This is a genomic window from Paralcaligenes sp. KSB-10, assembly GCF_021266465.1.
Classification (GTDB): Bacteria; Pseudomonadota; Gammaproteobacteria; order Burkholderiales; family Burkholderiaceae_B.
In genome coordinates this window covers 3253154-3310035 of the sequence record NZ_CP089848.1, presented here as the reverse complement: position 1 = coordinate 3310035, position 56882 = coordinate 3253154, and the positions used below count along the sequence as shown (strand labels likewise).

At 59.6% G+C, this 56882-nt stretch carries 52 protein-coding genes (2 of these 52 running past the window's edge); 17 read left to right on the top strand and 35 right to left on the bottom strand.

What is annotated here, in order from left to right:
* On the top strand, window positions 1-784 hold the 3' portion of the coding sequence (gene metC / locus LSG25_RS15265) for a cystathionine beta-lyase (protein ID WP_232741759.1). The gene continues 416 nt to the left of window position 1, outside the view; 784 of the gene's 1200 nt are visible here — the last part of the coding sequence; its start codon lies beyond the left edge, outside the window; it ends in the stop codon at window positions 782-784.
* 198 nt (window positions 785-982) lie between these two features.
* Here metC and LSG25_RS15260 read toward each other — a convergent pair whose 3' ends face one another.
* From LSG25_RS15260 to LSG25_RS15245, 4 genes are all read right to left on the bottom strand, one after another.
* Window positions 983-1618: a thiol:disulfide interchange protein DsbA/DsbL gene (locus LSG25_RS15260; RefSeq protein ID WP_232741758.1), complete on the bottom strand. Its 636-nt coding sequence runs from the start codon at window positions 1616-1618 to the stop codon at window positions 983-985.
* A gap of 138 nt (window positions 1619-1756) precedes the next feature.
* Window positions 1757-2479 carry an SPOR domain-containing protein gene (locus LSG25_RS15255; RefSeq protein WP_232741757.1) on the bottom strand — a complete coding sequence of 241 codons (723 nt, stop codon included), beginning with the start codon at window positions 2477-2479 and terminating at the stop codon, window positions 1757-1759.
* A gap of 9 nt (window positions 2480-2488) precedes the next feature.
* Window positions 2489-4174 carry an arginine--tRNA ligase gene (gene argS / locus LSG25_RS15250; RefSeq protein WP_232741756.1) on the bottom strand — a complete coding sequence of 562 codons (1686 nt, stop codon included), beginning with the start codon at window positions 4172-4174 and terminating at the stop codon, window positions 2489-2491.
* Between the two features lie 153 nt (window positions 4175-4327).
* The gene (locus tag LSG25_RS15245; protein ID WP_232741755.1) at window positions 4328-8041 is read right to left on the bottom strand and encodes a phospholipase effector Tle1 domain-containing protein; all 3714 of its coding nucleotides are present in this window, start codon (window positions 8039-8041) and stop codon (window positions 4328-4330) included.
* A 98-nt stretch (window positions 8042-8139) separates the two neighbouring features.
* On the opposite strand from LSG25_RS15245, the gene LSG25_RS15240 reads away from it, so the two are divergent.
* Window positions 8140-8481 carry a DUF1840 domain-containing protein gene (locus LSG25_RS15240; protein WP_232741754.1) on the top strand — a complete coding sequence of 114 codons (342 nt, stop codon included), beginning with the start codon at window positions 8140-8142 and terminating at the stop codon, window positions 8479-8481.
* Between the two features lie 97 nt (window positions 8482-8578).
* Here LSG25_RS15240 and leuA read toward each other — a convergent pair whose 3' ends face one another.
* The gene (gene leuA / locus LSG25_RS15235) at window positions 8579-10276 is read right to left on the bottom strand and encodes a 2-isopropylmalate synthase (RefSeq protein ID WP_232741753.1); all 1698 of its coding nucleotides are present in this window, start codon (window positions 10274-10276) and stop codon (window positions 8579-8581) included.
* 269 nt (window positions 10277-10545) lie between these two features.
* A complete protein-coding gene (locus tag LSG25_RS15230; protein ID WP_232741752.1) occupies window positions 10546-11115 on the bottom strand; it encodes a hypothetical protein in 570 nt (189 codons plus the stop codon).
* Between LSG25_RS15230 and rpoN the strand changes: the two genes are divergently transcribed.
* From rpoN to bfr, 3 genes are all read left to right on the top strand, one after another.
* Window positions 11114-12529 (top strand): RNA polymerase factor sigma-54, encoded by a 1416-nt coding sequence (gene rpoN / locus LSG25_RS15225; RefSeq protein WP_232741751.1) that lies wholly within the window; start codon window positions 11114-11116, stop codon window positions 12527-12529. The genes LSG25_RS15230 and rpoN overlap by 2 nt on opposite strands.
* Before the next feature lie 99 nt (window positions 12530-12628).
* Entirely contained in the window at window positions 12629-12907 is a 279-nt protein-coding gene (locus LSG25_RS15220) for a bacterioferritin-associated ferredoxin (protein WP_232741750.1), read from the top strand.
* A 405-nt stretch (window positions 12908-13312) separates the two neighbouring features.
* Window positions 13313-13783: a bacterioferritin gene (gene bfr / locus LSG25_RS15215; RefSeq protein WP_232741749.1), complete on the top strand. Its 471-nt coding sequence runs from the start codon at window positions 13313-13315 to the stop codon at window positions 13781-13783.
* Between the two features lie 853 nt (window positions 13784-14636).
* Here bfr and LSG25_RS15210 read toward each other — a convergent pair.
* The 5 genes from LSG25_RS15210 to LSG25_RS15190 are packed head-to-tail and all read right to left on the bottom strand — an operon-like array spanning window position 14637 to window position 19400.
* The gene (locus LSG25_RS15210) at window positions 14637-15290 is read right to left on the bottom strand and encodes a hypothetical protein (RefSeq protein WP_232741748.1); all 654 of its coding nucleotides are present in this window, start codon (window positions 15288-15290) and stop codon (window positions 14637-14639) included.
* A gap of 38 nt (window positions 15291-15328) precedes the next feature.
* Window positions 15329-16936 (bottom strand): peptide chain release factor 3, encoded by a 1608-nt coding sequence (locus LSG25_RS15205; protein WP_232741747.1) that lies wholly within the window; start codon window positions 16934-16936, stop codon window positions 15329-15331.
* A gap of 54 nt (window positions 16937-16990) precedes the next feature.
* Complete coding sequence (locus LSG25_RS15200) at window positions 16991-17620, bottom strand: LysE family translocator (protein ID WP_232741746.1); 630 nt, start codon at window positions 17618-17620, stop codon at window positions 16991-16993.
* 43 nt (window positions 17621-17663) lie between these two features.
* Window positions 17664-19070, bottom strand: coding sequence for a DEAD/DEAH box helicase (locus LSG25_RS15195; RefSeq protein ID WP_232741745.1), 1407 nt, complete (start codon window positions 19068-19070; stop codon window positions 17664-17666).
* Between the two features lie 48 nt (window positions 19071-19118).
* Window positions 19119-19400 (bottom strand): hypothetical protein, encoded by a 282-nt coding sequence (locus LSG25_RS15190; RefSeq protein WP_232741744.1) that lies wholly within the window; start codon window positions 19398-19400, stop codon window positions 19119-19121.
* Here LSG25_RS15190 and LSG25_RS15185 point away from each other — a divergent pair.
* The 3 genes from LSG25_RS15185 to LSG25_RS15175 all read left to right on the top strand — a co-directional run bounded on the left by LSG25_RS15185 (window position 19399) and on the right by LSG25_RS15175 (window position 21755).
* Window positions 19399-20013, top strand: coding sequence for a LemA family protein (locus LSG25_RS15185; RefSeq protein ID WP_232741743.1), 615 nt, complete (start codon window positions 19399-19401; stop codon window positions 20011-20013). The genes LSG25_RS15190 and LSG25_RS15185 overlap by 2 nt on opposite strands.
* A gap of 204 nt (window positions 20014-20217) precedes the next feature.
* Window positions 20218-21147, top strand: a complete 930-nt coding sequence (locus LSG25_RS15180) for a YgcG family protein (RefSeq protein WP_232741742.1) — start codon at window positions 20218-20220, stop codon at window positions 21145-21147.
* 146 nt (window positions 21148-21293) lie between these two features.
* Complete coding sequence (locus LSG25_RS15175; protein WP_232741741.1) at window positions 21294-21755, top strand: TPM domain-containing protein; 462 nt, start codon at window positions 21294-21296, stop codon at window positions 21753-21755.
* Window positions 21756-21977: 222 nt separating this feature from the next.
* Here the strand turns inward: LSG25_RS15175 and LSG25_RS15170 are convergent, their stop codons facing one another.
* The 10 genes from LSG25_RS15170 to LSG25_RS15125 all read right to left on the bottom strand — a co-directional run bounded on the left by LSG25_RS15170 (window position 21978) and on the right by LSG25_RS15125 (window position 33080).
* Window positions 21978-23393 carry a GTPase/DUF3482 domain-containing protein gene (locus LSG25_RS15170; protein WP_232744717.1) on the bottom strand — a complete coding sequence of 472 codons (1416 nt, stop codon included), beginning with the start codon at window positions 23391-23393 and terminating at the stop codon, window positions 21978-21980.
* Window positions 23386-24783 (bottom strand): DUF2868 domain-containing protein, encoded by a 1398-nt coding sequence (locus LSG25_RS15165; protein WP_232741740.1) that lies wholly within the window; start codon window positions 24781-24783, stop codon window positions 23386-23388. The genes LSG25_RS15170 and LSG25_RS15165 overlap by 8 nt, the downstream gene beginning before the upstream one ends.
* On the bottom strand, window positions 24783-25124 hold the full coding sequence (locus LSG25_RS15160; RefSeq protein ID WP_232741739.1) for a YkvA family protein: 342 nt from the start codon (window positions 25122-25124) through the stop codon (window positions 24783-24785). Before LSG25_RS15160 ends, LSG25_RS15165 begins: the two co-directional genes overlap by 1 nt.
* Window positions 25125-25279: 155 nt before the next feature.
* Entirely contained in the window at window positions 25280-25528 is a 249-nt protein-coding gene (locus LSG25_RS15155) for a GlsB/YeaQ/YmgE family stress response membrane protein (protein WP_232741738.1), read from the bottom strand.
* Window positions 25529-25692: 164 nt separating this feature from the next.
* Complete coding sequence (locus tag LSG25_RS15150) at window positions 25693-27450, bottom strand: ABC transporter ATP-binding protein (RefSeq protein ID WP_232741737.1); 1758 nt, start codon at window positions 27448-27450, stop codon at window positions 25693-25695.
* A gap of 9 nt (window positions 27451-27459) precedes the next feature.
* Window positions 27460-28377, bottom strand: coding sequence for an ABC transporter permease (locus LSG25_RS15145; protein ID WP_232741736.1), 918 nt, complete (start codon window positions 28375-28377; stop codon window positions 27460-27462).
* Window positions 28378-28390: 13 nt separating this feature from the next.
* Complete coding sequence (locus LSG25_RS15140) at window positions 28391-29362, bottom strand: ABC transporter permease (RefSeq protein WP_232741735.1); 972 nt, start codon at window positions 29360-29362, stop codon at window positions 28391-28393.
* Between the two features lie 90 nt (window positions 29363-29452).
* Window positions 29453-31057 carry an ABC transporter substrate-binding protein gene (locus LSG25_RS15135; RefSeq protein ID WP_232741734.1) on the bottom strand — a complete coding sequence of 535 codons (1605 nt, stop codon included), beginning with the start codon at window positions 31055-31057 and terminating at the stop codon, window positions 29453-29455.
* Between the two features lie 171 nt (window positions 31058-31228).
* Window positions 31229-32377: an acetylornithine deacetylase gene (argE, locus tag LSG25_RS15130; protein WP_232741733.1), complete on the bottom strand. Its 1149-nt coding sequence runs from the start codon at window positions 32375-32377 to the stop codon at window positions 31229-31231.
* Window positions 32378-32627: 250 nt separating this feature from the next.
* The gene (locus LSG25_RS15125) at window positions 32628-33080 is read right to left on the bottom strand and encodes a PaaI family thioesterase (RefSeq protein ID WP_232741732.1); all 453 of its coding nucleotides are present in this window, start codon (window positions 33078-33080) and stop codon (window positions 32628-32630) included.
* 187 nt (window positions 33081-33267) lie between these two features.
* Between LSG25_RS15125 and LSG25_RS15120 the strand changes: the two genes are divergently transcribed.
* A complete protein-coding gene (locus LSG25_RS15120) occupies window positions 33268-33936 on the top strand; it encodes an O-methyltransferase (protein ID WP_232741731.1) in 669 nt (222 codons plus the stop codon).
* A 686-nt stretch (window positions 33937-34622) separates the two neighbouring features.
* On the opposite strand, the gene hpaI is transcribed toward LSG25_RS15120, so the two are convergent.
* Genes hpaI through LSG25_RS15095 form a run of 5 tightly spaced genes read right to left on the bottom strand, consistent with a single transcriptional unit; the run spans window position 34623 to window position 38149 of the window.
* Entirely contained in the window at window positions 34623-35432 is an 810-nt protein-coding gene (hpaI, locus tag LSG25_RS15115) for a 4-hydroxy-2-oxoheptanedioate aldolase (RefSeq protein ID WP_232744716.1), read from the bottom strand.
* A 4-nt stretch (window positions 35433-35436) separates the two neighbouring features.
* Window positions 35437-36240, bottom strand: a complete 804-nt coding sequence (gene hpaH, locus LSG25_RS15110; protein ID WP_232741730.1) for a 2-oxo-hept-4-ene-1,7-dioate hydratase — start codon at window positions 36238-36240, stop codon at window positions 35437-35439.
* Window positions 36241-36280: 40 nt separating this feature from the next.
* Window positions 36281-37030 (bottom strand): fumarylacetoacetate hydrolase family protein, encoded by a 750-nt coding sequence (locus LSG25_RS15105; RefSeq protein WP_232741729.1) that lies wholly within the window; start codon window positions 37028-37030, stop codon window positions 36281-36283.
* A 19-nt stretch (window positions 37031-37049) separates the two neighbouring features.
* Entirely contained in the window at window positions 37050-37736 is a 687-nt protein-coding gene (locus tag LSG25_RS15100; protein ID WP_232741728.1) for a fumarylacetoacetate hydrolase family protein, read from the bottom strand.
* Between the two features lie 11 nt (window positions 37737-37747).
* Window positions 37748-38149, bottom strand: coding sequence for a 5-carboxymethyl-2-hydroxymuconate Delta-isomerase (locus LSG25_RS15095; protein ID WP_232741727.1), 402 nt, complete (start codon window positions 38147-38149; stop codon window positions 37748-37750).
* 200 nt (window positions 38150-38349) lie between these two features.
* Here LSG25_RS15095 and hpaE point away from each other — a divergent pair, with 200 nt between their 5' ends.
* Together hpaE and hpaD are read left to right on the top strand one after the other, a co-directional pair.
* Complete coding sequence (gene hpaE, locus LSG25_RS15090) at window positions 38350-39816, top strand: 5-carboxymethyl-2-hydroxymuconate semialdehyde dehydrogenase (protein ID WP_232741726.1); 1467 nt, start codon at window positions 38350-38352, stop codon at window positions 39814-39816.
* A 66-nt stretch (window positions 39817-39882) separates the two neighbouring features.
* Window positions 39883-40731 (top strand): 3,4-dihydroxyphenylacetate 2,3-dioxygenase, encoded by an 849-nt coding sequence (gene hpaD, locus LSG25_RS15085; RefSeq protein ID WP_232741725.1) that lies wholly within the window; start codon window positions 39883-39885, stop codon window positions 40729-40731.
* Here hpaD and hpaR read toward each other — a convergent pair.
* On the bottom strand, window positions 40728-41174 hold the full coding sequence (gene hpaR / locus LSG25_RS15080) for a homoprotocatechuate degradation operon regulator HpaR (RefSeq protein ID WP_232741724.1): 447 nt from the start codon (window positions 41172-41174) through the stop codon (window positions 40728-40730). The genes hpaD and hpaR overlap by 4 nt on opposite strands.
* A 146-nt stretch (window positions 41175-41320) precedes the next feature.
* Between hpaR and LSG25_RS15075 the strand changes: the two genes are divergently transcribed.
* On the top strand, window positions 41321-42280 hold the full coding sequence (locus LSG25_RS15075) for a tripartite tricarboxylate transporter substrate binding protein (RefSeq protein ID WP_232741723.1): 960 nt from the start codon (window positions 41321-41323) through the stop codon (window positions 42278-42280).
* A 129-nt stretch (window positions 42281-42409) separates the two neighbouring features.
* On the opposite strand, the gene LSG25_RS15070 is transcribed toward LSG25_RS15075, so the two are convergent.
* The gene (locus LSG25_RS15070) at window positions 42410-42913 is read right to left on the bottom strand and encodes a MarR family winged helix-turn-helix transcriptional regulator (protein WP_232741722.1); all 504 of its coding nucleotides are present in this window, start codon (window positions 42911-42913) and stop codon (window positions 42410-42412) included.
* A 119-nt stretch (window positions 42914-43032) separates the two neighbouring features.
* Window positions 43033-44052, bottom strand: coding sequence for a TauD/TfdA family dioxygenase (locus tag LSG25_RS15065; RefSeq protein ID WP_232741721.1), 1020 nt, complete (start codon window positions 44050-44052; stop codon window positions 43033-43035).
* Between the two features lie 260 nt (window positions 44053-44312).
* Between LSG25_RS15065 and thpR the strand changes: the two genes are divergently transcribed.
* From thpR to LSG25_RS15040, 5 genes are all read left to right on the top strand, one after another.
* Window positions 44313-44897 (top strand): RNA 2',3'-cyclic phosphodiesterase, encoded by a 585-nt coding sequence (gene thpR, locus LSG25_RS15060; RefSeq protein WP_232741720.1) that lies wholly within the window; start codon window positions 44313-44315, stop codon window positions 44895-44897.
* A gap of 223 nt (window positions 44898-45120) precedes the next feature.
* A complete protein-coding gene (locus LSG25_RS15055; RefSeq protein WP_232741719.1) occupies window positions 45121-46329 on the top strand; it encodes an FAD-binding oxidoreductase in 1209 nt (402 codons plus the stop codon).
* 1134 nt (window positions 46330-47463) lie between these two features.
* Complete coding sequence (locus LSG25_RS15050; protein WP_232741718.1) at window positions 47464-48453, top strand: tripartite tricarboxylate transporter substrate binding protein; 990 nt, start codon at window positions 47464-47466, stop codon at window positions 48451-48453.
* Window positions 48454-48469: 16 nt separating this feature from the next.
* Window positions 48470-49351 carry a MaoC family dehydratase N-terminal domain-containing protein gene (locus tag LSG25_RS15045; protein WP_232741717.1) on the top strand — a complete coding sequence of 294 codons (882 nt, stop codon included), beginning with the start codon at window positions 48470-48472 and terminating at the stop codon, window positions 49349-49351.
* Window positions 49351-50574 (top strand): CaiB/BaiF CoA-transferase family protein, encoded by a 1224-nt coding sequence (locus tag LSG25_RS15040; RefSeq protein ID WP_232741716.1) that lies wholly within the window; start codon window positions 49351-49353, stop codon window positions 50572-50574. The genes LSG25_RS15045 and LSG25_RS15040 overlap by 1 nt, the downstream gene beginning before the upstream one ends.
* Before the next feature lie 804 nt (window positions 50575-51378).
* On the opposite strand, the gene LSG25_RS15035 is transcribed toward LSG25_RS15040, so the two are convergent.
* The 6 genes from LSG25_RS15035 to LSG25_RS15010 all read right to left on the bottom strand — a co-directional run.
* Window positions 51379-52311, bottom strand: a complete 933-nt coding sequence (locus tag LSG25_RS15035) for a dihydrodipicolinate synthase family protein (RefSeq protein ID WP_232741715.1) — start codon at window positions 52309-52311, stop codon at window positions 51379-51381.
* A 178-nt stretch (window positions 52312-52489) separates the two neighbouring features.
* Window positions 52490-53401 carry a LysR family transcriptional regulator gene (locus LSG25_RS15030; RefSeq protein ID WP_232741714.1) on the bottom strand — a complete coding sequence of 304 codons (912 nt, stop codon included), beginning with the start codon at window positions 53399-53401 and terminating at the stop codon, window positions 52490-52492.
* Between the two features lie 77 nt (window positions 53402-53478).
* Window positions 53479-54456 (bottom strand): tripartite tricarboxylate transporter substrate binding protein, encoded by a 978-nt coding sequence (locus tag LSG25_RS15025; RefSeq protein ID WP_232741713.1) that lies wholly within the window; start codon window positions 54454-54456, stop codon window positions 53479-53481.
* A gap of 112 nt (window positions 54457-54568) precedes the next feature.
* Entirely contained in the window at window positions 54569-55753 is a 1185-nt protein-coding gene (locus tag LSG25_RS15020) for a CaiB/BaiF CoA-transferase family protein (protein WP_232741712.1), read from the bottom strand.
* A gap of 81 nt (window positions 55754-55834) precedes the next feature.
* Window positions 55835-56848 carry a tripartite tricarboxylate transporter substrate binding protein gene (locus LSG25_RS15015; protein ID WP_232741711.1) on the bottom strand — a complete coding sequence of 338 codons (1014 nt, stop codon included), beginning with the start codon at window positions 56846-56848 and terminating at the stop codon, window positions 55835-55837.
* A 17-nt stretch (window positions 56849-56865) separates the two neighbouring features.
* A protein-coding gene (locus LSG25_RS15010; RefSeq protein ID WP_232741710.1) for a CoA ester lyase crosses the window boundary here: on the bottom strand, window positions 56866-56882 show its final stretch. Its footprint extends 844 nt past the window's final position; 17 of the gene's 861 nt are visible here — the last part of the coding sequence; the start codon falls outside the window, past its right edge — the gene reads right to left on this strand; its stop codon occupies window positions 56866-56868.

Genomic DNA, 56882 nt, shown 5'->3' with positions numbered 1-56882 from the left:
CTACTGCCGTGCCACGCCCGAAGCCCTGGCGGCGCAACTGCGGCCCAATACGCGCGTGCTCTACATAGAGTCGCCTGGGTCCCTGTTGTTCGAGATGCTCGATATTCCTGCGTTGGCCGATTTCGCCAGGCAGCATGGCTTGATTCTGGTCACCGACAACACTTGGGGCTCAGGCTACATTTATCGTCCGCTCGATTTGGGGGCTCATGTCTCGGTGGTGGCCGGCACGAAATATGTGGGCGGCCACTCGGACTTGATGCTGGGAGCAGTCATGGCCCGTGATCCGGCAATTGTGCAGCGGATCAATGAAACCCACTATGCCATGGGGTATTCGATCAGTGCCGACGATGCCTGGCTTGCCTTGCGGGGCGCGCGAACCTTGCCGATACGCATGCGCCAGCATGCCGCGCATGCCCTGCGGGTTTGTGAATTCCTGGCCAGCCGCCCCGAGGTCGGGCGTATTTATCATCCCGCCCTGCCGTCGGATCCAGGCCACGCGATCTGGCAGCGCGATTGCACCGGTTCCAATGGCATGATGGCTGTGGAGCTTAAGCTGGGTGCGGCCGCGGCGCGAGCGTTTGTCGATGCGTTGACGCTGTTCAGCATTGGATTTTCGTGGGGCGGCTTCGAAAGCCTGGTGCAACTGGTGGACCATGGCCCCCTGGCCGCCCACGGGTACTGGACGAAAGGCGCCAATGCCGTGGTGCGTTTGCATATCGGCCTGGAGTCGCCGGACGACCTGATCACCGACTTGGCCCAGGCGCTGGCTAAAGCGCAGGGGTGATTGCGGCGTACGATCATCCAGGAATTTAGCGTGTTCTTGAGACGACGCGGGGGTGGCGGCCCAGGCGGGGTGGAGCTCGCATCGTCCGGTCCAGGCTGCGGCCGCGGCGGACTCAAGCTCGCTCACCCCGCCTGGGCCGCCACCCCCGCTTGAGGCGGAAGTGTTGCGTTAAAGAAGAAAGCCTGTTTTCAAGAATGCTTATTTTTTCGTGGCCATTTCGACCAGCTTTTGCGCTTCCTGGATGGTGCCTTCATAGCTTTGGGTCATGGACGGCGATGTCACGTATTTGCCGGCCACGGAAATGCTGGGAGTGCCTTCGATCTGGTAGCTTTTGGCCAGTTCGTTGGCGCGGGTGACTTTGGACTGAATACCGAAGGACGTGAACACGGCTTCGAATTTTGCGCGGTCTACGCCTTGGCTGACGATCCAGTCGGTAATGGCTTTCTGGTCGTATATGGGCTTGTGTTCTTCATGTATGGCTTTGAATACGGCGGCGTGGAGATCCAGGCGATTCATGGCGACGAGCGTGTAGTACAGTTTTTGCAGATCGGCCATGCTGGCGTTGAAGGCAACGGGGACGGCATGGAAAACCACATTGGGCGGAAGCGTCTTGACCCATTTCTCTACCATGGGCTCGATTGCATTGCAGTGCGGGCAAGTATAGGCAAAGAATTCCAGCACTTCGATTTTATCGGGCGTGTCGGAGGGCTGGGCCTGGTCGAGCGTGACGTACAGGCTGCTGGCGTCGGCGGCATGGGAAAGGGGGGCGAACAGGGCGCCAGAACCTATGGTGATGACTGCCATTGCTCGTAGAAAAAGATTTTTTAGCGACATGGTTTCGTAATCCAGGACAAATCAGAAAATTAAGACAGCAAAGACTGCGACAAGTTCAGGGAAGCCTCGCGACAGGCCCGGTAATCGCAACAATTCTGAACAGTGCAGCGATAAATTTAAACGGCACACGCTGCCCGTTTACTGGCGCATGACCGCCGACGCGATTTTTTCTTCGCCAAGCCGCGCACGCGACCGGTTCATTTCATCTATACCTTTAAATGGCCCGACTCGCACCCGGTTGATGGTTGATCCGTTGACCTGGGCCTTCTGGACTTCGGCGGGCAGGCCCAGGAGAAGAATCTGTGCCTTGACGGCTTCGGCATCGCTATTGGAATGAAATGCGCCCGCCTGCAGATAATAAATCGTCTGGGTGTTGGCCGGAGGTGCCGCTTTGGCTGCGGGTGCGGGCTTGAACTCGGGCGCGGCAGATGCACGGCCGGCTGCGGGGGCCGTGTGTGGCGTTGCGGGTTTGGCCGCCTGGGGTTTGCTGTTGTCGGTCAGCGTGGCAATCAATTTGCTGATGTTGTCGTTGGCCGCCGGTGCCGCCGGCTTGCCCGCAACCTGGGGAGCGTTATTGGGCAAGGGCAGGGGTGTGGTATTCATGGGTCCGGTCGGTACTGCGCCAGCCACGCCGTCCTTGCCGTACAGGCCAATATTGGGATCGGGCGCATCTTTGACATCGGGCAGCAGGGTTTGCGCCGGATCGCGAGTGGCGTGATCCACAAAGGGCATGGGTGCGCGGACCACGAAGACGGCTACACCCGCTGCAAGGGCGAGGCCTATGATGAGTCCGGCCAGCATCCCGAACAGAGTGCTGCCGCCGGACCTGGAGTTTGATGATTTGCGAGTGGAACGTGCCATGGAAGCGGATTACATCCTTTCGGGGGCGGATACCCCGAGTAGCGCCAGGCCGCTGGCGATCACCTGGCGGGTGGTATGCGCCAGGCGCAGGCGTGCCAGTTTCAGATTGGTATCGTCGACCAGGACGCGCTCGGCGTTATACCATGCGTGGAAATCGGCGGCGCAATCGCGCAGCCAGAACGCGATGTGGTGCGGCGCGAGTTCCTGGGTGGCCAGAGTTACCGTATTCGGGTATTCGGCCAGGCGCTGCATCAGGGCGAATTCGGTCGGTGCCGTGAGCAGGCGCGTGTCGGCGGCGGCAATCTGCGCCGATTGATCGCTGGACTGGTTCAGCATCGAGCAGATGCGGGCATGGGCGTACTGCACGTAATAAACCGGATTCTCTTCGTTCTTGGACAGGGCCAGGTCGATATCGAAGACGAATTCGGAATCGGCCCGCCGTTGAATCAGGAAGAATCGTACAGCGTCCTGCCCAACCCAGTCTATCAGGTCGCGCATGGTGACGTAGCTGCCGGCCCGTTTGGAGATTTTTACTTCGACGCCGTCGCGCACGACCTTGACCATTTTATGCAGGATATAGGCTGGGAAGTCTTTGGGAATGCCCAGGCCCAGGCCTTGCAGGCCGGCGCGCACCCGCGCGATCGTGCCGTGATGATCGCTGCCCTGGATGTTGATGGCGCGGTGAAAGCCGCGTTCCCATTTCGCCACGTGGTAGGCGACATCGGGCACGAAATAGGTGTAGCCGCCCTCGGATTTGCGCATGACGCGGTCTTTGTCGTCGCCCGTGCCCAGTTCGGTGGTGCGCAGCCACAGCGCGCCTTCGCTTTCGTAGGTATGGTGGGCCGCAATCAGTTGCTGGACGGTTTTTTCGACGCGGCCGCTGGTGTACAGCGAACTTTCGAGATAGTAGTTATCGAATTTCAGGCTGAAGGCCTGGAGATCCAGGTCTTGTTCGCGGCGCAGGTACGACACGGCAAAGCGGCGTATGTCGTCAAGACTGTCGACGTTTCCGGTGGCTGTGACCGCTATGCCGTCGGAGGCCTGGACTGTGGCGCCTGCCTGGAAGTCCCGGGCAATGTCGAGGATGTAGTCGCCCCGGTAGCCATCGGCGGGGAATTGATCCGAATCGGGCGCGATGCCCCTGGCCCGGGCCTGTACGCTGATGGCCAGATTATCGATTTGATTGCCGGCATCGTTGTAATAGAACTCGCGGGTAACGTCGTAGCCCTGGGCCTTGAACAGGCGGCAGAGCGAATCGCCCAGCGCCGCCTGGCGGGCGTGGCCGACATGCAGCGGGCCGGTCGGGTTGGCCGAGACGAATTCCACCAGGATTTTTTCGCCGGTGGGTGCCAGGGTGCCGTATTCATCGCCCTGGGTCGAGACCTGGGCGATGACAGCCTGGCGGGCCGCGGCGGTCAGGCGGAAATTGATGAAACCAGGGCCGGCGATTTCAGCCGACGCGATCAGCGCCTGGGTGTCCGGCTGGGCCAGTAGCGCCTGGACAATTTGTTGCGCCAGTTCGCGCGGATTGCGTTTGGCTGGCTTGGCGATCTGCATGGCCACATTGGTGGCGATATCGCCATGGGCGGCCACTTTAGGGCGTTCGAGCAGGATATTGGGCGCTGCATCGGGAACGATCTGGGCTACGGCGGCCCGTATCAATGAAATAAGCTGTTTTTGTTGCTCTGGGAGCATAAGGCTTTGTAGTTGGCAAAACAGGGCGGCGGAAGGACCCCGATAGTATTGGAACGGCCGGGCCGCGCACTGCATGTTGCGGCAAAACCGGGAAGGTATAAATGATAGCGTGATTTGCCTTCTGGCGTCCTGAAGCGGAAGGGGGAGGCCCTCTTATACCGGCAAGGCCTGCCAGCCCAATTCGTTTTGCAGCCATTGCGCATAGCCGTCCATATCGACGCTTCCGACTTCGGTGGTATCGCTGCGGCGCCAGTCCTGGATGCGCCGGATGAGCTGTTCGGTGACTTCTCGGCGGGCCCTGCCCAGTTGCGGGTGGTCGTCCTGGTAGGTGAGTTGCGTGGAGCCGTCGGCGGCGTCGACGGCCCGGTCGCCGTTCTGTGCGGAGCGGGCCAGCGCCGAGCGCTGATCGTGCAGGATGGGCTCGGTAATTTCGCGATCCGCCAAGGGCGCGGTATCGAATCGCAGGGAGGCGGCCCGCGCCTGCCACAGCATCCAGTTCAGGGCCACATCGGACAGATCGCCGCGCGAGTTGGGGCGGCCCTCGTCGTCGATGGCCAGGCCTCCGCCGATATCGGCGTGCGCCCCGACAAATGGCGCTTCGATGGTATTGTTTCCGAGGCTGTCGGCCGCGGTCGTGAGCGGAAATAGCCAGCGCCGTTCCTGCAATGCGACGGCATGGGCCACCCACTCCCAGGCGGCGGCGATGCTCAGGTCGTAGCTGGTGTTATGCATGCCCGCCAGGCCGAACTGGGCGACGGTGTCGAACAACCCCATGAATCTCAGGTCGACGCAGGCGCTTATCAGCCCCCTGGCGCTGTCGGTATAGGAAAAAAGGCCGTTCTCGACATATTGGTTGATCTGATTGCCGAAGTGCCGTGCCAGGGCGGCGCCCCGCGAAAATCCCAGGATATCGATGGGTATGGTTTCTCGCAGCAGGCTGGGGCGGGCGAGTTCGTCGAGCAGTGCCTGCCATTGCGCGTCGATAATGCGCGGCGCGTTGTAGGCGGTGATGGCGTCCCAGTCCAGGTAGTTCGGGTTGCCGGGCCCGCTGTGATAAAAAACCGGGCCATCCTGGTACCACTGGCTCATTTTCCAGACATTGGTTTGCGACACGGGACTGTTGCGGGTGCCATCGAAGGCAAACAGCAACAGCCCCAGGGGGTCTGTGTAGCGCTTGGGCCGCTGATTCGCATAGCCCAGCGCCTGGTTGACGGGAATGGGGCCGAGCGGGTCGGGTTCCAGGTATTGGCCCAGGCCGGGCAGGTAAGCGCGCAGGAGGTTGTCGTGCCAGCCGGTGCTTTGATCGGCAATTTGGCCGGGCAGGCGCAAATCGAGCGTCAGGTCGCCGGCGACCCGCGTGGCCGCCCCGGTCGGGCTGTAGGTGGCCAGCCAGCGTATTTTTTGTTGGGCATCGGTGACGACGCGCGGAGCGCCGAGCAGATCGGAATGCACGGCGTACAAGCTTGCCGATGGGACGTCGCCCGCAGTGCCTGGTTCGGCGGAGTAGTCGATGAAACCGACCAGCGCATGTCCGGCATAAATATAGCGGCGGCTGATATGGGACCCTTCGGCCCCCGAGGGTGTGCCGGCGCGCTGGCGGTGGCGGGCTTCGGCCACAAGCTGGTTGTTCCAGTAGAAGTAGTCGGTACGACTGCCGGTCGAGATTTTTGCAATGCGCTGGCCAAAGGCATTGTGACGGTAGGTGTCCAGGCGTTTGCCCCGGCGGCTTACAGCGGTCAGGCGCCGATTGGGCCCGTAATGCAAGGCGTAGTCCTGATAGGTCTTGGGCAGCCCACTGGCGTCGCGCTGTATGGAGTGCTTCAGTGTGTGCTGTGGCCGGCCGTGCGCCGCCAGCGAGCCATCGGCATGCCAGGCATACCAGACGGCGGGGTTCGCAAGTTTCCGGGCGCCGGCGAGCCGCGAGCCGGCATCATAGGCGTAATGCCAGGTTTCGGCATGATTTTCCGAAGGCGCATTGTGCCGTTCTTGTTGCAGGCGGCCGTATCGGTCGTAGGACTGATGCTGCGCCCAGATCAGCTCGGTGCCGCGATGCAGGACCAGATCGGTGACGTGCCGCCCGGACAGCAAGCCCTGCAGTTGCAAGCCGTTGCCGTACTGATAGCCGGGTTGTTGCGCCGTGCCGGCGATGACACTGTGCATTTGCTGCCGTGAGTCTTGCCAGTCGATAGCCTGGAGTCGTCCGTGCTTGTCCCAGCGGTAGTGCAAGGCGCCGCCTTCAGGCAAATGATGCCGCGTCAGGCGGTGTTCGCCGTCATAGTCGAATGCTTCGGTGTAACGCACGCGGGGGCCCCAGGCCGGCGACGGGCGTTCGATGCGGCGCTGGGTCAGGCGGCCTTTCGAGTCGTAGCCGCGATATTCGTTTTCGTGGGGATGGTTGATGCGTGCCAGCAGCGGTCCGCTCCAGCCGAGCCGGGTTTTTTGCGTCGTTTCTGCGTTTTTTTGCCGTATCTGAACCGGGCGGCCTGCCGAATCGTAGTCGTATTCCCAGCGGTCGCCATTGGCAAACACCTTTTTCGCGGGACGCCGCCGGGCATCGAACTGCGTGAGTTCGGTGCCGGTCAGGGGCGTGCTCCAGGATGTTCTGTGGCCTGGCTGCTGGTAATGCAGCACCAGTCCGGGCCATCCGGAAGACGGGTTGCCGATCCGTTCGATTGCACCCGAGGCGGATCGGGTGATCGTCATGTCGTTGATTTGCGCGAGACGCCCCTGCGGGTCGTAGCGGGCCTGGCTTTCGGGCGCCGCACATCCGGCGCAGGGAGCGCCCGTGACTTTCAGCAGCACCTGACGCCCGCCTTTCAGTGCGGTATGGAACAGGGTGCGTTGCCCCGCTGTGTTCGTGATTTCGGTGATTCCTTCGCTGTGCGTACCGGCTTGGCTCAGGTAGCGGATGCGCAGTTTGTCCTGGGTGTCTTGCGGACCGCCGCGGATCGACAGGATGGCGCGTCCGCCTGCGTTGTAGGCCCATGTGCGGATGCGTTGGCGGTGTTGCCCGTCGGCCGAGACGAGTTCGATGCCGGTCAGATGGAAAGGGTGGCCCGCCTGCAGCGCGGGTTCGTACAGATAGCGCCGCTGCATGCCGTCGGGCCGGGTGACCCGTTGCAGACGCCATGGGCCGGACGGGCGGGCGCCATCGGTTTGGGCGGGAATGGCTTCATAGTGGTAGTGAAAGGATCCGGCGTGGGTGTCGATTCGGCTTAGGTATGCCCGATTGTTCAGTATTTGGTAAGCGAAATCCAGGCTGGGGCCATGCCCGGCGGTCAGCCTGGAAATAGTGCCGAATTCCGGCCCAGCTGTGTTCCGGCGTTCGATGTCGAGAGTGCGCCCTTTTGTAAATAGTATGCGGATCAGGCGCCCGTGGCGGTCAAAATGATTTTGCTGACCGTTGGGCCATGTCCAGATCCATTGCTGTGCCTGGGCCTGCAGGGTGCCATGTCGCGTGCGTTCAGGCCCCGTATGGGTGAACGTGATGCGGCTGCCGTCGGCCTGTATGATTTGCCAGCGGCCGCCCGCGTGAAACAGGCGCGTGTCGTAGGATAGGGCCCAGCCCGGCCCCAGCGCAGAATCGCGGCGGTCCAGCGAGTTGTAGTGGCGTCGCAGTTCCAGTTCGGGGGCATGGCGGCTGGCGGGAAGATCGATTTCTTGCTGGTACTTATTGCCGGTGACCAGATGAATGGGGTTGCCGACGCCCAGGTTCAGGCCTGGTTCGTTGTTGCCGGGCAGCGTTGCGATGCCGCCCTGCGCGCAAGGTTCGCCCAGCGCCGACGGGCCGCAGGTCGTTTGCGCCCACGCAGGGATGCCGGCCGACAGCGCAAGCAGAAATAAAAATGCCCGGGAGTGCCGTGCCATGACGCTCTCCGCTAAAATGGAAAGCATTCATATTGCTGCTTGGCAGTCTATGAAAGATCAGGTAGTGTATCCATGTGTCCATTGAGGGAAACCGAAGCATGTTAGTTGTTTTTTATTCCAAGGCTGCGGCTGAAGTGCTCATGTTTGAAAAGCATGCGCTTCCCATATTGCAGGCGGCCGGCAAACCCTACATCGACACTTTGCCCGAGCGTGGCGTCATTACGCGCGACCAGCTCAGTTCGGCGATTGCCGGCATCGAAAATGCGATTGCGACCGATACCGAGTCGGAATTCTCCGACGACGATCACAGCGACTCCAGAGAGCACCCCATTGCGCAGGCCGTGAGCTTTCGCCGTCGTGCCTGGCCCTTGCTGGCCATGCTCAAACTGTCGCGCGAGCATAATACCGATGTTTTATGGGAGCCTGCCCCCAAGTGGTAAGAGCCGCGTAGTGCCGCGCCCGGCCGTCGCGGCCGGACTTCTTTGCACGCGTCCGGTGGCCAATGCCACCGGATCCCGCTTGCGAACGATTCCCGATTTAAGCCAGCAGCACCTCGGCGGCCTGGTCGACCGTTGCCGAGTGGCGGTTGACGGCAGTCAGGATCGCCAGAAACGAGGCCGTAACGATGTCGCGGTGTATTCCCACGCCGAAGCCTGTTGCTGAATCGCCCACCCGCAATTCCACATAGGATGCGGCGCGTGTGTCGGTACCGGTGCCGATGGCATGCTCGTGATAGTCCATGATGCGTATGGGCAGGTTCAGGGCATCGACGAAAGCGGCAATGGCCCCGTCGCCTTTGCCGACCAGATGACGCACTTCGCCATTTTCTTCGATCTCGGCTTCGATGCTGAATTGTTGCCCGGCATTCGCCTTGGGATCGCCGGTAATGCGATGGCGGATTAATTTCAGGGGATGTTCCTGCTCGAGGTATTCCCTGCTGAAAATATCGTAGACCGCCGCGGCCGTGACTTCGGCGCCGGTTTCGTCGGTGACGCGCTGGATGGCGCGGCTGAATTCGATTTGCAGGCGCCGCGGCAGGGTCAGGCCGTGCTCTTGTTCGAGCAGGTACGAAACGCCCCCCTTGCCCGACTGGCTATTGACGCGGATGACCGCATCGTAGCTGCGGCCCAGGTCGGCCGGATCGATGGGCAGATAAGGGACTTCCCACAAGGCATCGGGCTGCTGCAGCGCAAAGCCTTTTTTGATGGCGTCCTGGTGGGAGCCTGAAAATGCCGTGAATACCAGATCGCCCGCATAAGGATGGCGGGGATGAACCGGCAATTGGTTGCAGTACTCGACACAGCGGCGCACTTCATCGATATCCGAGAAGTCCAGTCCCGGATGTATGCCCTGTGTATAAAGATTGAGCGCCAGCGTAACCAGATCGACGTTGCCGGTACGCTCTCCGTTGCCGAACAGGCAGCCTTCAATACGGTCGGCGCCAGCCATCACGGCAAATTCGGCAGCCGCCACGGCGGTGCCGCGGTCGTTATGGGGATGGACGCTCAGCACAACGCTGTCGCGGCGGTCCAGGTTTTTATGCATCCATTCGATCTGGTCGGCATACAGATTGGGCGTGGTGGCCTCGATGGTGGCGGGCAGATTGAAAATGATTTTCGATTCAGGCGTGGGCTGCCAGACTTCGCCGACGGCGTTGCAGACTTCCAGTGCGAATTCCGGCTCGGTCGTGCTGAATACTTCAGGCGAATATTCATAGCGCCATTGGGTTTCGGGGTGCTGCTTCGTGTATTCCTTGATAAGCCGTGTGCCGTTGACCGCGACCTCTTTGATCTGGTCTTTGCTCATGTTGAAGACGATCTTGCGGAATGCTGGAGCGCATGCGTTGTACATATGCACAATGGCTTGCTTGGCACCGGCTGCCGATTCGACCGTGCGGCGTATCAATTCGTCGCGCGACTGGGTCAGGACAATGATCGTGACGTCGTCCGGGATACGGTGCTCGTCGACCAGTTTGCGCACAAAATCGAAATCGGTTTGCGAGGCAGAAGGAAAACCGACCTCGATTTCCTTGAAGCCGATTTTCAGAAGCTGCTCGAAGAAACGCAGCTTGCGTTCCACGCTCATGGGTTCGATCAGGGACTGGTTGCCATCGCGCAAATCGGTGCTCATCCAGATAGGGGGATGAGTGATGCGTTTGCTGGGCCAGGTTCGCTCGGAGAACTCACGGGCGAACGGACTGAATGGACGGTATTTGTCTGAGGGGGTGGAAAGCATATTGCACCTATTTAGCAAAATCTACAGCCATGGTCACCAGGATGCGGAATTAATGAATTCGGGCGCGTCGAATGTACTGGTGACGGAAAATGCGTGGCGTGAGGGCTGCCGAACTGCCACAGGACGCTAGGTCCGGCAACCGATCGGTAGTAGCAGCGATAGCGTGATAGCCAGGAGACGGGAACCCGCGACGCTACCCGCAGCGCAGCTGCGAGTATTTGTCTTGAGAGAAAAAATACGTGGTTCCATCCCACTAGTCGACCATATTTTTATGAAGATTGCAAGTTTTTGCCATCGGAGGCAGCGGGAGTTTTTGCATCGAGGGCCAGCGCGTGCTCGCGCGCCAGATTGATTTTTGCGGCGCGGCGCGCCCGCAATTCCCGCGCCGTATGTTGTAAATCGCCAACGCTGACGGGATCGCGGCGATCGTGCCAGGCCCAGCGCAAAACCTCTTTGGCTGGTTCGGAGAGCTGTGTGACGAGTTCGTTGAACATTTCGGCGCTGACCAGCTTGCTGCGCACCTGACGCTGGCTGCTGCGTACGAAGCGGTACAGAAAATAGGCAATAATGAGGGTGCAAAGCGCCACCACCGCCCACCAGAAGAAGGGGTTGTATTGTTTCAGCAGTTCCACGGCTTGCGGCCCGAATGCGTGCAATCCCGAGTAATCAATACCGTGGCCAAAGGCCACCAGACGGTTAAGAAGGTCGTACCAGACAAGCGCAACCACGGCGATGACGACCGTGCAGATGATTTTTTGCGTGGCCGTAAGCTTGAGCAGGGCGTTGCGCAGCAAGGAGTCGTCGTGACGAGTGGGTTGTGGTGTTGAATTCTGTTTCATGCAAAATATTGTACCTATGCAATCGCGCCAGTCCCTAGAACTTCGTCATCATCAGCAATTGACGCTGACCCCTCAGCTGCAGCAATCGATTCGATTCCTGCAGCTATCGGCGCAAGATCTGGAAAATGAAATCGCCCAGGCAATGTTGGACAACCCCTTGCTTGAACGGCAGGAAGAGTATGACATTGATACGGCCGATGCGGAACCCGGCGAGCCCGACTCGCCGCGCGAGGACTGGTCATTGTTGGCTTTACCCAACCGCGGCGACGACCCTGACGGCGAACCGACGCGGCCCGAGGCGGCGCAGGCGGAAACCCTGCAGCAGCATTTATTGCGCCAACTGCATCTGACGCGGGCGCTACCCAGGGATATCGCGCTGGTAACGCTGTTGATCGAGGAACTGGACGAAAATGGCTACTTGCTGTCGTCCCTGGAGGAAATCGCAGCCTGTTTGCCGCCCGAGATCGAAATCGATGCCGATGAACTGGCCACAGCCTTGAGCTTGCTGCAGTCCTTTGATCCTCCCGGAGTAGGCGCGCGGTCGCTGGCAGACTGCCTGTTGTTGCAAATGGATCAGTCCGAAGCAGTAAAAGGGTGCGATGCGTCCGTAGTGGCTTGCGCCCGCCAACTGGCCCGGCGGCATCTCGATTTGCTGGCGTCGGGCAATTTGGGCAAATTGTGCGAGGCCCTGTCCTGCACTCACGAGACCCTCAGCCGGGCGCATCGCGTGCTCCTGGCGCTGGAACCCAGGCCAGGACGCGCCTGGGCAAGCTCGCTGGCCGATTATGTCAACCCCGACGTGCTGGTGCGTAAAGTCAGGAATCGATGGCTGGCGAGCCTGAATCCCGCGGTAATGCCCCGCTTGCGCGTCAATGCCCAGTACGAGCACTGGCTGGCCCGGGAGCAGGGCCGCGGCCTGCTGCACGAGCAATTGCAGCAGGCCTACGGATTGATCAAGAGCGTTGGCCAGCGGTTCGAGACGATTTTGCGCGTGACGCAAGCCATAGTCGATCGGCAGCAGGAGTTTTTCGAGCAGGGCATGCAAGGCATGCGCCCCCTGCTGTTGCGCGATATCGCCGACGAACTCGCGATGCACGAGTCGACTGTGTCGCGAGCCACCCGGCAGAAATATGTGACGACGCCCTGGGGCGTTTTCGAACTGAAACGTTTTTTCGGTGCTGCGTTGGGCACCGATGACGGCACGGCCACTTCGGCGGCGGCTGTACGGTCCCTGATCCTCAAGCTGGTGTCCGAGGAATCGGGCAAAAAGCCTCTGTCCGATAGCCAGATAGCGCTCAGGCTGAATGAGCAGGGCGTTGTGATTGCGCGCCGTACGGTGGCGAAATACCGCGAGGCGGCGGGCATAGAGCCAGCCTCGCTGCGTAAGGCCAGGGCCTCCCTGGAGCTGCGTTAGGCAGGTTCGCGGCGCTGGCCTGAGGCCTGTCAGCAACAGTGAGTCAAAAGAATCCAGCCAGGATTGATTTTTTTTGTATCTTGGATGATAATTATTCTCATGTTCATTTGTATCTGCAACGGAATCACCGAGCGTCATGTTCAATCGGCAGTAGCCGAAGGGGCCAGCACGCTTTCCGACCTTCAAGCCCGACTTGGGGTGGCGACCTGCTGCGGTTGCTGCGCCGAAGCCGCCGCTGAATACCTGCCGGGCGGGCGCCATGCAGGACACGCCGCCAGCGAACATGGTCTGGGGGCGGGTGCGCTGGTGGGTGCCGCGGCTAACGACTCTACCGCAGATACCTCCGTATTGATCGAAGTCGTGGCCCGCCGCGCCTGATTTGCCTGTCGGCGCCTGGCCGGATCTTCCTTCTGGAGAACTACGGTTCCCGTGGTTTTAAACACAAGTAGTTACAATAAAAATGGCCCGCCGCAACGAACGCATTGCGAGGCTGGCCGCGACGTCATTCAGCCATAATTCAGACACGGATTCGCGCTTCGCGCGCGCGGCAGGTGCCAGCAGGCTTGTTTCCGCCGCCATTTCTTGTTGATTCACACCAACAAATTAAATCATTTGCATTTACATCAAGATTCGTCTTGCAAGGCTCGACGGACGGTTTCAGGCGCGCTCCGCCAATGAAAATATCGTGTCAGCGTGGTAGGCTTACATCGGTACAGACCATTAGCGTCGCAGGCGTATCCAGCTGTTGGCGGGCGCTCGACCGACTGATTCAGGAGCATGGCCATGAAAGGCGATAAAACCGTTATCCAGTATCTCAATAAACAACTTAAAAACGAATTAAGCGCCATCAATCAGTACTTCCTGCATTCGCGCATGCTGCGCCATTGGGGGCTGAACAAACTGGGCAAGCACGAATACGAAGAGTCGATTGGCGAAATGAAGCATGCCGATCGCCTGATCGAACGGGTTTTGATGCTTGACGGCTTGCCCAATCTGCAAGACTTGCACAAGCTCCTGATAGGCGAGAATGTGCCGGAAATACTCAAGTGCGATCACACGCTGGAATCCAGCGCTCAGGAAACCGTGAAGGAAGCCATGGCGTACTGTGAGTCGGTGCGCGATTTTGTGTCGCGCGATTTGTTCCAGGACATACTCAACGATACCGAGGAGCACATCGACTGGCTCGAGACGCAAATCGAGCTCGTCGATCAAGTAGGGTTGCAGAATTATCTGCAATCTCAGATGGATGAGTAGCTAGAGTATTTTTGGGTTCGAGGTGTTTGCGGGATTTGGTGGATTGGTCGCTTTGGTATTTAAAGACGCCGTCTATCGGGACTTGGGGTCAGGACCGGCACGGCGTGCTTCATCCGGATTTAGCACGTCAAGGCGGGCGTCGGGCGAACTCGCGTCGCCCCGCGCTGCGGGACGACGCTCAGACAGCGCCCGCCGACTACCCCCGCCTTGCCGAGCTAAATCCGGCGCACGCCTTACGCCGGTCCTGACCCCAAGCCCCGATAGACGGCTCACGTTGCGGCATGCCTAGAATCAACGTGCTTGTACCTACCGTTAATGGGCCTGCACCTATAGAACCGTTAACGTGCCCGCACCCATGCCTTCTATCACGTGGCCACTACACCACGATGTGCCGAACCCTGGATTTATTAAGCGCCCGATGCCTCAACGTAGCCTGTGATTGGCTCAACGCGGCTTCCCCAATGTATACCTCGGTGCATTGCCTCAACGCAAGCCGCAGGGTGGGCGGTGCTGTGTAGTCCGGCGGTAGTCCAGCGCCGGGCGCTGACGAAGGGAAGGCGGGGGCCTTCGGCGGGCCCTGTCTGAGTGGCGACCCGCAACGCGGGGCGACGCGAGTTGGCCCGACGCCCGCCTGGACGAGGCAGACCCGGGCAGTCGGGGTGCGCAGCACCACGACCGCTGGACGTGCCGGACTGCACAGCACCGCCCACCCTGCGGCGTCTTTATAGAATTAACCGCCGCCAACACAACAACGCACAGTCCAAAAGCCACAGATCAAGCCCAAAAACGGCTCAAAACGAAAGTGACTCAAACGCACTCAATGCCGTAAACACCTAACCGGAAACGCTCCAGCTTAAAAGCTCTTGGCAGGGCAATCGCGTACCTTTCCCCAGGCATTATTCGGTTCGCAATACTTGTTGCGAGCCGCCCAGGCGCAACTGGGCCTGTCGAAAAAGCCTTGCGCGCTACACGCCTGAATTTCCTGACGCAAGCTGGCCTGCCATGCCCTGCTGGTATTCGCAGGCGGCGCGCTGGGAGGCGGAGGCGCTTCTATAGGCTGTATCGGCTGTATCGGTTGTATGGGCTGCACTGGCTGCCCACTGCTTGAACCCAGGCCGAGCCCGCCCACATCGGCAATACCCACCAGCGGTTGACCTGCCCCGGATGCGGCGATTTGCTTGGCTTCATCCATGGTAATGGTCGTTGTGGCCAGATCGACCGTCGGATTGGGCGGGGCTTGCGTCAGCGACTTGTCGGGAATGGCCCAGGCCACCGGAGGCAAGGGCTCGGGTACCGCCAGACGGCCATCAACCTGCGGCTGAGGCGGCTGAGCTACATAAGGATGGCCATTGGAATCGAGTACCGGCACGGCGGCAACCTGGGATTGGCCGGGAACCGTTGCGGCTACGGGCCCGTGAGCCACCAGCCAGTCTCCCAGATGCAGCCCCCCCCATGTAGAGGCGCCTGCGGCCAGCAGCAGTACAACAAACATAAAACGCCAGGACATTCTTACCCTCGGTCTATAAAGTTAAACCTAGTATAAACTCAGGCCTTTTCACTGAATACCTTGCCGCCGTGCTCACGCATGGCATGAAATTGCACTTTGGGATAGAGCTCTTCGGCCACGCGCAACTGCGCGGGAGAGCTGATCAGAAAGGCTGCGGCGTCGACGACATCATAGGCGATATGCGCGGCATTGGCATCCAGAAACTTGCGCAAAGCCTTGGGATCGTCAGATGTAATCCAACGTGCCATGTTGTAACGCGATGGCATGAGGCGGGCGTCGACGCTGTATTCGGTTTTGAGACGATGAGCGACGACCTCGAATTGCAATTGGCCGATTGCGCCGAGCAGCAAAGAACCCCCTGCCGCTTCGGGGCGAAACACCTGGATTGCACCTTCTTCCCCAAGCTGGGTCAGGCCTATACGCAGTTGCTTGGTGCGTAAAGGATCTTTGACTTCAACCGCCTGGAATAGTTCGGGCGCAAAAAAAGGCAGGCCGGTGAACTGCAGGTTTTCGCCTTCGGTCAGCACGTCGCCCAATTGCAGGACGCCGTGGTTGGGTATCCCGATGACGTCGCCCGCATAGGCCTCGTCGAGAAGCTCGCGGCGCTGCGATAGAAAAGACACCACATTGTTGGGGCGCATTTCCTTGCCGGTGCGCGAGACCTTGAGACGCATGCCGCGGTCGAAACGGCCCGAACTGACTCGGACAAAGGCGACCCGGTCGCGATGCGAAGGGTCCATATTGGCCTGGACCTTGAACACCACCCCGCTGAACTTCGGTTCTTCGGGCTGGACTTCGCGCTGCAGCGCCGTGCGCGGGCCTGGCTTGGGCGCCAGGTCGACCAGCGCGTCAAGCACTTCCTGGACGCCGAAATTATTGATCGCCGAACCGAAGAAAACAGGCGTTTGCCTGCCCGCCAGAAAAGCGGCCTGGTCGAAACTGGGCGCGGCCGCGTTGATAAGCTCGATTTCCTCGCTGGCTTTGGCAAAGGCATCGCCGAACCGTTCGGCGATGCTCGGGTTCTGCAGCCCTTCGATGATCTCGTTCTGGTCGCCGCGGCGTTCCTGCCCGGCTTTGAAGACACGCATCCGGTCGCGGCGTATGTCGAATACCCCGCCGAACGACCGGCCCATGCCTACCGGCCAGGAAAAAGGAACGGCGTCCATGCCCAGGTGCGATTCGATTTCCGACAACAGGTTCAGCGGCTCCTGGACTTCCCGGTCGAGCTTGTTGATAAAAGTGATGATAGGCGTATTGCGGGCGCGGCAGACCTGCAGCAGGCGAATCGTCTGCGGCTCGACGCCGTTGGCCGCATCGATCACCATGAGAGCCGCGTCGACGGCGGTCAGCACCCTGTAGGTGTCTTCGGAGAAGTCCTGGTGCCCAGGGGTATCGAGCAGGTTCAGCACACAATCGCGGTATTCCATTTGCATGACCGACGAAGCAACTGAAATGCCACGCTGCTTCTCGATTTCCATCCAGTCCGAGGACGCATGCCGGCTGGCCTTGCGGGCCTTGACGCTGCCGGCGATCTGAATGGCGCCCGCAAACAGCAGGAGTTTTTCGGTGAGGGTGGTTTTTCCCGCATCGGGGTGGGAAATAATGGCAAAGGTGCGCCGCCGTGCGACTTCGTGACTGAGACTCATGGGTGGATTTTAGCGTGTGATTCTCTAGTGGCCGGCGCTTGCGCGCCCGGGCACTTATTTGTGATGGCTGAACGTGGCAAGCACGGTGCCGGCCAGAATAAACAGGGTGCCGAAGGCGCGGTTGAGCCAGCGTACGTGGCGCGGGTTGCGCAACAGCTTCAGCACCTTGGATGCCAGGGCCGTATAGAACCCCATGGCGACCAGGTCGGTGAAGCACAGCGTGGCGCCTATGATCAGGTATTGCGGCGTCAGGGAGGCCGACAGATTCAGGAATTGGGGAACCACCGCCAGCAGAAATACCGTACCTTTCGGATTGGTGATATTGACGAGCCAGCCGCGCGCAATGAGTTCCCGGATTTTAAAAGTCTCGAGACTTTTGGCTTCGACCGCCACGGGCGAAGCGTCGGTGCGGAATTGCTTGCAGCCCAGATAGATCAGGTAGGCCACACCCAGCCACTTGACGATGCTGAAGCCCAGTTCGGACGCCGCCAGCAGGGCTCCCAGGCCGATCCCGACCACCAGGACCTGGCACATAATGCCGCAAATCAGGCCTATGGTGGTCCAGTAACCACGCCGAAAACCGTATTTCAGCCCCGATGCCAGGGCGGAGATGGCCCCCGGCCCGGGCGAAAACGAGATGGCCCAGGATGCGGCGAAAAAGGCAAGCCAGGTGGAAAAGGACATGGTTCGGCAGAGGGAGAGTTTGGAGGCGTTCCGCTAGTATGCCTTATTTGCCCAGAAGTGCGGCGGGGCGTGCACTGGACGGCCGGCTGCTGGTGCGAGGGCGCGCCGCGGCGGCGCCGGTCGATGGAGCTGCCTGGCGGGGAGCGCCGCGGCCATTGCCTTCCTGGCGTGATCGGGGCGCGGAGCGTCCTGTTTCACCTGGCCGGCCGGCATTTCGCTGCGGGCGACCGGAGGTGTTCGAGCGCCGTGCGGGCCGGTCATCGCGCTCGTCGCGTGCGCCGGCCGGTTCGGGCTTGACCAGCGAGGGTGACCAGCCTTCGATCGTGGTGCGGTCGATGGACTTCTTGAGCAGCTTTTCAATGGCGCCGAGCAGCTTCATTTCGGTGCGGTCCACCAGCGACAGCGCGGAACCTTCGGTGCCGGCGCGGCCGGTGCGGCCGATGCGGTGCACATAGTCTTCGGGGACATTGGGCAACTCGAAATTGACCACATTGGGCAATTGATCGATATCCAGCCCGCGTGCGGCAATATCGGTGGCGACCAGCACGGCGACCTTGCCGTCCTTGAAGCCGGCCAATGCCCGGGTGCGCGCGGCCTGGCTCTTGTTGCCATGGATGGCGGCGGCCGACAGGCCGTCCTTGACCAGTTTTTCCGCGAGGCGATTGGCGCCATGCTTGGTGCGCGTGAACACCAGCACCTGGTGCCAGCCGCTTTCACGAATAATGTGGCTGAGCAGATCGCGTTTGTGGGATGCCTCGGTGATGACCACGCTTTGGCTCACCAGCTCGGAGGCGGTGTTGCGGCGGGCAACCGAAACTTCGGTCGGGTTGTTCAGCACGCCTTTGGAGAGTTCGCGGATTTCGTCCGAGAACGTGGCCGAGAACAACAGGTTCTGGCGGGTCCTGGGCAGCAGGGCAAGGATGCGGCGTATGTCCCGGATGAAGCCCATGTCGAGCATGCGGTCGGCTTCGTCGAGCACCAGGATTTCCACGCCGGACAAATCCACGGTTTTTTGCTGGGCATGATCCAGCAGGCGGCCGGGAGTGGCAACCAGGATGTCGAGCGGCTTGCGCAGCGAGCTGATTTGCGGGTTGATATTGACTCCGCCGAACATCACCATGGAGCGCAGCGGCGTGTGTTTGCCATACGTGCGTACCGACTCTTCGACCTGCGCGGTCAGCTCACGGGTTGGCGTGAGGATCAGGCAGCGGGGCCGCCCGGGCTTTCTGAGGCCGATCGGATTTTGCATGAGAAGATGCAAGATGGGCAGGGTGAAGCCGGCCGTTTTACCGGTGCCGGTTTGGGCCGCGGCCAGCAGGTCGCCGCCCTTCAGCACTTCGGGTATGGCCTGTGCCTGGATGGGCGTGGGGTGTGTATAGCCGGTGTCCGAGATGGCGCGCAGAAGGGGTTCTGCCAGACCTAGGGAGGCAAAGGGGATTTGGGTATTCAAGAAAAAAACTCCAGCGACAGCCTATCGCTCGAGTTGAGAGAGACCAATCTAGGCAGACGAAAAAAGAAGTTGAGGGCTGAGAAGGTTCAGCAGGCAAGGCTTGGAACAGCTTGCAAGACGCGCGTTGACTGGCACGACGCGCGAAAGAAGGCATTGTAACGTAGTTGGCGTCGGCGTGCTCATATGATTGAGCGCCACGCGCTTCAAGCTGAAAAAGTAAGGCTTTGTTAAATTGAGCGCGGGCCGGGGCGCTGCCAGGCGTAAAAACTGGCACGAGACAGGCAAGCTGCGGTAATCTCGTGTCTTGATCATTTTCGGCAGGCGTTCCATGAAACGATTCTTGCAATTTTTACTGATGTCTTGCCTTGCTTTGGCATTGTCGGGTTGCGGTTACAACGATATTCAACGTCTCGACGAGCAGGTCAAGACGGCGTGGTCGCAGACCCTGAATCAATACGAACGGCGGGCCGAACTGGTGCCCAAGCTGGTCAATTCGGTCAATGCCTACATGGTTAACGAGCGCGCCGTGCTGACCCAGGTAACCGAAGCGCGTTCCAAGGTGGGCAGCATACAGATCAGTGCCAAAGACCTGGACAATCCCGAGGTCATGAAAAAATTTACGCAAGCCCAGGGTGAGTTGTCGTCGGCGCTGTCGCGCCTGATAGCCGTGTCGGAAAATTATCCGCAGTTGAAAAGCGATGGATTGTTCCGCGACCTGATGACGCAGCTCGAGGGTACCGAAAATCGCATTGCCACCGAGCGCGGCCGCTATGTACAGGCGGTTCAGGCCTACAATCTGGTGGTGCGGCAATTTCCCACTCTGATTACCGCCAAGATTTTCGGCTACCACACCATGGAAAACTATGGCGTGTCCAAGCAGGATCAAATTACACGCGACCCGGAGGTCAAGTTCAGCCTTCCGCAGCCGGCAGGCGCAAAGTAAGCCGGGCGGCCGGCCAGGCCGGCGCGGATCGCGCTGGCCTGGCAATGTGCTTGCCTAGGGGGCAAGGTTCTCGCGGGAGTGGCAAGATTTTTCCAAAGAGGCAAGGCTCCCGTAGGGGTGGCTCTTGTGGCCACCCTCTCTCTCCTGGCCACTTGCTCAGCCCGTTTTTTTGCACACCCCAGGATCAGGCCTTATGGAGGCGAAATGAATATAGCGATGCCAGCCACAATTTCGTGGAAGCGAGCGGGGGCCATGCTGGCCTGCTGTGTCTTGTACCTGGCTTGCCTGGCGCCCTGGGCCCGCGCAGCCGAAGCCCCGGTCCCCAGCCTGACGGCGCGGGTCACAGACCTGACCAAAACGCTCGATGCCGCAACCCAGGCCAGCCTGACGCAAAAACTGGCTGCGCTGGAAGAAAGCAAAGGCGCGCAGATTGCTGTTTTGATCGTGCCCACGACGGGCGACAGCAGCATCGAACAATACGCGACGCATGTGTTCGATCAATGGAAGCTGGGCCGCAAAAAAGTCGACGACGGCATCCTGTTCGTAGTTGCCAAGAACGACCATCGCCTGCGTATCGAGGTCGGCTATGGGCTTGAAGGGGCTGTGACCGATCTGCAGGCGGGCCGCATCATACGCGAGCAGGTCACGCCCTTGTTCAAGCAGGGCGATTATGCGGGCGGTGTGACGGCGGGGGTCGATAGCCTGATCAAGCTGGTCAAGGGTGAAGCTTTGCCCCCGCCGTCGCCGCAGTACAAGTCGGAGCAGGCCGGCGGCGATTCGCCGCCTGTTCATATGTTGCTGCCGCTGATTTTCATGGCATTTGTGCTGCCGGCAACGATCGCGGCATTTGCCGCGGCTCTGTTTGTGTACCTGATGTTCCATAGCCTGGGCTATGCCTTGTTGGGCGCCGTGGCGGCCCTGGTGTTGAGCGGTGTGGGCCGGGCAATAGGCGCTGGCGGGCGCGGCAGTTCGGCGCGCGCCTCGCGTACGGGCGGCGTGATCGGAGGTTTGGGTGGCCTGGGCGGCTTTGGCGGGGGGGGCTTCGGTGGTGGCGGAGGTGGAGGTTTTGGCGGCGGGGGTTTCGGCGGTGGCGGTGGCGGAAGCGGCGGCGGCGGCGCGTCGGGTGGCTGGTAGTGTTTGTGGGCCGGGCCCTGGGCCGCGTCCAGGCTCGTCCCCGGCTTATGGCCGATTTGAAATGAAATAAGCCTCAGTCCGGCAGATCAAGGAGATAGATAGTGCGGCAAGATGGAGGAAAGTGGAAGGAGCTCACGGGGTGGGCCATGCTTGAAGGGCATTGGCTGCGCCGCAAGCACTTTACCCCGCAGCTGTTGAGGCAGATTGCCGATCTTATCAAACAGGGCGAACGCGACCACACCGGGGAATTGATGATTGCGGTCGAGGCCGTGTCTCCGGCGCACGAGCGCAAAAGCCATTTGCGGGCGCTCGAGGTGTTCGGCCGCCTGAAGGTATGGGATACGCCTCACAATACCGGCGTTCTGCTGTATCTGGCGCTGGACAGGCATCATATCGAGCTGATTGCGGATCGTGGAGTTGGCGTACCCAATGCCATGTGGGAACGGGTGTGCGCGCAGTTGCAAAGCCGTCTGCAAAAAGGCGAGTATGTGGCCGGAGTGCTGGCGGCGGTCGACGATATCGAAGCCATTTTGCGGGAACATTGCCCGCCCCTGGCGAAGGGCGAGTTACCCACGAACGATCTGCCTGACGAGCCGGTCATGTTGTAATGGCCCCCCCGGTGGATTGCTCGTGAATCTGGGGGGCTGTCTTGTTGCGATTATTCATGTTCTTGAGACGCGGGGGTGGCGGCCCAGGCGGGGTGGAGCTCGCATCGTCCGGTCCTGGCTTTGCCAGGACTGCCCGCGGCCGGCGCCTGGATCGGGCGGTCGCGGAACTCGCTCACCCCGCCTGGGCCGCCACCCCCGCTTGCGTTGAGGGTTTTGTGTCGCTCAGGCCAGTTTTTTGGCCAGCGACCTGATTATTTGTTCGCGCCGGGGGGTGGGGCTGTAATCGTCGGCCAGCGTTGACCATAAAGGTTGGCTGCGCGCTTCGTTGAGTTCCGCGGGCAGGCGGCCTTTGCGCAAGGCGGTGCCGAAGCCGTGATCTGATTGCCGCCCCGACGATAAGGTTTCATCGTCGGGGTCGGGCGGCAGCGTTATGGGTTCTTGCGCGGCGTGGCCGCGTTGCTCCAGCGCCTGCACCAGGCTTGCCTGGCGCACGGCAAGCAGGCGCAATACCGTGTCGTCGACGCTGAGTTCCCGATAGCCTTTCAGGCGTCCCAGCAGGCGCTTGCCAAAACGGTCGGCGCCCTGCCACAGGCCTCCGACTGCGGCGCCGGCCAGGGCGGCCGCGCCGAGGCTCAGTCCGGCGGTAAAAATGTCGATGGTGGCGCCGGCCGCCGCGCCGGCGGCGACACCCTTGCCCACATGGATGCCCATATCTTTGACGGCCTGCGGATGAAACAGATCCATGCCCCAGCGTTCGCCTTCCAGGGGCAGTGCGTGATGCGGAAAATCCGCGCTTCTGAAGTTATACCGCTTGAGCAGGGCCTTGACGCACTGGTTTTCGCGTTGGCGGATCTTCTGGCGCAATGTATCGGTGGCTTGCAGGATCGATGCGTCGTCGGGCGCGCTGCCCAGATGCCAGGCGGCCACGTCGACGAGTAGTTCGGCGATCAGGCGCGATGCGTCGGTGCGGCGGATATCGCGTTGCTGGGCGATATCGTGCTTGAGCGCCTTCAGCAGGCCGGCATGTGAATCGAGCAGCAGCGCCAGCTTGTCGTAAAGCTGCGCTTCGCCATCGAGCGGCGGGGCGATAGTATCGAATTCGACGATGGCATGCAGGCCCAGGCGGGCAAGCGCTTCGCGCCAAGCATCGACCCGCTGGTGGGGGCTGTGCGTGAAGTTCAGCACCGGCAGCAGGGGCTGGCCGCAACTGGCCAGGATGGCAAGCTCGTCTTTGTGCTTGCCCAGTACCGGGTCGCGGACATCGATGACATACAGGCCCGCATCGCAATCCAGCAGTTTGTTCAGCACGCGCGCTTCTTGTTCGAAGCGCCGTTTGCTTTCGGGTGAATTCAGGAAGCGCCGGATCCGGTCCGGTCCATCCAGGCGTTCGGCGCGTTGCGCCAGTTGATCGAGGTAATCCAGCAGGGCAATCCCGTCTTCCATGCCCGGCGTATCGAACAGTTCCACGGCGGTTTCGTCGTCGATGAGCAGGCGCGCTCCTTCGACGCGGCGGGTGGTGCCGGGGCTGTCCTGAACCTCGCCGAAACCGGGGTCGCGCGTCAGGGTGCGCAGCAAGGATGTCTTGCCGGTATTGGTGTGGCCGACCACAGCCAAGCGCAGGAAAGCGCGTTCAGTCATGATCTGGCGCCTCCAGCCATGCAAGGGCGCTTGCGTCGTGTTCATGAATTTGTTCGGGAGCAAAGCCGGCCGTGCCCAGGTTCTTTTGCCAGATGGCCAGCCGGGTGTCCTGTTCCGGGGGCGCGCCGTGAGACAGCAGCAGATGGGTCTGGGCGGCGATACTGGCCAGGTCGGCCAGAATGGCGATGGTCCCGCGGTCGGGGGTCTGGCGTCCGTCGCACACGACCAGCAATTTTTTGGGAGGATGAGCTTGCAGGCGATCCAGCAGGCTCATGCGCTGCTCGCGGGTATCGATATTGCCGGCGTCCTGAATGGCTGCTGCCAGGCCCGATGGAGGCCAGGGTTCGTCCGGAGGCAACTCGATGCCGACAATGAGCGGTGCGCCGGCCTGATGGCTTGCGGCCTGGCGATGCTCGATCCGGGTTTGGAATCCGTCGGCCGCCGCTGCGTCCGCGTCGATTCGTTCGCTGCTTGGCTGCAGTCGTTCGCGAAGGTTGGCGTAGCCCGGCAGGTTTTCGTCCAGGGTGATCGCGGCCAGATCTTTCCTGGCCATGATGAGCCCGAGAATCAGGCTCAGGAGCCGCGGCAACAGGCCGTACACGAGGACGCAGCCGATGAGCCAGCTGGACCACAAGGCCTGTACGGATTCGGGCAGGCGGTGCAGCCCATTGCTGGCGCGCACCATATCGGCCGGCGGCATGGCGAAGCCGAGTTTTCCAGGTAGCCAGCCTATCAGTGCGGTCAGGTGGACGAAGGTGTCGGCCGACAGCAGTGTGGTTTCCCAGTTGAAGCCATAGCGGCGCGTGGACAATACCGCAAGCAGGGCCAGCAACAGGCTGATGAACGCACCGGTCCATAGGCCATGGCTGATACTGCTCAGAATCCATCGCAATGCGCCATTGCGGCCCAGCACATCGACCAGTGCCCGTGGCGCCAATGCGGCGTCAGGGCCGCGCGCCAGCTTCCGGGTCAGCCATAGCCATAGCTGGCCGAGCCACGATCCGTGCCCAGTCATGCCGAAGCTGAGCAGCCAGATCAGGAATGTAAGACTGTGCAGGCCCAGTATGGCGACCAAGGCCAGCAGCAAATTGACCGACCGGCTGCCGTCGCCCAGAGCCCCCAGGGCTGCGCTGGCCCCCGTAATCAAGGCCGCGATGATCAGGCCCCAAAGCACCAGTCTGGCGCCCCGGCTCCACTGGGCGATGAGGGCATCGAGTTTTTCGCGCTGCGCAAGATAGGTGGCGCGCAGCAGGATGCGCTCGGAGAAACTGTGCCCGTTCAGGCGCGCCCGGCGCACTTCCGAGGCGTCCTCGAGCGGGCCCCAATGCGCTTCCCGCAGGCGTACTGACTCGGCTAGCCAGTAAGCGGAAAACGGATGGGGCGCAGGCATCAGGGTTGTCGGTTCTCGGCGTCGGACGCCGCTTCGCTGGACTGTTGCTCAAGCTTTTGCCGCACCACGGACCTGATTTCTGGAGTGATGTACCGACCGATGATGTACATGGCCGCGGTCAGGACGCCCAGATCGTCGAGATAACCGATGGTGGGGATAAAATCGGGAATGAGATCGAGCGGCAAAAGAAAATAGCCCAGGGCAATATAGATAACCCCCTTCGCCCACAGAGGGGTGTTGGGGCTTTGCAGGGCGTAGTAGAGGTAAAGCGTTTTTTCCAGCGCTCTTTTCCCCGACGATTTGATGTAGCTGCTCAGTCTGCCCCAGAAGTTGTGAGGCATGTATGTATCTTGAGATTGGGAACGACTCATTAAATCTCCCATGGGTAACCGTTGTTCGAAACCCGACTATTGTATCGGCCCTGTAGGGCACAGTCGCCGCAGCCAGCAAAAAGGGCACTCCGGCGAGTGCCCTTTTTGCTGGCACCAGCGGGAAGCTAGCTTTTTTTGACGACCAGGCCGTAGATGAACAGCACAATGATGGCACCGATTATCGAGCCGATCCAGCCGGCTCCCTGACCGGGGGTGTACCATCCTAGCGCCTGCCCCAGGTAGCCGGCAACAATGGCGCCGACGATACCCAGAATGGCGGTCATGATGAGGCCAAGTTTCTGCTCGCCCGGCATAATGGCCCTGGCAATCAGGCCTACGATAAAGCCGACGATGATCATGCTGATAATACCCATGGCGATCCTTTGAGAAGAATGACTGCTGAATGTGATAGACAGCACGAGCTATCCAAGTGCGTCAATCATAGGGGCGGGATGCCAGGTCGTCTAGCACCCACTTACAAATTTAGTGTCAAAAAGTTAAAAAACCGTGAATTTCCCGAATATGACGAAGTATTCACTCAGGCCGGCAGTATGGCGACAGGCGTTTCCGCCTCGACTTCCAGCCCCTCGCGCGACAGGAAATTCAGTGTAGGCATCAGCGACAGCAGTTGCTTGGTGTATTCATGCTGTGGATCGGAAAAAAGCGTTTCCGTGTCGGCGACCTCGAGCAGTTCCCCGTGGCGCATTACACCGACCCGGTCGCACATCTGGCGTATGACCGGCAAGTCGTGGCTGATGAATAAAATCGTGAGCTTCAGCTTTTCCTGCAGATCCTTGAGCAGGTTCAGGATCTGGGCCTGAATGGATACATCGAGCGCCGAGGTGGGCTCGTCGCAAATCAGGAAGCGCGGCCGGGTTGCCAAGGCGCGGGCGATGCAGATCCGTTGGCGCTGCCCGCCCGAGAATTCGTGCGGGAAACGCTTGAGGGCCTGCTCTCCAAGCCCGACGTAATCGAGCAGATCGCCGACGATGGCGCGCGTTTGCGCCTCATTGGCAGTCAATTTGTGAAAACGTATGGGTTCGGCCACGATGTCGAGAATGCGCATCCGGGGGTTGAGTGAGGAATATGGGTCCTGAAACACCATCTGGATCTGGCGCCGGAAGGCGTTGAGCGAGGCTTCGTCCTTGAGCTGGGTGACGTTGGTATCGTTGAAAATGACCGAGCCGCTGCTGGCCTTGTACAAACCGGCGATCAGGCGCGCAATGGTCGATTTGCCCGAACCGGACTCGCCGACCAGCCCGAATACTTCGCCTTCATTGATTGCAAAGCTGACGTTCTTGACGGCATCGAGCATGTAGCGATTCTTTTTGAGGAATGCATTTTTCAGGACAAAGCGTATTCCCAGGTCGCGGGTTTCCACCAGGGGCGTGTCGCCGTGGAGGCCGAAGTCGCGATGCTGTCCAAGCCAGTGAGTGGCGATGTCGAGTTCTTTTTTGGTGGGCGCCTGCACATCTTCGATATACGTCACCATGGGGAAGCGGCGTAGTTTGATATCGGAACGCGGAACCGCCGAAATCAGGCTCTTGGTGTAAGGGTGGTCCGGATTGCCCAGAATTTTCTGGGTAGGCCCCTGTTCGACCAGATTGCCGCGATACAACACGGCAACCCGATCGGTAATTTCGGCGATGACCCCCATATCGTGGGTAATCAGGATCATCCCGACCTGTTTTTCCTTGCACAGCTTGCGCAGCAGGTCAAGGATTTGCGCCTGGATCGAGACGTCCAGCGCTGTGGTGGGCTCGTCGGCAATAATGACTTCGGGCTCGCAGCACAGGGCCAGCGCAATCACGACACGTTGGCGCATCCCCCCCGAGAACTGGTGGGGGTATTGCTGCAGGCGCATTTCAGGCTCGGGGATGCCTACGCTTTGCAGCATTTCGATGGCCCGGTCGCGCGCCTGATGGTGCGACAGGCCCAGGTGCACCTGCATGGTTTCTATCAGCTGGCTTTCTATGGTTTGAAGCGGGTCCAGCGACGTTAAAGGATCCTGGAAAATCATGCTGATGCGGCGGCCGCGAATTTCACGAAACTGGTGCGCTGGAAGTTGATCGATGCGCTTGCCGTCCAGGCTTACCGCGCCTTCGGTCATTTTCCCCGGCGGCTCGAGCAAGCCGATGATGGCGTTGCCGACAGTCGATTTTCCGGCGCCCGATTCACCCACCACGCCGAGGATTTCGCCTTTTTCGAGGGCCAGCGTAAGGCTTTTGATCGCCACCAGCGTACCGTGCCGGCTGGCGAACTCGATGTGCAGCTTTTCTATATCCAATAGTGCCATGCTAACCACTCAGCGAAGTTTGGGATTGAGCGCATCGCGCAACCAATCGCCCAGTAAATTGACCGATAGGGCAAGCAGTACCAGGGCGGCGCCGGGAAAGATCGAAATCCACCATTCGCCGGAAAAAAGATAACTGTTGCCGATGCGGATCAGGGTGCCCAGCGAAGGGGTCGTGGGCGGGATGCCGACGCCGAGAAATGACAGGGTCGCTTCGGTAATGATCGCCACGGCCAGATGGATGGTGGCGATCACCAGAACCGGCCCCATCACGTTGGGCAGAATGTGACGCCGCAGGACGGTAAAAGACCGCATGCCGATCAGGCGCGCGGCCTGTACATATTCCTTGTTGCGTTCGACCATGGTGGCGCCGCGCACCGTGCGCGCATATTGCACCCAGCCGGAAATGCCGATGGCGAAAATAAGCACATACAAAGACAGGCTGTCCTGCGCATCGCGGGGCAGCAGGCCGCGGGCGATCCCGTCGACGAGCAGCGCGATCAGTATGGCTGGAAACGACAGCTGGACATCGGCAATGCGCATGATGACGCTGTCGACGCGGCCGCCCGCATAGCCGCTGATCAGGCCCAGCGTGACGCCGATGACCAGGGAAAAAAAGACCGAGGCCAGCCCGACCAGCAATGAAATGCGCGAGCCGTACAGGATCGCCGACAGGATGTCGCGCCCCTGGTCGTCGGTGCCCAGCAGAAACTGCGAGCTGCCGTCGGCCGTCCAGGCAGGCGGATTATTGGCGTCGAGCAGATTCACCGATGCCAGGTCGAAGGGGTTGTGCGGCGCCACCAGGGGGGCGCACACCGCGCCCAGAATGATGACCAGCGCCACCAACGCCGAGATCATGGCCGCGGGCGAATGAGTAAAGCTGTAAAAAATATCGCTGTTATAAAAGCGGGACCAGGTGTTTTTGGCCATTGTGGGAGACCTTCTAGTTTCTTTGGACGCGCAGTCTGGGGTCGACCGCGAAATACAACAAGTCGACGATGAGATTGATGATCACGAAAAAGAAGGCGATCAGCAGCAGGTAGGCGGCCATGACCGGGATGTCGACCGAGCCTATCGATTGAATGAACAGCAGGCCCATGCCGGGCCACTGGAAAACCGTTTCGGTGATGATGGAAAAGGCAATGATCGAGCCCAGTTGCAGGCCGGTAATCGTGATGACGGGCACCAGCGTGTTTTTCAGCGCGTGGCGGAAATTGATCATGCGCTCGGGCAGGCCGCGGGCGCGGGCGAATTTGATGAAATCGGTCTGCATGACCTCCAGCATTTCGGCGCGTACCAGCCGCATGATGAGCGTCATCTGGAACAGGGCCAGGGTGAAGGCCGGCATGATCAGCGACAGCCAGCCGCTTTTTGTCAGGAAGCCCGTCGACCACCATCCCAGTTGCACGACATCGCCACGCCCGAAACTGGGCAGCCAGCGCAGCAATACGCCGAACACCAGGATCATCAATATGCCGATCAGGAAAGTGGGCAGCGAGATGCCGATGAGCGAGACGGTCATGAAGGTGTGCGACAGCAGGCCGCGGCGCTTGAGCGCGGTATAGATTCCCATGGGAATGCCCAGGAACAGGGCGATCAATGCCGAGACAAAAGACAATTCCAGCGTGGCCGGCATGCGGCTTGCGATGAGCTCGCTGACAGGGCGGCGCTGGCGATAGGAAGACCCGAAGTCGCCGTGCGCCGCCTTGTTGATGAAACGCACATACTGGACCAGAAACGGGTCGTCGAGCCCAAGTTGCTTTTTGAGCTCTTCGCGTTGCGCGATGGTGGTGTCCTGGCCCACCAGGTTATTGATGGGGTCGCCGACGTAGCGGAACATCGCGAATGCGATGAAACCGACAGCCAGCATGACGAAAATGGATTGGAAAATTCGTCGTGCAATGAAATTCAGCATGATGATGGTCTTTAATGGCGACGAGCGTAAAACATCTCCCGGAAAGCTGCCTGAGGGCAGCCACCGGGAGCCGGCATGCCGTCCAGACTGCTAGGGCATGACGACGTTGCGGATGTCGAGCACGTCATCCGCACGTTGTGCCACTTTGATGCCTTTGCGCACGCCCCAGGACATCGGCTGCTGGTGCAGAGGCAGATAGCCGTAGTCGTTGCGCAACATGGTGAATGCCTCTTTGATCAGGGCATTGCGCTTGACCTGGTCGGTTTCGGATTCGACCTTGGCGGTGATGGCATCGATCTTGGGATTGCAGTAGCCGCCCAGATTGAATTGCCCGGCGGCCGTCTTGGGATTGCGGCAGGAAACCAGGTTGACCAGCGAATTATCGGCATCGATCGAGCTGGGAGTCCAGCCTAAAAGATACATGCTGGTGTTGTTGCCGGCCTGCAGCAGGACCTTGGCAAAATACTTGGACTTGGTTTGTGCCAGCAGGTCGATCTTGATGCCCACGCGCGCCAGCATGCTGGCAACGGCCTGGCAGACTTTTTCGTCGTTGACATAACGGTCGTTGGGGCAATCCATTTGCACTTCGAAACCGTTGGGGTAGCCCGCTTCGGCCAGCAGCTTCTTGGCCTTTGCCACATCGGGTTTATAAGGCTTGCCGAAAGACTCGTCGTAGCCGTTGATTTTGTCGGCGATGAGTGTGCCCAGGGGCTTTGCGGCGCCGCGCATGATTTTTTTATTGATCACGTTGGTGTCGACGGCCCGGACGACCGCTTCGCGGACTCGTATATCCTTGAACGGATTCTTGCCTTTGACGTTGGAGAACAGCAGTTCGTCGCGGTGCTGGTCCATGCCGATGAAGATGGCGCGGGCCTCGGGCTCGTTCAGGACGCGGACATTGGGCTCTTTCTGCAGGCGCGGCCAGTCTTGCACGGGCACGGGCTGCACGATGTCCATTTCGCCCGAGATCAGCGCGGCGACGCGAGTCGATTCTTGTGTAATGGGCTGGAAGACAATGTCGGTGACATTGGTGGGCATGTTCTTGTTCCAGTACCCGTCGAAGCGTTTCAATGTGGTTTTGACGTCGGGCTGGCGATCGACAACCATGAATGGGCCTGTGCCGTCTTCGTGCATATTGGCGTAATTGCTTTCGCCGCCCTTCACGTTGGTGGCTTCTGTGGTTTTATTTTTTTCCGCCCAGGTCTTGCTCATGATGTAGAGGAAGGTCCAGTCGCGCGGCAGGATGGGATTGGGCCCCGGGGTGGTGACCTCGACGGTGTAGTCGTCGATTTTCTTGACGTCTTTGGCCTTGGCGCCGTAGCCTTTCATGTCGGAGCCCGGGGTCAGGCTGCGTTTCCACGAAAAAATGACATCATCGGCGGTAAAGGGGCTGCCGTCGTGGAACTTTACCCCCTTGCGCAGATGAAAAATCCATTTTGTGGGCTCGGGGTTTTCCCATTTTTCGGCCAGCATGGGGACCAGTTTCAGGTTTTTGTCGTAGCCCGCCAGGGTTTCGTAGAACCAGCCCTGGAAGCCTAGCGTGAAGGTTTCATTCAGTGACATGGGGTCCAGGGACATCATGTCGCCCTGATAGGCCCAGTGCAGCGTCTTGGCTTCGACGGAATGGCTCAAACCCGCACTGAGGGCAAGCGTGGCGGCAATAGCCGTATGTTGGAACAATTTGGAAAATTTCATCGAGGGTCTCCTGCCAATAATGTGTTTTATCGTTTGACACAGTTTTCATGGGGCTTCGATAACGCGGGTAGCCTTGTCGAAGGTACTTTTTGCTGGAGATCGAAGCTACCGGGGTCTCCAGAATTTGAATCACTTGCGGCGGGTGCGTGTACCTGCCTGGTTTGCGGCCTGCTATGCAGCCAATTGATCGATCAGTTTTTCCAGGAAAACCTCGCATTCCTGAACCTGCGAAACCTCGATATATTCGTTGGGCTTGTGGGCCTGGTCGATGGATCCCGGGCCGCACAATACGGTGGCGAATCCTTTCTCCTGGAACTGTCCTCCTTCGGCGGCATAAGGGACCACACCGCCGCACCGGCAGCCGGAGAGATGAAAGGCGATTTCCTGGGCCGCGCCGCCGTTATCCTGCAAGGGAGGGGCATCCGCGAAGATTTCCGTGCTGATGGAGGTGTCGGGTGCAATGGCTTGCATATCGGGCAGCAGGCTTTGCGCATACGCGTTGAGGCGGTCGAGGTATTTTCGCCAGTTGTCGCCGGGCAGGGCGCGTATGTCCCAGGTGAATGTGCATTCGCGGGAAATAATGTTCAGGGCCGTGCCGCCATTGACGATCCCCACGTGCAGCGTCGTGTAGGGGGGTACGAACTGGCACGCGGGATCGGCTGCCGCCTTGTTTTCAGCCATCATGCCGTCGATGAAGGCAATGAGCTTGGCGGCTATCGTAACGGCGCTGACCCCGTTTTGCACCTGGCTTGAATGGGCCTCGTGCCCGATGACCGTGGTGCGCAGGGCGGCGATGCCCTTGTGGGCCACGATGGGCTGCATGCTGGTGGGTTCGCCCACAATGACGGCGCTGGGTTTGGCGGCGGCGATGGACAGGCGCTCGATAAGAGAGGGGGCGCCGACGCAGCCGATTTCCTCGTCGTAGCTCAGCGCAAAATGAATCGGGCGCTTCAGGTTCTTTTTGACCATGTCCGGCACCAGGGCCAGCGCAATGGCGGAAAAAGCCTTCATGTCGCAGGTGCCGCGGCCGTATAGCCGGCCATCTTTCTGCAGGACCTGGAAGGGGTCTGTGTCCCAGGGCTGGCCATCGACCGGCACCACATCGGTATGGCCGGAAAGCACGATGCCGCCTTCAACATTGGGGCCGACCGTGGCGAACAGATTGGCCTTGTCGCCCTTGGAGTTGCTGATTATGTGGCTTTGCACGCCATGCAGGGCGAGGTAGTCCCTGATGTAATGAATCAGGGGGAGGTTGGAGTTGCGCGAGACGGTGTCGAACCCGACCAGCTTGGTAATCATGTCCAAAGACTGAGGCTTCACTTCAAAAATTCTCCTGCACGGCCGGCGCGGTCCTTTTGGGGCAAGTTCGTTCGCGTGTACCGCATATTTCGATAACGAACGATGTTAGCCATGCCATGCTTTAAACGTCAATGATTTTGCCTTGGGGTATGCCCCATGTTGAGCCTGAAATTAGGGTTTGTCTATATGAATAAGCTCCTATATTCAGGGATGTCGGGCCTGCAACAGGAGATAAAACGCCGGTATGCCGGATGGCGAGGTTCGGTCGAGCTTATGCGGGCTTCGATTGCAGGCGCATCGTGGACAGAATGCCGAAAGCGCACAAAGTGGTGCGTTCGCCCTTGCAGGCATGAACTTCCACCTGGCAGACGGTCAGCGTGCGGCCGCTCTTGATAACCTTGCCGGTGGCGACGAAACGTTCGCCGTCGGCGGGTGCCAGCAGGTTCAGTTTGAGTTCGGTTGTCAGGACATCTTCATTGTCTTGAAACAGGCTCAACGCCGCGTAGCCTCCGGCGCTGTCGGCTATGGTCGTCGTAATGCCGGCATGGATAAAGCCGTTTTGCTGGGTCAGTTCGGCGTTGTAGGGAAGGCCGATTTCGACGTGGCCCGCGGAGACCGAGAGCAGTTCGGCGCCGATGGTAACCATGACGCGTTGCCGGGCGAAACTTTCCCTGACGCGCGCCGCGTACTGCGCATGGGCCGGCTTGAATGCGGGTGACGACATTGTTGATCCTCTGGTTTTCGGGTGATTCGGTGGCCGGGTTTGCATGGATTGCCGATTCTGCTGAATTATCCCAGCCCCAATCCGGTCATCATATTGTGATATCGGTAATAGTATTATTTTCGGGGCGGCCTGGGTTTTCCGGGAACGCCTGTTCGTGGATTTCGTGTACGACTTTACGGAGCATTTTATGGATCAGGCGCAATGGACTTCGGTCGACAGCTACTTTACGGATCTTTTGCTGGAGCCGGATCCCTCGCTCGATACGGTGCTGGCTCATAGCGGGCAGGCGCAGTTGCCGGCGATCAATGTGGCTCCCAATCAGGGAAAGCTTCTGTATTTGCTGGCACTGATGAAAGCGGCGCGGCGCATTCTTGAAATTGGCACTTTGGGGGGCTACAGCACGATCTGGCTGGCGCGGGCCTTGCCCGAGCAAGGCAAGCTGGTAAGTTTGGAGCTGGATGGATCGTACGCGGCGCTTGCGGCCCAAAACATAGCGCTTGTGGGGGAATCCGGCAAGGTGGAAATCAGGGTGGGCCCGGCCCTGGATAGCCTGCGCAAGATGGTCGAGCATGGGGAAGAGCCGTTTGACTTGATCTTTATCGATGCTGATAAAGAACACAATCCTCAGTATCTGGAATTGTCGCTGGCGCTGTCCAGGGCTGGAACGGTCATAATTGGCGACAACGTGGTGCGCAAGGGGGAAGTCGTCAATGCATCCAGCAATGATCCCAGTGTGCGGGGTGTGCGGCGGTTCTGCGAACTTATGGCCACCAGCCCGCGCCTGACGGCTACCGCTGTGCAGACGGTAGGCAGCAAGGGCTGGGATGGTTTTTCCTTGGCGATGGTGACGGGCTGAACGCGGTTCAGAGACTTTTGTTTTGAGCCGTTTTTGGGCTTGATCTGTGGCTTTTGGACTGTGCGTTGTTGTGTTGGCGGCGGTTAATTCTATAAAGACGCCGCAGGGTGGGCGGTGCTGTGTAGTCCGGCACGTCCAGCGGTCGTGGCGCTACGCGCCCCGACTGCCCGGGTCTGCCTCGTCCAGGCGGGCGTCGGGCGAACTCGCCCGGCCTCGCGAGGCCGGGCTCAGACAGCGCCCGCCGAAAGCCCCCGCCTTCCCTTCGTCAGCACCCGGCGCTGGACTACCGCCGGACTACACAGCACCACCCACCCTGCGGCTTGCGTTGAGGAAATACATAGAGAGAGACGTTGAAGCGTCGGGCGCTTAGTAAATCCAGGGTTTGGCACATCGTGGTGTAGTGGCCACGCGATAGAGGTATGGGTGCAGGCACGTTTGTTCCAGGCAAGCCATTACGCGAGCCGTCTATCGGGGCTTGGGGTCAGGACCGGCGTAAGGCGTGCGCCGGATGCTACCGTAGGGAAGGCGGGGGATGTCGGCGGGCCATGTTTGAGCGTAGCCGCGCCAGCGGCGTAGCGAGTTTGGCCCGACGCCCGCCTGGACGAGGTAGATCCGGATCAAGCACGCCGTGCCGGTCCTGACCCCAAGCCCCGATAGACGGCGTCTTTATATACCAAAACATCCGCTCAATACGGCCCGCCTGGTTTTGGCGGTGTACCGCCCGGCGTCGATGCCTTGAATTCGCCGGCGAGCCTTTCCGCGGCGCGCGCCAGCAGGGAAGCATCCACGCCCACTGCCACGAAGGTTGCGCCCAGGTCCAGGAAGTGTTTGGCGCGAGCGATATCGCTGTGCAGGATTCCGGCCGCCTTGCCCGAACGCACAATGCGCCCTATGGTGTCGTCGATCAGCTTGGCGACCTCGGGGTGGCCGGGATTGCCCAAGTGGCCCATATTGGCGGAAAGATCGGCAGGTCCGATAAAGACGCCGTCCACTCCTTCCGTAGCCAGGATATCGTCCAGCGCATCGACCCCTTGCGGCGTTTCAATCTGGATCAACACGCACATTTCATCGTTGGCACGATGCAGGTAATCGGGAATGCGGTTCCAGCGCGCCGACCGCGCAATCGAGCTGCCGACCCCCCGTATACCGTGGGGGGGATAGCGCACAGCCGCTACCGCGGCAGCGGCCTCGGCGCCCGACTGCACCATGGGTATCAGCAAGGTCTGGGCGCCGATTTCCAGAACTTGCTTGATTTGCACAGGGTCGTTCCACGAAGGCCGCACGACCGCGGCAACCGGATAGGGGGCCACGGCCTGCAACTGCGGCAGCATGGTTTGCAAGGTATTGGGCGCATGTTCGCCGTCGATCAGCAGCCAGTCGAAGCCTGCTCCGGCACAAATTTCGGCGGTGACGGAATGAGCCAGGGCGGCCCACAATCCAATCTGCGGCTGGCCTTTGCGCAGCGCCTGCTTGAAGGTATTGGTCAGGATATCCATGGGTTCAGACAAAGTGGCAGTTGACGGAACCCAGCGGGCCGTAGTCGACATTGAATGTATCGCCGGGCCGGGCAAACACGGGGCGGGTAAACGATCCCGATAATATCACCTGGCCCGGTTCGAGGGCCACGCCGTGGGGAGCCAGTTTATTGGCCAGCCACACCACGCCATTGGCGGGGTGGTTGAGCACGCCCGCCGCGACGCCGGTTTCTTCGATAACGGCATTGCGCGAAAGAATGGCGCCGATCCAGCGCAGATCGAGTTCGCCGATTTTCACGGGCCGCCCGCCCATGACAATGCCGGCATTGGCGGCATTGTCGGAAATGGTGTCGAATACCTTGCGCGGCCGTTTGCTGTCGGGGTCGATCATTTGTATGCGCGCATCGATGATTTCAAGTGCGGGCACCACATAATCGACCGCGTCGTAGACATTGAACAGCGTAACGTCCGGGCCTTCCAGGCGTTTGCCCAGGATGAAGGCCAGTTCCACTTCGAGGCGGGGCTGGATGAAACGCGCCGCGGGAATGTCGCTGCCGTCGCCGAAAAACATATCGTCGAGGAGCACGCCGTAATCCGGTTCGTCGATCTGCGACGATTGCTGCATGGCGCGCGAAGTGAGACCGATCTTGTGCCCCTTGACCCGGCGGCCCTTGTCGATTTTCAGCGCCACCCATTCGCGCTGGATCGCGTAGGCATCGTCGATGGTGATGTCGGGATGGTCCAGCGAGAACTGGCGAACCTGGCTGCGGTTGCGTTCGGCTTCCTGCAGCCGGGCGGCCAGGGCACTGATGGTTTTCTTGTCGAGCATGTAGCGGTTTCCAATGGGGTGCTGTAGAGGGATGGCGGTATCAGGCGGGATCGGCGACCAGTGTATTGACCAGGCGTCCGATGCCTTCGATTTCGGTGACGACTTCGTCGCCCGGCTTGACGTTGACGATTCCGTCGGGTGTGCCGGTCAGGATCAGGTCGCCCGGTGACAATGTCATGAAACTGCTGAAGTATTCGATCAGCGCCGGTATGCCGAACACCATGTCTCGGGTGTTGCCGCGCTGGGTTTCCACGCCGTTGACGGTGGTGCGCAGGTTCAGGTTCATGGGGTCGGGCACATCGTCGCGCTCGACCAGCCAGGGGCCCAGCGGCGTGCAGGTGTCGCGGCTCTTGACGCGCAGATTGGGCCGGTACCAGTTTTCCAGATAGTCGCGCAGCGCGTAGTCGTTGGCTACCGTGTAGCCGGCCACATACTCATAGGCCTGGTCGCGGGATACCTTGCTGGCCGTGCGCCCTATCACCACGGCCAGCTCGCATTCATAATGCATGAAGGCCACATCGGCGGGCCGCAGGGTCTGGGCCCGATGGCCGACAAAGGTATTGGCCGCCTTCAGGAAGCCCAGGGGCTCTTCGGGTGCCTTGAAAGCCAGTTCTTTGGCATGATCGGCATAGTTGATGGCCAGGGTAAAGGTGGTGCGCGGTTCTATCGGCGGCAGCCAGTCGACCTCGTCCTGGGACAGGGTGCGACCATCGGCCAGCCGCAAGCGGTGATCGCCGGCGTCGGTGGCCAGGTGGATGCTGCCTTGGTAGCGTATGCGGGCGTGTTTCATTGGGCGTATTTCCTGCGGGTCAGACGGGGGCGCTCAGGCGGTTGGTCAGGCGGCCAAGTTCCGAAATGCTGATTTCAATGCGTTGGCCGGCATGCGCCAGCGGGGCGCCGGCCGGAACGCCGACCAGCAGAATGTCGCCGCGGTCCAGGCTCATGAATTGCGTGACATCGGCAATCAGCCGGGCCACAGGGCGGATCAGGTCGCGGGTATGCGCCTGCTGCATGCACTGGCCATCGACATGCACCTGGATACTCAGGTCGTCCGGATTCTGGATTTGATCGCGGGCAAGCAGGGCTCCCATGGGGCAGAAGCCGTCGCGGCATTTCTGTTTCATGGGCGGGCGGAAGTAGCTGGAGTGCGGCACCGACAGATCGGCCACGATGCGGTATCCGGCCACATAATCCATTGCCTGTGCTTCGCTGACCCGGGTGGCCTTGCGCTGGAAGACAATGCCCAGGCAGGCGCCGATCTCGACTTCGGCGACGTCGGCAGGCAGCACAATTTCGTCGCCGTCCTGGGCATAGGTGTTGGCCGGCTTGATATACAGGACCGGGGCCTTGGGGGCCGATTTGTAGGGAGGCTGATTGGCGGCATCGCCCAGTTGTTCCAGGGCCTGCCGGTAATTGAGCAGGGTCCCCACCACGATCCGGGGTCGATCGGCGGCAGGTCCGCAGGCCAAAGTGGCATAGTCCGCTTGGGTCGTCATGGGAAAACTCCTTATTTGTTTGCGGCCCGGGCCTTGAGGTAATCCCGATAGTTATTGCTTTTATAGTTGAGGACGGGGTCGGCTTCCTCGATCTGCATGGTAATGCCCAGCGGCCGGGACGCCATGATGGGCGCCAGGGCTTGCTGTAGCGCAGCAAAAATCCGCTCGCCGGCCCGCTGCTTGACTGCGTCGTCGCGGCCATGGCCGATTTTCAGGGTGACATGGACAAAAGCGTTGTCGGGATGCCCGTCGACGATCAGATAGTCGTCGATGCAGAGGGCGCGAGTGCGGGCGCCCGCCAGGGGAAAGACGCTGCCGTCGCCGATGGCGGTGTCCTGCACAGTTTTCATCAAGGCCCGGACATCGATTTCGGGGCGCAGATTGGCTGAGTACTCGATCCATATATGCGGCATGGCGGACCCTTGCATCTTGTAATTAACATGTTAATAATAAAGAAAACCGGCCCGCGCGTCAACGAGCGTTTGTCCAGGCGGGTAGTGACGGGGAGTCTTGACAGGCCGGCGGAAAAAGTAGATTATTAACTAGTTAACTATATTTAAATGCCCGACAGCCACCGACAATAGTCCGGTTGCCTGGCGGCAAGGAGAGCGGCGTGAGCATCAAGCACTGGATCAACGGCAAAGAGGTCGACAGCCAAGACCGTTTTACCACCTATAACCCGGCCACGGGCGAAGCCATAGACGAGGTGGCATCCGGCGGCGAAGCTGAAATCGATGCCGCCGTCGCCGCGGCCAAGGACGCTTTTCCCAAGTGGGCCAACACCCCGGCCAGCGAGCGCGCCCGCCTCATGCGCCGGCTGGGCGAGCTGATCGACAAGAATGTGCCTGAACTGGCCGAGCTTGAAACCCGCGACACGGGCCTGCCCATTTCGCAGACCCGCAAGCAGCTGATTCCCCGCGCTTCGCAGAACTTCAATTTTTTTGCCGAAGTGTGCACCCGCATGAATGGCCGTACCTACCCGGTCGACGATCAGATGCTGAATTACACGCTGTATCAGCCCGTAGGCGTGTGCGCCCTGATTTCGCCCTGGAATGTGCCCTTCATGACGGCCACGTGGAAAACCGCGCCGTGTCTGGCGCTGGGCAATACGGCGGTGTTGAAGATGTCTGAATTGTCGCCGCTGACCGCCGATCAACTGGGGCGGCTGGCCCTGGAAGCCGGTATTCCGCCTGGTGTGCTGAATGTAGTGCATGGCTATGGCGCCACCGCCGGCGAGGCCTTGGTGCGCCATCCCGATGTGCGTGCGATTTCTTTTACCGGCGGCACGGCCACGGGCAAGAAAATCGTCGCCACCGCGGGCGGTGTCAAGAAATTTTCCATGGAGCTGGGCGGCAAGTCGCCTGTGCTGGTATTCGACGACGCCGATGTCGATCGTGCGCTGGATGCCGCCTTGTTCACCATTTTTTCCCTGAACGGCGAGCGCTGCACCGCGGGCTCGCGCATTTTCATCCAGGAAACCATTTACGACGATTTTGTGCGCAAGTTCGCCGAGCGCGCCAATCGCCTGGTGGTGGGCGATCCCGCCGATGCCAAAACCAATGTCGGTTCCATGATCACCCGCCAGCATTGGGAAAAGGTCACCGGCTATATTCGCCTGGCCGAGCAGGAGGGCGCTCGCATACTGGCCGGCGGCCCCGACAAGCCCGAGGGTTTGCCCAATCATCTGAAGCATGGCAACTTCGTGCGCCCCACCGTGCTGGCCGACGTCGACAATTGCATGCGCTGCGCCCAGGAAGAAATTTTTGGCCCCGTGGCGTGTCTGCTGCCGTTCAAGGACGAAGCCGAAGGCTTGGCCCTGGCCAATGATGTCAAGTACGGCCTGGCGTCGTATATATGGACCAACGATATCGGCAAGGCGCATCGCCTGGCGCGAGGCATCGAGGCCGGCATGGTGTTCATCAACAGCCAGAATGTGCGCGATCTGCGCCAGCCCTTTGGCGGCATCAAGGATTCCGGCACGGGTCGCGAAGGCGGCGAGTACAGCCTCGAGGTGTTTGCCGACGTCAAGAACGTATGCGTGTCCATGGGCAGTCATCACATTCCCAAATGGGGCATGTAGGCGCCGCAGCGTCCGGCACGATCAAATTGCAAAGAGCGACGCCGGTCATCGGCACAGGAGACGGAAATGGGAAAATTATCGCTGGCGGCCAAGATTACACATGTTCCGTCCATGTATTTGTCCGAGCTCCCGGGCAAGCACCATGGCTGCCGCGAGGCGGCGATCCAGGGGCATCGCATCATAGGCCAGCGCTGCCGCGATTTGGGGGTCGACACCCTGGTGGTGTTCGATGTGCACTGGCTGGTCAATGCCGGCTACCACATCAATTGCAATAGTCGGTTTTCCGGCATATACACCAGCAATGAATTGCCGCATTTCATCAAGGATATGAAATATGAGTATCCCGGCAATTCCGAACTGGGCCGCCTGATCGCCGAAACGGCCAATCAGCATGGTGTGGGCACTCGCGCCCATGAAATCGACAGCCTCGAACTCGAATACGGCACACTGGTACCCATGCGCTACATGAACACCGACCAGCATTTCAAGGTGGTGTCGATTGCAGCGTGGTGCGCCTGGCACGACCTGCAGGAAAGCCGCCGTTTCGGCGCCGCCGTGCTCGAAGCCATAAAGCGCAGCGACAGCAATGTGGCCGTGCTGGCCAGCGGTTCGCTGTCGCATCGCTTCAACGACAACGGCAGCCCCGAAGAGTCAATGCACCAGATCAGCCGCGAATTCCACCGCCAGGTCGATTTGCGTGTTGTGGATTTGTGGCGCCAGGGCGACTGGAGCACGTTCTGCAAAATGCTGCCGGACTACGCGCGGCTATGCGAGGGCGAAGGCGGCATGCACGACACCGCCATGCTGCTGGGCCTGCTGGGCTGGGACGAATACCGGCGCCCGGTCGAGATCGTGACCGATTACTTCGCCAGCTCGGGCACCGGCCAGATCAACGCAATCTTTCCCCTGCCTTAGCGCGGGGGCTCATCCTGCTTGACCATTCCCACCGCGGCATCGATGTCGCGGTAAAGGCGTTCCAGCAATTCCTTGCCGATCTTGCCCTCGAGCTCCCGGTATTTTTCATCGACTCTGGGGTGCATGTGCTTGATGAGCGTATGGCTCTTTGGAGTCAGCGATATTTCCTGGCGGCGCTGATCGGCCGCCGAGCGTGTGCGCTTGATCAGGCCCGACTGCTCCATGCCGGCCAGCATGCGGGTCAGGCTGGGGCTGAGGATTTGACAGCTGCGGGCAATCTGATTGGGCTCCATGGAGCCCAGTTCGCTGAGCGTGCGCAGCACGCGCCATTGCTGCTCGGTGACGCCGGCTTCATTCAGTATCGGCCGGAAATACGCCATTAACGTTTCACGTGCGTAAAGCAGCAGGTGCGGCAGGTTGCGGTGCTGGAAGGGTGCATTCATGTTGCGATGTTAACAAGAATGGGCTGGTTCGGGTGAAGATCGCATCGGCTCTATTTTCATCTGCACTATTTTTAATAAAGTTACTTGATTAAAAACAAGGCAAATCTTAAACTTGCAATCAAGAATTATTAATGGAGACATAAATCATGAAGAACGGCCTGGCTTTATTCCTGAGCATGCTGGTGCTTGTCTGCCCGTACGCCGCCGGCGCTGCGGCGTGGCCCGAGAAGCCCATCAAATTGGTGGTGCCTTATGCGCCAGGGGGATCTACAGATGTGATAGCCCGGCAATACGGAAATTTTCTACATAAAGAACTCAAGCAGGCCGTCATCATTGAAAACAAGCCGGGTGCGGCGACCAATATCGGCAGCGAGGCGGTAGCCAGGGCCGATCCGGACGGCTATACGTTTTTATGGGGTGTGGATACTTTGGCCACAAACCCGTCTGTGGGCCCTGTTCCGCCGTTCGATGTGCACAAGAGCTTGGCGGCAGTCAGCCTGATTGCCCGCATGCCCGGTTTGGTGGCGACGAATATGAACTTTCCCGCCAAGACCATTTCCGAGCTTATCGCCATGGCGCGTCGAAATCCGTCGAAATACACAATTTCAAGCGCCTCTTTATTTCTTCAGGTGGGGATGCTGGAAAAATATACAGATATCAGCCTGACTCATGTTCCCTATAAAGGCGGAGCGCAGGCGGCCACCGACGCCATAGGCGGGCAGGTCGACATGGTATTTGCCAATATTCCTGTATTGCAAACCTTGACGACATCAGGGAAATTGCGGGCCCTGGCGATTACCTCAGCCAAGCGTAGCGAGGCGCTGCCAGACGTTCCCACTTTGAAAGAAAGCGGAATGCCCAACGGTGTTTTTGGCAATTGGTACGGAATATTTGCCCCAAAGAATACCCCTAGAGACATTATCCTGAAAATGGCCGCGGTCAGTCGGAAATTTGTGGAGGAGCCGACCATAAGGAAAACATTGGAACATAACGGCTATCAACTGGAAGCATCAACGCCCGAGGAACTGGAGGCGATGTTGCAAGAAGATGCTTTGCGCACCAAAGAGTTTGTCCGGCAGAATCCCGGCATGTTCGCAAACAAATAGCCTTTCGATCCGGCCTTGCCGCTATTGCCTGCCCTGCGGGGAAGCGTGAAAAAGGATCGATGCATGATCGATTCCGCGAAAATGCGGCGGGGCGCATCCGACTTATTGTTCAGGAATAAATAGATTGATTTATTCCGGCGGCTTGGCGCCAGAAATTATTTGGCTGGCTGTCGCGGCGGGCCAGCTGTACGCCATAAAGTCGAGAACGGATCGAAACAGCGCCATCTGTTCTTCGCCGATTTTTTCGCCCAGATCGCTTTCCACTTTATTGATGATGGTATGCATGTGCATCAGATAAGCGGCGCCAAACTCGGTGAACGATATCAACGTGGCTCGGGCATCGTTGGGGTCCAGTTTCTTTTCGACAAGCTTCACTTTTTCCATGATGCCGATGACTTGCGTCACCGCCTGCTTGCTCATGCTTGCACGATGGGCGATATCTGTGCTGCGGGTACCTTCCAGCTCGATATAGGGCAGCAGCATGAGGCACGAGTCAGGCAAAACCGGGAATCCGGATTTTTCAATCAAGGCGCCGATTTCAGTGACGAAATTTCTGCGGGCCAGAAGCAATAAACGGCTTACGCCTTTAGGGCGCAGGGATTGCAGTTTCTTGATATTTTTTTTCGAGACCATTTCTCGCAATTCAGCCAATTTGTCCTGATCAGCCCCAATGGCCTGCCTGCTTGCATAGTAGCAGAATCCATCAGGGTCGAATCATTGGGAAACTCATGGCGATGCCCGCTTTTTTTTCGCTATGCGGCTAGGCGGCGCGTGTACGAAGTGCTGAACTCCCGCGTTTGCGCGAAGATCGGCGGCAACGAGCGGCCATTGGGCAGGGTGATCCAGGTGCGCAGCAGATGCCGTTTCAGGGAATCTTCGGCGTGATCCTGGTATTTGGTGCGGGCATGAAATATTGAGTAATTGTTGCCAATCTGGACGTCGCCTGGTTGCATAGAGAATGAGAGCTGTATGGACGGATCATTGCACAATTCGTCGATCAAATCGATGGCCTCGATCTGTTCCTTCGTCAATCTGGGTGTGTTCGGAAAACGTTGCGCAGTCTCAATGTATTGACGCTTATAGAGAGCGCTGAGTTTTCCCTCAAAAAAATTCATGATGGGAGAGGCCTGCGTCTGCCGGCCGTCTTTGTGCTGAGAACGGGTATCAAAATAAAATGGTTCCTGCAGCACTTTGGCAAGTTGCGGATCCCGCAGCAGGATTTCATTGAAGAGTTGCGACACGCTGACTAATTTGCTGACTCCTCCTGAAACGGCCGTTTTAAGGCACAAGAGCATGAAGGCATCGCCGCCATCATTGTGGAAAGTCAGTTCGTCATCGGTTTCATAACCGCGGGTAGAACTGTTTGCAGTCACCTTTTTGCCAGTATTCACAACACTATGCATCAAATTTCCGGCACGATCCTGCTCTTGGGGCGAGCCCAGCAGCAGCGACAAAGCCCAGAGCATTATTTTGCTCTGTTCCAGAGAGTATCGTTCTACCGGCAGGCCGCGCAGCACCTGGAATCCGCGGCCATCTTCCAGTTCGATCCGAATAGCCTTGAACTTGGCTTCCAGTAGGGGCATGGAGAAATCTTTATGGCTTACTCCAACAGGATTTTCATAGTGTGTGGCCAGACCTTTTATGGTGTTGTCCAGTTCGTTCAGTTCCGCGTTTGAAAACTGTGCGATCCAGCCCTGTTCGCCTTGCATATCCGATCCGCGCCATACATCTGCGCTGCGCAAAGGCGCATTTAAAAGTGTGCTGTTTGTCATGGCTTCGGTTCTCGATGGAAATTTAGTCAACATAGTTTACTAAATTTGTGGAATTACGCAAGCCTGGAGAGCAAGAATTGTTGTGTTTTTGAGGGGCCTGGGGCTGTAGGCAATATGCATTCATACCCTTTTTGGAATAGAGCCATCGCAGTGCAGCGACGGTCCCCACTTCGATCTTGGCACCTTTTCAAAAGAAGATTAATCTGGCGCTTCTTCCCTGAAGCATCCCGTATCGAACGTCGAAGGACCCTGTCAGCCTTATGGATGAGTGCCCTCCACCCTTTGTTGCGCCGGTCGATGACGGCAGGGCCACTGAGCGCCTGTTTTTCGCTTTATGGCCTTCCCCGGAAATCGCGGCCGAACTTGCAGGCTGGGGGCATGCCGCGCATTCCCTGTGCGGCGGGCGCATCATGCAGCCCGAAACCCTGCATATGACGTTAGCCTTCCTGGGAAATACTCCCCGAGTCCGGGTGGATGAACTGGTTCATGTCGCCGCCGATTGGCCGGTATCGCTGGGTGCATTGACCTTGCGGCGTTTGGGACGGTTCAAGCGGCCCAACATTGTCTGGGCCGGTCCGGCGGACGGCGATACGGATCGTATCGCATGGCTGGACTCTCTTTACGACATGCTGTGGATACGCCTTGAATCCATGGGCTGGCACAGGCCCGAGTCCGCCTTCCGGCCGCACGTGTCCCTGCTGCGAAATGCCGGGCCGGGCAAACTGGATAGCCTGTCGTGTTCCCCCATCTTCTGGCGGCCGGAGCAGTGTGTGCTGGTTGCCTCCAGGCCGAATGTGCCTGAATCACGCTATCAGGTGCTGGTGCGTCTGCCGATACAGGAATAGTGGCGATTTTAGGTGGAGGCCATGAGCGCAAAAATGAGGTTTACAGGTCGCCCGGTTCTGCGTTGCTGTCGCGGGCGCTTGCCGGAACTTGCGGCGCCAACGATTGGCCGTGGCCACTCGGCATCGCTTGGCGAATGCACCTTCAGTACCTACAATGGCTGAAGCGGGCTCGCCGGGAAGGCTGGGATGGGTGGCGCAATGAGCAATAATTTGGCTGGATGCAATGCCTGAAAAATTAGGGATGGTGGCGGTTGTCGGCGGCGGTGTCATCGGTGTTTGCCTGGCCTACGAATTGCGCAAGCGCGGCGCCGAAGTTACGCTGATTGATCGTGAAGAGCCCGGTAGCGGCTGTAGTTTCGGCAATTCCGGAGCCATCAGCCCCAGTTCGATCGCGCCTCTGGCCATGCCTGGCGTACTGAAATCCGTGCCGGGCATGCTCCGCAATCCGGAAAGTCCTCTTTACCTGCCTTGGGGTTATCTGCCACAGGCGCTGCCTTGGCTGGGGCGCTTTGTCTGGTCGGCGCGCCGAGCCTCGGTGGATGCGTCGGCCAAGAGCCTCGCGGCTCTGCACGAGGCCGCGGTAAGCCGGCATCAAGCTTTGGCACGCGAGGTAGGCGTGCCGGAGCTTATTTTGCAGCGCGGCCATTTGCATCTTTATCCAGACGAAAACACGTTGGCGAAAGACGCCGCGGGTTGGCGCCTGCGTGAGAAATACGGTTTTCAATTTGAGCGCATCGATCGTGATGGCATTGTCGCGCTCGAGCCGGGTATAAATCCCCGCTATCGTATTGGCATGTTCCTGGCCGATCATGCCACGGTAAGAAACCCCTATCGTTATGTGCAGGCGATCTTCCATAAGTTTCTTGAAATCGGCGGACAGGTGTCGCGTGCCGATGTGAGGGCGCTCCAACCCGCGGCGGCCGGAGGCTGGCGCCTCGATACGGCTGCGGGAGCGCAGACCGCGCAGCACGTGGTGGTGGCCGCGGGAGCCTGGTCACGTCGGCTGCTTGATCCCCTGGGTGTCAAGTTGGCGCTGGAAACACAGCGTGGCTACCATGTCCAGTTTCAGGGAGAAAGTTCTCCGGTCTCGCGTACCGTGGTGCTGGCGGATCGCAAAGTATTTGTAGCTCCCATGGAAGCAGGCTTGCGGGTAGGGGGTACTGTGGAGATCGGTGGTCTCAGGTTGGCCTCGAACCCGCGGCGTGCCGAGGTGTTGTTGCGCATAGCGCGGGAAACTTTCCAGGGGCTGGAGCACCAGCCATTTTCGACATGGATGGGGCATCGTCCGTGCATGGCGGATTCCGTGCCGGTTATCGGCCCCGTGGCCGGCCGGACTGGGCTTTGGCTGGCTGTGGGCCATGGACATCTGGGTTTGACCGATTCGGCGCATACCGCCGAACTGATTGCGAACAGCTTGTTCGGCGATCGATAGTCCGCACCTTTGCCATTCATTTTTGGCGGCGCCTTGCAAGTAAAACGCTTGGCCGGTCTTGCCGAGTTGTGTCTGGGGCATTTTTGGATTGAGTGTTTATGGCACTCGAGTGTTTACGAGGTTCGATGGATGGGGTATTGGTATATAAAGACGCCGTCTATCGGGGCTTGGGGTCAGGCCCGGCACGGCGTGCTTGATCCGGATCTACCTCGTCCAGGCGGGCGTCGGGCGAACTCGCGTCGCCCCGCGCTGCGGGGCGCCACTCAGACAGCGCCCGCCGAAAGCCCCCGCCTTCCCTACGGTAGCATCCGGCGCACGCCTTACGCCGGTCCTGACCCCAAGCCCCGATAGACGGCTCACGTAATGGCATGCCTGGAATTGCATCACGGGGTGCCCGGAATTTACGTGCTTGCCCCTACCGTTAATGAGCCTGCAGCCATAGAACCGTTAACGTGCCCTCACTCATGCCTCCATCACGTCGCCACATCTACCTCGATTGACGACTCGATGGATTGACGACTGGATGTACTAGCGCCCACCGCCCCAACAATGTATCCCGTGATTGGCTAAACGCCGCTTCCCCAATGTATACCTCGCTGCATTGCCTCAACGCGAGCCGCAGGGTGGGTGGTGCTGTGTAGTCCGGCGGTAGTCCAGCGCCGGGTGCTGACGAAGGGAAGGCGGGGGCCTTCGGCGGGCGCTGTCTGAGTGTCGCCCCGCGCCGCGGGGCGACACGAGTTCGCCCGACGCCCGCCTGGACGAGGCAGACCCGGGCAGTCGGGGTGCGTAGCACCACGACCGCTGGACGTGCCGGACTACACAGCACCGCCCACCCTGCGGCGTCTTTATAGAATTAACCGCCGCCAACACAACAACGCACAGTCCAAAAGCCACAGATCAAGCCCAAAAACAGCTCAAAAAACGAAAGTCACTGAACCGCGTCCAGTGCCGTAAGCACTTGAACCAAAAATACTTCAGCCCGGAGCCGCTACGCTTTATTTATGTAATTAATGCATTAATAGCCAATTTATTTGCATTTTACATATACCATTGCCGCGTGCATAGTTCAAGGATCTCCAGGCCGTCCAGCCTGGACCTTCCTGCCCCGAACTCACAATAAAACCACGAGACAACATGAAACAGTTAGCCAAATTATTATCGATCGCAGGGCTGGCCTCGTGCCTGGCCATGCCCTCTTATGCACAGCCGCAATCCAGTTACCCGGATCGGCCCATACACCTGATCGTACCGTTTACGCCAGGCGGTTCCACGGACATTCTTGCCAGGGCGGTCGGCGACAAACTTACCCAGGCCTGGGGCAAGCCCGTCATCATCGAAAATGTGCCGGGGGCGGGCGGCATCATCGGCACGGAAAAGGCCGCCAAAGCGGACCACGACGGCTATACGCTGTTAATGGGCCATATTGGCACGCTGGGCGTGAACCCAAGCCTGTACCGGTCCAAGCACCTCGAGCCGCTGAAAATGTTCGAGCCGGTTGCCTGGGTTGCCAACGTGCCCAACGTGCTGGTGGTCAATCCGTCACTGCCGGTTCATTCGCTGGCCGAACTGATTGCCTATGCGAAGAAGAATCCGGGCAAGATCGATTTCGGCTCGGGAGGCAATGGCAGCGCGGCGCACATTGCCACGGAATACCTGATGCTGAAAGCTGGTATCAATATGACCCACGTCCCGTACCGTGGCACCGGCCCCGCTGTGACGGACTTGCTGGCGGGCCAGAATCAACTGATGTTTACCGGTACGCCGGCGGTAATCGGTTTCCTGAAAAGCGGGCGGTTGCGCGCACTGGCGGTCTCCAGCCTGAAACGGGTTGGCGTGCTGCCCGAAGTCCAGACCGTGTCGGAAAGCGGTTTGCCTGGCCTGAAAGGCTTTGAAGCCGACCAATGGTACGGGATTGTTGCTCCGGCGGGAACGCCTGCCGGCATCGTCGCCAAGCTGAACAAGGAAATAAACCGCATCGTAAGCGCTCCCGAATTGGCCAAGCGCTTCGAAGCGGAAGGGGCGATACCTCATCCAGCGACCCCCGAAGAATTCAAAACCATGATTGCCGGCGAAATAGCGCGCTGGAAAGATGTCGTGGAAAAAACGCATATTGCCATCAATTGAATACTGTCCTGTTCGAATGACTACTCCAACTCCGGCAATCGATATTGAGTTTCTGCGTACCTGGATAGGGAAAAAACAGCAAAGCTCCGACTATGTCTGCCCTTCGGGAGCGGCTCGCATCAGCGCCTTGCTGGACAGGAATGAAAGTCTGTTCATCCCGGGACAGGCGATTTCCCCGGCCTGGTATGTCATGCTGTTTACGGCCACGCAGCCCCAGTCGCAGCTGGGCCGCGACGGCCACCCGCGCACCGGCGCATTCCTGCCGCCTGTGCCATTGCCCCGGCGCATGTTTGCCGGCCGCAGAATCGACTTTTATTCGGATCTGTGCATAGGCAGCGAAATAACTCGGAAATCACGCATCTCGGATATAAAAATCAAACAAGGCTCCAGCGGGGAAATGTGTTTCGTGACCGTCAGGCACGAACTGTACGACGGCGAGGATCTGGCCCTGACTGAAGAGCAGGACATTGTCTACCGCGGCGAGGCGCCTGCGCAAGGCGTTGCGCCCAGGAAGAAGGTGGAAAAAACGGACCAGATTCCTGTGGCTGCGCTGCACAAGGACGTGTTCATCGATCCGACGATGCTGTTCCGTTATTCGGCCATCACGTTCAATGCCCACCGGATTCACTACGATCTCGATTACGCGTGCAACGTAGAGAACTATCCGGGCCTGGTAGTGAACGGCGGCCTGACGACTCTGCTGCTTTGGGACTACGCCATGCGCAGTACAGGCAAGAAAATAAAAGCGTCGCGCTCAAGAAATCTTCGCCCCTTGTTTGTCAACAGCACCGTCGGCCTGAACCTGGCCATAGACGAACGCACGCAAAGCGGTCATGCCTGGGCATGCAACGAAGACGGCAATACGGTCATCATGGTCGACATCGAGATGGAGCAGTAATGGGCAACACCAAGAGGGCGCCTCTTCAAGGCATCAAGGTCCTGGATCTCACGTCTGTCGTGGTCGGCCCGGTGGCCACCCAGTTCCTGGCCGACTACGGCGCCGAAGTCATAAAAATCGAAGCGCCCGAAGGCGACCTGCTGCGCAAACTGGGCGGCGCATCGCCCAGCGGCACGATGTCGGCGAAGTTCCTGCACCTGAATCGCAACAAGCGGTCCGTGGTGCTGAATCTGAAGACCGACGAGGCAAAGCGGGCGCTCAAGCGCCTTTGCGCGCAAGTCGATGTGGTGGTGGTAAACATGCGGCCCAAGGCGCTGGAGAGGGCGGGCCTGACCTACGACGATTTAAAGACGATAAATCCGCGCCTGATCCACTGCAGCCTGCTGGGCTTCGGACGCAAGGGCCGCTACGCCAACAGGCCTGCCTACGACAGCATTATCCAGGGCGCCAGCGGCATCGCTTCCGTGGTCGACAAAATGTACGGCCAGCCCGGGTATGTGCCGATGGTCATGGCCGATCATACTGTTGGCCTGATTGCCGTGCAGATGATACTGATGGCGCTGTACCAGCGCAGCCAGACCGGCGAGGGCGAAGGCATCGAGATTCCCATGCTGGAAAACATGGCGGCCTTTGTCATGGCGGAACACATGTATCTGCGCACGTTCGATCCTCCTCTGGGCGGCAATTTCGATCCCCGGGTATCGGATCCACAAACCCGTCCCATCAAGACAAAAGACGGGTACATATGCCTATCGGCGAATACGGACCGTCAGGCGTTCGGCTTCTTCGACGCCATAGGCCATCCCGAATTGAAAGAGGATTCCCGATTCTGCTCGGTCGCTGCCCGGTTCAGGCATACCCGTGAGTATTTTGATTTGCGTTCCACGGCGCTGTTGGAAAAAACCACGCAGGAATGGCTGGGGATCTTCGATGAACTGAGCGTGCCGGCCATGCCCTACAACACGCTGGAGAGTCTGCCGGACGATCCGCATATTCGGGACGTCGGCTTGTTTCAGCCGATCAGGCACCCCACCGAGGGCGATATATGGAATATTGGCCTGCCGAATACGCTCAGGAATGGCGCCTCGGCCGAATATTCGCCGCCGCCCGCACTGGGGGCCGATACTCAGGCTGTATTGAAGGAATTCGGTATCGATGCCGATGAAATAGCCGCGCTGATTTCATCCACGGGTCAGAGACAGGTTTCGTCTGGTTCGGACTAGAGTGTTTTTGGTTCGAGTGTGTATGGCGCACTCGAGTGTTTACGGCATTCGATGTTTTGGTGGCTTTGGTATTTGAAGACGCCGTCTATCGGGGCTTGGGGTCAGGGCCGGCACGGCGTGCTGGATCCGGATCTACCTCGTCCAGGCGGGCGTCGGGCCAAACTCGCTACGCCGCTGGCGCGGCTACGCTCAAACATGGCCCGCCGAAAGCCCCCGCCTTCCCTACGGTAGCATCCGGCGCACGCCTTACGCCGGTCCTGACCCCAAGCCCCGATAGACGGCTCGCGTTGTGGCATGCCTGGAATGAGCTTGCCGGCCTCAACGTATACCTCGATGCATGACCTCACCGTTTCTCTCGGTGCATGCCCCCAATGTCTTTTTCTATGCATTTCCTCAACGCAAGCCGCAGGGTGGGCGGTGCTGTGTAGTCCGGCGGTAGTCCAGCGCCGGGTGCTGACGAAGGGAAGGCGGGGGCTTTCGGCGGGCCCTGTCTGAGCAGTGCCTCGCGTGCGAGGCACTGCGAGTTGGCCCGACGCCCGCCTGGACGAGGCAGACCCGGGCAGTCGGGGCGCGTAGCGCCACGACCGCTGGACGTGCCGGACTACACAGCACCGCCCACCCTGCGGCGTTTTAATAGAATTACCAACCGCGCTATAGCCCCCACAGACAACACAACCCAAAGCCACAGATCAAGCCCAAAAACGGCTCAAAACGAAAGTGACTGAAACACGTTCAGTGCGTAAACACTTGAACCAAAAATGCGCTAGGAGAGCACCATGCAGGCATATGCCTGGAACCCGATGTTCACGCCAGAGCCGCTCTTTTATCGACACGGGCCAGACGCTTCAACAAGTATTCGACTTCCTCCCGCGCCGCAGGAGTCAAGGGGGCCGCCGGGTTCCTGAGCGTTGCCGTCTTTAAAAGGCCACGCCTCATCAATACATACTTCCTGACCGCCAATCCCACGCCGGCTTGCTGCTCATAGCGGATCAAAGGCAGATGCGCATCGAACAGATCGTGCGCCTGATCCCGTTCGCCGCTGGAATACAGCCCCACCACATCGCAGAGCATATCGGGGAAGCAATAGCCCGTGTTCGCGCCGTCCGCGCCGCGCGACATTTCAAAATCCAGGAACAGCCCATTGTTGCCGCACAGTATGGAGATATGCCGCATCGAACCGTCTTTTTCGAAATTGCGCAAAGCCGAGATCTTTTCCAGGCCCGGCCAATCCTCGTGCTTGAGCATAATGCACGAGGGATTGTCGCTTACGATGCGCCGTATGACGCCCACCGACATCTGCACCGAAAAGGTCAGCGGATAGTCCTGGATGATGAAGGGGACATCTTCGCCGATGGCCCTTGCCGCCTGATGGTAGTAATTGACGATCTGGTCGTCGGTACGCAAAGTATTGGGAGGGGCAATCATGACCCCCGCGGCGCCCATGTCCATGACCTGTTTCGTCAGCGCCGACATGGCCGCAAAGCCGGGCGAAGAAACCCCCACCACAATGGGCAGGCGAGGCGCCCGCTTGATGAATCGGGAGACCACCGCGGCGGCTTCGTCAAAAGCCAGCTTGGGCGCCTCGCCCAATTGGCCCAGCACCGTAATCCCCGTGACTCCGGCTTCGATGTAGAAGTCGACCAGGCGATCGATCGATTCCGTGTCGATGGTTCCGTTATCCAGGAAAGGGGTAGGAGCGATCACCACCACCCCTTTTTGATCGGACGTCAGTTTCATTGCCTGTTCCTTTTGGCTTTCATTGCCTGATGTATCCCGTCACTTTAAGTGAACCCAGGCGACAATCATAATGTAAATATTGCAGGGATTAATGAATAAAAGACATGAATGCACCGATGCCGGGTCTTTATCCCGCGTGCCGATCGCAGGCGCGCCGCGCACCCCGTGATTCGAAGGTTTACCTGCTCCGCGCCTTGCTTTTCTTCAAGCCCTCGATCACCAGCCTGTACAAGGGGTCCGACAATGCCGAGGGCGCGCGATCCATTCTTCTGAAAATTTCGATCGATCGGTTCACGCTGGGCGACCTCAATGGCATCACTTTCAAATCGGCTCCCACCATCGACTGCACGGCCACCAGCGGCAATATTGCAATCCCCGCGCCGCCCAGCACCATGCCGGTAATCGTCGCCAGATGCGACACCTCGTAGGTGAAAAGCAGATCCAGCTTATGCGTGTTCATCACCGTTTCGATCTGCAGCCTCAACCCGCTCAGGGTGCTTGCTCCGACCAGCGGAATCCCTTCCAGATCTTTCCATGACAACTTCGTTCTCTTGCCCAGAGGGTGCCCGGCCGGACACACCGCCACGACGGGATCATCGAATAAATGCTCGTACTCCAGGTCCGAATGCAGCACGCCCGGAACGGATATCCCGAAATCCGCCTCGCCTTGAAGTACGGCTTCGCGGATTTCGTAGGCCGATCGGTCCAGAATCTGGATTCGATTCTTGGGATATGTACGCCCGTATTCGGCCAGTATCGGCGGCAGTAGCGACGCCGCGATAGTCGGCAGGCAGGCAAGAACAAAATTGCCGTAGCCCTTGGAGGCACTGTCTTTCAGGTCTCCCAGGGCAGACGACAGCTCCCTGACTATCCTGCGCGCGCGCGGCAGGAAATCCCGCCCCGCCTGGCTGAGGGCCACTGTTCGCGTGGTGCGGACAAACAGCCCGACCCCTATCATTTCCTCGAGCTTGGAGACGCGGCGGCTCAAGGCTGTTTGCGATAAATGCAGGTGCTCGGCCGCGCTGCTGAAGCTGCCGAGTTCGGCAATGTACACAAACGCCTGAACGCCCAATATATCCAGTCTGACCATAAGGAATCGCCACTCAGGAAATCAAGCGCGTGCCGCCGGCATGCCTGGATGGCAAACGCCGGGACAGCGCCGCGCTGTTATTGCAGCGAAATATGGTTGGCCTTCACGACCTCTGTCCAGCGCGCGCGCTCCGCCTTGATGAACGCGGAGAATTCGGCCGACGAACTGCCCACCGCGGTCAGGCCCAGCTTGTGCAGCTTGTCCTGCACCGACTCTTTTTTCAACGCATTCTGGATGGCGGTTTGCAGTTTGGCGACCACATCGGGAGGTGTTCCGGCGGGTAAAAAGAAACCGTTCCACTCCAGGACGCTGAAATCTTTCAGGCCCGACTCGGCCATGGTCGGGACATTGGGCAATTCTTTCATGCGAGTGGCGGAGGTGACCGCCAGGGCCTTCAGTTTGCCGCCGGTAATATAGTTCAGGCTGGATGCCGCATTGGCGAAATAGGTATCGACCTGGCCGCCCATGACGTCCACGATAGCGGGTGCGCCGCCTTTATAAGGCACATGCACAATGTCGATGTGGGTTTCTTTCTTCAGCAGTTCGCCGATCATTTGCGCGAGGCTGCCCGGTCCGTAGGATGCAAACGTATATTTCCCGGGATTTTTCTGGGCGGCCGTTATGAATGAATTCAGTGAGGTGAATGGCGAATTCTTGGCCACCACCATGATGTTGGGCACGCTGACCGCTTGCGACACCGGAATGAAATCTTTCTCGGCATCGTAGGGAAGCTTGCGCAACACGGGGTTGATGGCGAATGACGAAGCGTCGTACAGCATGGTGTAGCCATCCGGAGCGGATCGGGCTACATAGGCGGCGCCGATCGAGCCGCTGGCCCCGCCTTTGTTTTCTATGATTACGCTTTGCTTGAGCTCTTCGCCCAGGGCCTGGGCGATGATGCGGGCCGCATTGTCGGCGCCTCCGCCCGCGGAATAGGGAACGACCAGGTTAATGGATTTATCCGGAAAACTTGCCGCCGAGGCTGGGCCCGAAAGGCCGAGGCAAGATACAACGGACATAAGAACCGACAACGCATGCAGCCTTGTCACTTTCATAGTGTGCTCCTGGGAATGATGTGGATATTCTGTTTCTGTAGAAGTCCGTCGGGTTTCGCCCGGCGGAGGTGTGAACGATAGTCCATCGAACTGCTCTTTAACATTGATTGAATCAGAAAACGGCTTTTTGCTCGTACAAGGAGCTTATCTCGTCTTTGCCGTACCCGGCCTGGTCGAGGATCTCGCCGGTATGCTGGCCCAGTGTCGGGCTGGATACGGGTTTGACCGGCTCGCAGGCGCCGAACTTGATCAGATTGGCTACGCCTTTGTAGCGGCCTGCCTTGGGATGGTGGAAGTCCGCCAGGAATTGCTGATCCCGTACCTGGGGGTTGTCGAGCATGTCTTCCACCTGGCGTACCGCCGCGCAAGGAACGGCTGCGCCGAAAATCGCCTCCCATTCCAGCGCCGTGTGCTGCTGAAGGGCGTGGCGTATGACCGGCACGATTTCCGCGGCATGTTCGGCGCGCTTGCGCACGCTGTCGTAGCGTTCGTTTTCCGCCAGTTGCGGCACCCCCGACAGGGAACACAGGGAAGTCCAGAAATGCGGCGTATTGGCGGACAAATACAGAAAACCTTCTCGAGTCGGATGCAGGCCCGTAATGCCTCCCGAGCGCATGTCCCGTTCTATGTTTCTGGGTTCGCCTTCCGCAAACACCATGCGTGTCGATTGCATGGCAAGCGCGCTGCCCAGCAGCGATACCGACACTTCCTGCCCGTATCGCGTGCGCTCCCGCTGGAACAGCGCGGCCACCACCGCATTGGACACCATGGATGCCGCATAAAAATCCACGGCCGATCCATACACGATTTCGGGGGCGTCGGGCGTGCCCTGCGATGAGCAGATGCCGCTCATGGCTTGAAGCACCTGGTCGTACCCGGCCTTGCCGGCCAGGGGGCCCGATGTCCCGTAGCCCGTCATTGAGCAATAGATCAGGCGCGGGTTGGCGGCTTCCAGTGTTTCGTAATCGATTTTCAGGCGCTTGGGAACCGCCGGGCGGAAGTTGTGGACCAGCACGTCCGCGGTTTGCGCCAGCCGCATGAAGACCGCATGGCCCGACGGAGCCTTCAGATCGATGACCATGCCTTTCTTGCCGCGATTTACGCCCATGAAGGCGCGGCTTTCGGCCGCCAGGGTCGATGGGTATTTCCTGAGGTTATCGCCCTCTGGAGGTTCAATCTTGATGACTTCGGCACCCAGGTCGGCCAATAGCGCGCAACCGTAAGGCCCCGCGATATAGGCACTGAGGTCCAGGACCCTGATGCCCGTCAGCGGCGCGTTGTCTTGTAGTGTTGCCATGGATCTTCTCTGTCGTGGGTGTTGCGGAGGCTTCATGCATGCGGAGGCGATGCCCGCCCCGGCATGCGCGCAGCCCCTTGTTTATTTTTGCACGGTAATGTTGCTTTGTTGAGCGACTTTTTTCCACTGAACGATATCGTCCTTGACACGCTGCTTGTATTGCGGCGCGCTCAGTGTTGCCGACTCGGCGCCTTCCCGGATAAAGAATTTTTTCATTTCGGGATCTTCGACGACCTTGGCGATGGCGGCATTCAGTGTGTTCACGATGGCTTCAGGGGTATGCGCGGGCGCCAGAATGCCCCACCACAGGCTGAAGTCGTAGCCGGGCACGGTATCCGCCACGGGCTTCAAGTCGGGCGCAATCGCGCTGGGTTTTGCGCTGGTGATGCCCAGGGACCTCACCTTGCCGCTATTGATGGCCGGCAGCAAAGAGGGGCCGCTGGCCACCAGCACATCGACCTGCCCGGCCATCAGCGCTGTGGTGGCCGGACCCATGCCGCGGAAAGGCACATGGGTCATCTTGATGCCGGCCGCCGTATCCATCATTTCGGTGGCGAACTGGTTGCTGCTGCCGGGGCCGGACGAGGCATAGTTCAGTTCCCCGGGGTGTTTCTTGGCATAAGCGACCAGATCGGCGATGGAGTTGATCGGGGCGTCCTTCTTGACCGCCACGATAAACGGGCCTTCGGCCATCAGTGCGACGGGCGTGAAGTCTTTGACGGCATCGAAAGACAAATTGGCCTGTATGGCGGCATTGGTCGTAAAACTGGACGACACCGCGGCAAGCGTATAACCGTCGGGTTTGGCGCGCGCTACGTAACTTGCGCCTATCGAGCCGCCCGCTCCCGGCTTGTTTTCGATCACCACAGTGGTGTGCAGCAGGGGGCCCAGCTTGGCTCCCACCGCACGGGCAAATACATCGTTGGATCCTCCGGGCGGGTAGGGGACGACCAGGGTAATCGGCTTGCCGGCCGGATAGGCTTCGGCCGCGAAGGCGGCCGGGGCTATGGCGACAGTCGCGGCCAGGGCAATGCCGGCGGCCAGGCCGGGCAGTGTCAGTGAGTATCGGATTTGCGGATTACGGTTTGTATGCATGGGTTTGTCTCCAGGTTTTATTTGATTAGGTTCA

Excerpts from the sequence above, each read along its gene's own strand:
- LSG25_RS15050 (WP_232741718.1), top strand. The coding sequence starts at position 47,464 with ATGAAACAGTTAGCCAAATTATTATCGATCGCAGGGCTGGCCTCGTGC.
- hpaD (WP_232741725.1), top strand. The coding sequence starts at position 39,883 with ATGGGAAAATTATCGCTGGCGGCCAAGATTACACATGTTCCGTCCATG.
- LSG25_RS15055 (WP_232741719.1), top strand. The coding sequence starts at position 45,121 with ATGCCTGAAAAATTAGGGATGGTGGCGGTTGTCGGCGGCGGTGTCATC.
- LSG25_RS15185 (WP_232741743.1), top strand. The coding sequence starts at position 19,399 with ATGAAACGATTCTTGCAATTTTTACTGATGTCTTGCCTTGCTTTGGCA.
- LSG25_RS15155 (WP_232741738.1), bottom strand. The coding sequence starts at position 25,528 with ATGGGTATTATCAGCATGATCATCGTCGGCTTTATCGTAGGCCTGATT.
- LSG25_RS15025 (WP_232741713.1), bottom strand. The coding sequence starts at position 54,456 with ATGAAAGTGACAAGGCTGCATGCGTTGTCGGTTCTTATGTCCGTTGTA.
- hpaI (WP_232744716.1), bottom strand. The coding sequence starts at position 35,432 with ATGGATATCCTGACCAATACCTTCAAGCAGGCGCTGCGCAAAGGCCAG.
- LSG25_RS15200 (WP_232741746.1), bottom strand. The coding sequence starts at position 17,620 with ATGTCCTTTTCCACCTGGCTTGCCTTTTTCGCCGCATCCTGGGCCATC.
- LSG25_RS15170 (WP_232744717.1), bottom strand. The coding sequence starts at position 23,393 with ATGACTGAACGCGCTTTCCTGCGCTTGGCTGTGGTCGGCCACACCAAT.
- LSG25_RS15230 (WP_232741752.1), bottom strand. The coding sequence starts at position 11,115 with ATGAAACAGAATTCAACACCACAACCCACTCGTCACGACGACTCCTTG.
- LSG25_RS15260 (WP_232741758.1), bottom strand. The coding sequence starts at position 1,618 with ATGTCGCTAAAAAATCTTTTTCTACGAGCAATGGCAGTCATCACCATA.
- hpaH (WP_232741730.1), bottom strand. The coding sequence starts at position 36,240 with ATGCTCGACAAGAAAACCATCAGTGCCCTGGCCGCCCGGCTGCAGGAA.
- LSG25_RS15035 (WP_232741715.1), bottom strand. The coding sequence starts at position 52,311 with ATGAAACTGACGTCCGATCAAAAAGGGGTGGTGGTGATCGCTCCTACC.
- LSG25_RS15100 (WP_232741728.1), bottom strand. The coding sequence starts at position 37,736 with ATGACGACCCAAGCGGACTATGCCACTTTGGCCTGCGGACCTGCCGCC.
- bfr (WP_232741749.1), top strand. The coding sequence starts at position 13,313 with ATGAAAGGCGATAAAACCGTTATCCAGTATCTCAATAAACAACTTAAA.
- LSG25_RS15065 (WP_232741721.1), bottom strand. The coding sequence starts at position 44,052 with ATGACAAACAGCACACTTTTAAATGCGCCTTTGCGCAGCGCAGATGTA.
- LSG25_RS15160 (WP_232741739.1), bottom strand. The coding sequence starts at position 25,124 with ATGCCTCACAACTTCTGGGGCAGACTGAGCAGCTACATCAAATCGTCG.
- LSG25_RS15045 (WP_232741717.1), top strand. The coding sequence starts at position 48,470 with ATGACTACTCCAACTCCGGCAATCGATATTGAGTTTCTGCGTACCTGG.
- LSG25_RS15255 (WP_232741757.1), bottom strand. The coding sequence starts at position 2,479 with ATGGCACGTTCCACTCGCAAATCATCAAACTCCAGGTCCGGCGGCAGC.
- LSG25_RS15125 (WP_232741732.1), bottom strand. The coding sequence starts at position 33,080 with ATGTCGTCACCCGCATTCAAGCCGGCCCATGCGCAGTACGCGGCGCGC.
- LSG25_RS15190 (WP_232741744.1), bottom strand. The coding sequence starts at position 19,400 with ATGGAACGCCTGCCGAAAATGATCAAGACACGAGATTACCGCAGCTTG.
- LSG25_RS15150 (WP_232741737.1), bottom strand. The coding sequence starts at position 27,450 with ATGGCACTATTGGATATAGAAAAGCTGCACATCGAGTTCGCCAGCCGG.
- LSG25_RS15205 (WP_232741747.1), bottom strand. The coding sequence starts at position 16,936 with ATGAGTCTCAGTCACGAAGTCGCACGGCGGCGCACCTTTGCCATTATT.
- argS (WP_232741756.1), bottom strand. The coding sequence starts at position 4,174 with ATGCTCCCAGAGCAACAAAAACAGCTTATTTCATTGATACGGGCCGCC.
- rpoN (WP_232741751.1), top strand. The coding sequence starts at position 11,114 with ATGCAAAATATTGTACCTATGCAATCGCGCCAGTCCCTAGAACTTCGT.
- LSG25_RS15245 (WP_232741755.1), bottom strand. The coding sequence starts at position 8,041 with ATGGCACGGCACTCCCGGGCATTTTTATTTCTGCTTGCGCTGTCGGCC.
- LSG25_RS15180 (WP_232741742.1), top strand. The coding sequence starts at position 20,218 with ATGAATATAGCGATGCCAGCCACAATTTCGTGGAAGCGAGCGGGGGCC.
- LSG25_RS15210 (WP_232741748.1), bottom strand. The coding sequence starts at position 15,290 with ATGTCCTGGCGTTTTATGTTTGTTGTACTGCTGCTGGCCGCAGGCGCC.
- LSG25_RS15070 (WP_232741722.1), bottom strand. The coding sequence starts at position 42,913 with ATGGTCTCGAAAAAAAATATCAAGAAACTGCAATCCCTGCGCCCTAAA.
- thpR (WP_232741720.1), top strand. The coding sequence starts at position 44,313 with ATGGATGAGTGCCCTCCACCCTTTGTTGCGCCGGTCGATGACGGCAGG.
- LSG25_RS15040 (WP_232741716.1), top strand. The coding sequence starts at position 49,351 with ATGGGCAACACCAAGAGGGCGCCTCTTCAAGGCATCAAGGTCCTGGAT.
- LSG25_RS15120 (WP_232741731.1), top strand. The coding sequence starts at position 33,268 with ATGGATCAGGCGCAATGGACTTCGGTCGACAGCTACTTTACGGATCTT.
- leuA (WP_232741753.1), bottom strand. The coding sequence starts at position 10,276 with ATGCTTTCCACCCCCTCAGACAAATACCGTCCATTCAGTCCGTTCGCC.
- LSG25_RS15030 (WP_232741714.1), bottom strand. The coding sequence starts at position 53,401 with ATGGTCAGACTGGATATATTGGGCGTTCAGGCGTTTGTGTACATTGCC.
- LSG25_RS15240 (WP_232741754.1), top strand. The coding sequence starts at position 8,140 with ATGTTAGTTGTTTTTTATTCCAAGGCTGCGGCTGAAGTGCTCATGTTT.
- LSG25_RS15015 (WP_232741711.1), bottom strand. The coding sequence starts at position 56,848 with ATGCATACAAACCGTAATCCGCAAATCCGATACTCACTGACACTGCCC.
- LSG25_RS15075 (WP_232741723.1), top strand. The coding sequence starts at position 41,321 with ATGAAGAACGGCCTGGCTTTATTCCTGAGCATGCTGGTGCTTGTCTGC.
- LSG25_RS15020 (WP_232741712.1), bottom strand. The coding sequence starts at position 55,753 with ATGGCAACACTACAAGACAACGCGCCGCTGACGGGCATCAGGGTCCTG.
- LSG25_RS15095 (WP_232741727.1), bottom strand. The coding sequence starts at position 38,149 with ATGCCGCATATATGGATCGAGTACTCAGCCAATCTGCGCCCCGAAATC.
- LSG25_RS15165 (WP_232741740.1), bottom strand. The coding sequence starts at position 24,783 with ATGCCTGCGCCCCATCCGTTTTCCGCTTACTGGCTAGCCGAGTCAGTA.
- LSG25_RS15145 (WP_232741736.1), bottom strand. The coding sequence starts at position 28,377 with ATGGCCAAAAACACCTGGTCCCGCTTTTATAACAGCGATATTTTTTAC.
- LSG25_RS15140 (WP_232741735.1), bottom strand. The coding sequence starts at position 29,362 with ATGCTGAATTTCATTGCACGACGAATTTTCCAATCCATTTTCGTCATG.
- LSG25_RS15105 (WP_232741729.1), bottom strand. The coding sequence starts at position 37,030 with ATGAAACACGCCCGCATACGCTACCAAGGCAGCATCCACCTGGCCACC.
- LSG25_RS15135 (WP_232741734.1), bottom strand. The coding sequence starts at position 31,057 with ATGAAATTTTCCAAATTGTTCCAACATACGGCTATTGCCGCCACGCTT.
- LSG25_RS15220 (WP_232741750.1), top strand. The coding sequence starts at position 12,629 with ATGTTCATTTGTATCTGCAACGGAATCACCGAGCGTCATGTTCAATCG.
- hpaR (WP_232741724.1), bottom strand. The coding sequence starts at position 41,174 with ATGAATGCACCCTTCCAGCACCGCAACCTGCCGCACCTGCTGCTTTAC.
- LSG25_RS15175 (WP_232741741.1), top strand. The coding sequence starts at position 21,294 with ATGCTTGAAGGGCATTGGCTGCGCCGCAAGCACTTTACCCCGCAGCTG.